At 44.7% G+C, this 57,671-nt stretch carries 49 protein-coding genes (1 of these 49 running past the window's edge); 5 read left to right on the top strand and 44 right to left on the bottom strand.

The features are described 5' to 3' along the window. The 4 genes from KHZ77_RS09355 to recQ all read right to left on the bottom strand — a co-directional run. A protein-coding gene (locus tag KHZ77_RS09355) for a Tex family protein (protein WP_295198279.1) crosses the window boundary here: on the bottom strand, nucleotides 1-2,342 show its 5' portion. The gene continues 151 nt to the left of window position 1, outside the view; only the first 2,342 of its 2,493 coding nucleotides appear in the window; the start codon lies at nucleotides 2,340-2,342; its stop codon lies off the left edge, out of view. Between the two features lie 29 nt (nucleotides 2,343-2,371). Next, nucleotides 2,372-2,860 carry a dihydrofolate reductase gene (locus tag KHZ77_RS09350; protein WP_295198277.1) on the bottom strand — a complete coding sequence of 163 codons (489 nt, stop codon included), beginning with the start codon at nucleotides 2,858-2,860 and terminating at the stop codon, nucleotides 2,372-2,374. Nucleotides 2,861-2,999: 139 nt separating this feature from the next. Further along, nucleotides 3,000-3,791: a thymidylate synthase gene (locus KHZ77_RS09345; protein ID WP_295198274.1), complete on the bottom strand. Its 792-nt coding sequence runs from the start codon at nucleotides 3,789-3,791 to the stop codon at nucleotides 3,000-3,002. A gap of 199 nt (nucleotides 3,792-3,990) precedes the next feature. Beyond that, complete coding sequence (gene recQ, locus KHZ77_RS09340) at nucleotides 3,991-5,922, bottom strand: DNA helicase RecQ (protein WP_295198272.1); 1,932 nt, start codon at nucleotides 5,920-5,922, stop codon at nucleotides 3,991-3,993. A gap of 277 nt (nucleotides 5,923-6,199) precedes the next feature. Here recQ and putP point away from each other — a divergent pair, with 277 nt between their 5' ends. Next, the gene (gene putP, locus KHZ77_RS09335; protein WP_295198269.1) at nucleotides 6,200-7,681 is read left to right on the top strand and encodes a sodium/proline symporter PutP; all 1,482 of its coding nucleotides are present in this window, start codon (nucleotides 6,200-6,202) and stop codon (nucleotides 7,679-7,681) included. A 72-nt stretch (nucleotides 7,682-7,753) separates the two neighbouring features. Here putP and KHZ77_RS09330 read toward each other — a convergent pair whose 3' ends face one another. Both KHZ77_RS09330 and nifJ read right to left on the bottom strand, forming a co-directional pair. Beyond that, entirely contained in the window at nucleotides 7,754-9,307 is a 1,554-nt protein-coding gene (locus KHZ77_RS09330) for a WG repeat-containing protein (RefSeq protein ID WP_295198266.1), read from the bottom strand. A 293-nt stretch (nucleotides 9,308-9,600) separates the two neighbouring features. Next, nucleotides 9,601-13,134, bottom strand: a complete 3,534-nt coding sequence (gene nifJ, locus KHZ77_RS09325) for a pyruvate:ferredoxin (flavodoxin) oxidoreductase (RefSeq protein WP_295198263.1) — start codon at nucleotides 13,132-13,134, stop codon at nucleotides 9,601-9,603. 859 nt (nucleotides 13,135-13,993) lie between these two features. On the opposite strand from nifJ, the gene KHZ77_RS09320 reads away from it, so the two are divergent. Continuing rightward, a complete protein-coding gene (locus KHZ77_RS09320) occupies nucleotides 13,994-14,920 on the top strand; it encodes a LysR family transcriptional regulator (protein ID WP_295198260.1) in 927 nt (308 codons plus the stop codon). 3 nt (nucleotides 14,921-14,923) lie between these two features. Continuing rightward, nucleotides 14,924-15,337 (top strand): DUF1202 family protein, encoded by a 414-nt coding sequence (locus tag KHZ77_RS09315; RefSeq protein ID WP_295198257.1) that lies wholly within the window; start codon nucleotides 14,924-14,926, stop codon nucleotides 15,335-15,337. 251 nt (nucleotides 15,338-15,588) lie between these two features. On the opposite strand, the gene KHZ77_RS09310 is transcribed toward KHZ77_RS09315, so the two are convergent. The 16 genes from KHZ77_RS09310 to KHZ77_RS09235 all read right to left on the bottom strand — a co-directional run bounded on the left by KHZ77_RS09310 (nucleotide 15,589) and on the right by KHZ77_RS09235 (nucleotide 35,990). After that, nucleotides 15,589-16,188 (bottom strand): class I SAM-dependent methyltransferase, encoded by a 600-nt coding sequence (locus KHZ77_RS09310; RefSeq protein ID WP_295198254.1) that lies wholly within the window; start codon nucleotides 16,186-16,188, stop codon nucleotides 15,589-15,591. A 161-nt stretch (nucleotides 16,189-16,349) separates the two neighbouring features. Continuing rightward, complete coding sequence (gene citF / locus KHZ77_RS09305; RefSeq protein WP_295198251.1) at nucleotides 16,350-17,912, bottom strand: citrate lyase subunit alpha; 1,563 nt, start codon at nucleotides 17,910-17,912, stop codon at nucleotides 16,350-16,352. After that, nucleotides 17,902-19,326 (bottom strand): aldolase/citrate lyase family protein, encoded by a 1,425-nt coding sequence (locus KHZ77_RS09300; RefSeq protein ID WP_295198248.1) that lies wholly within the window; start codon nucleotides 19,324-19,326, stop codon nucleotides 17,902-17,904. The genes citF and KHZ77_RS09300 overlap by 11 nt, the downstream gene beginning before the upstream one ends. 418 nt (nucleotides 19,327-19,744) lie before the next feature. After that, a complete protein-coding gene (locus tag KHZ77_RS09295; RefSeq protein WP_295198245.1) occupies nucleotides 19,745-20,650 on the bottom strand; it encodes a LysR family transcriptional regulator in 906 nt (301 codons plus the stop codon). A 330-nt stretch (nucleotides 20,651-20,980) separates the two neighbouring features. After that, nucleotides 20,981-21,676, bottom strand: a complete 696-nt coding sequence (locus KHZ77_RS09290) for a Bax inhibitor-1/YccA family protein (RefSeq protein WP_295198242.1) — start codon at nucleotides 21,674-21,676, stop codon at nucleotides 20,981-20,983. A gap of 144 nt (nucleotides 21,677-21,820) precedes the next feature. Further along, nucleotides 21,821-23,578, bottom strand: coding sequence for a pyruvate kinase (gene pyk, locus KHZ77_RS09285; protein ID WP_295198241.1), 1,758 nt, complete (start codon nucleotides 23,576-23,578; stop codon nucleotides 21,821-21,823). Between the two features lie 125 nt (nucleotides 23,579-23,703). Then, nucleotides 23,704-27,120, bottom strand: a complete 3,417-nt coding sequence (locus KHZ77_RS09280) for a DNA polymerase III subunit alpha (protein ID WP_295198239.1) — start codon at nucleotides 27,118-27,120, stop codon at nucleotides 23,704-23,706. Nucleotides 27,121-27,270: 150 nt separating this feature from the next. Continuing rightward, entirely contained in the window at nucleotides 27,271-28,044 is a 774-nt protein-coding gene (locus KHZ77_RS09275) for a SprT family zinc-dependent metalloprotease (RefSeq protein WP_295198236.1), read from the bottom strand. 1 nt (nucleotide 28,045) lies between these two features. Continuing rightward, on the bottom strand, nucleotides 28,046-29,857 hold the full coding sequence (gene typA, locus KHZ77_RS09270; RefSeq protein WP_295198233.1) for a translational GTPase TypA: 1,812 nt from the start codon (nucleotides 29,855-29,857) through the stop codon (nucleotides 28,046-28,048). A 223-nt stretch (nucleotides 29,858-30,080) separates the two neighbouring features. Continuing rightward, nucleotides 30,081-30,524, bottom strand: coding sequence for a cupin domain-containing protein (locus KHZ77_RS09265; RefSeq protein ID WP_295198231.1), 444 nt, complete (start codon nucleotides 30,522-30,524; stop codon nucleotides 30,081-30,083). A gap of 107 nt (nucleotides 30,525-30,631) precedes the next feature. Continuing rightward, on the bottom strand, nucleotides 30,632-30,925 hold the full coding sequence (locus KHZ77_RS09260; protein WP_295198229.1) for a heavy-metal-associated domain-containing protein: 294 nt from the start codon (nucleotides 30,923-30,925) through the stop codon (nucleotides 30,632-30,634). 50 nt (nucleotides 30,926-30,975) lie between these two features. Next, nucleotides 30,976-31,212 (bottom strand): twin-arginine translocase TatA/TatE family subunit, encoded by a 237-nt coding sequence (tatA, locus tag KHZ77_RS09255; RefSeq protein WP_295198227.1) that lies wholly within the window; start codon nucleotides 31,210-31,212, stop codon nucleotides 30,976-30,978. A gap of 332 nt (nucleotides 31,213-31,544) precedes the next feature. Beyond that, the gene (gene pgl, locus KHZ77_RS09250) at nucleotides 31,545-32,297 is read right to left on the bottom strand and encodes a 6-phosphogluconolactonase (protein ID WP_295198224.1); all 753 of its coding nucleotides are present in this window, start codon (nucleotides 32,295-32,297) and stop codon (nucleotides 31,545-31,547) included. Next, complete coding sequence (gene zwf / locus KHZ77_RS09245; protein ID WP_295198223.1) at nucleotides 32,282-33,811, bottom strand: glucose-6-phosphate dehydrogenase; 1,530 nt, start codon at nucleotides 33,809-33,811, stop codon at nucleotides 32,282-32,284. The genes pgl and zwf overlap by 16 nt, the downstream gene beginning before the upstream one ends. A 273-nt stretch (nucleotides 33,812-34,084) precedes the next feature. Beyond that, nucleotides 34,085-35,221 (bottom strand): alpha/beta fold hydrolase, encoded by a 1,137-nt coding sequence (locus KHZ77_RS09240; RefSeq protein WP_295198221.1) that lies wholly within the window; start codon nucleotides 35,219-35,221, stop codon nucleotides 34,085-34,087. 163 nt (nucleotides 35,222-35,384) lie between these two features. Continuing rightward, complete coding sequence (locus tag KHZ77_RS09235) at nucleotides 35,385-35,990, bottom strand: NAD(P)H-binding protein (RefSeq protein WP_295198220.1); 606 nt, start codon at nucleotides 35,988-35,990, stop codon at nucleotides 35,385-35,387. A 169-nt stretch (nucleotides 35,991-36,159) separates the two neighbouring features. Here KHZ77_RS09235 and KHZ77_RS09230 point away from each other — a divergent pair, with 169 nt between their 5' ends. Beyond that, nucleotides 36,160-37,053 carry a LysR family transcriptional regulator gene (locus KHZ77_RS09230; protein ID WP_295198219.1) on the top strand — a complete coding sequence of 298 codons (894 nt, stop codon included), beginning with the start codon at nucleotides 36,160-36,162 and terminating at the stop codon, nucleotides 37,051-37,053. A gap of 213 nt (nucleotides 37,054-37,266) precedes the next feature. Here the strand turns inward: KHZ77_RS09230 and KHZ77_RS09225 are convergent, their stop codons facing one another. From KHZ77_RS09225 to moaC, 11 genes are all read right to left on the bottom strand, one after another. Then, nucleotides 37,267-38,271 carry a bile acid:sodium symporter family protein gene (locus tag KHZ77_RS09225; RefSeq protein WP_295198216.1) on the bottom strand — a complete coding sequence of 335 codons (1,005 nt, stop codon included), beginning with the start codon at nucleotides 38,269-38,271 and terminating at the stop codon, nucleotides 37,267-37,269. Between the two features lie 9 nt (nucleotides 38,272-38,280). Next, nucleotides 38,281-39,138, bottom strand: a complete 858-nt coding sequence (gene panC, locus KHZ77_RS09220) for a pantoate--beta-alanine ligase (RefSeq protein ID WP_295198213.1) — start codon at nucleotides 39,136-39,138, stop codon at nucleotides 38,281-38,283. Nucleotides 39,139-39,196: 58 nt separating this feature from the next. Further along, on the bottom strand, nucleotides 39,197-39,589 hold the full coding sequence (gene panD / locus KHZ77_RS09215; protein ID WP_295198316.1) for an aspartate 1-decarboxylase: 393 nt from the start codon (nucleotides 39,587-39,589) through the stop codon (nucleotides 39,197-39,199). A 391-nt stretch (nucleotides 39,590-39,980) separates the two neighbouring features. After that, nucleotides 39,981-41,159 (bottom strand): multidrug effflux MFS transporter, encoded by a 1,179-nt coding sequence (locus tag KHZ77_RS09210; protein WP_295198211.1) that lies wholly within the window; start codon nucleotides 41,157-41,159, stop codon nucleotides 39,981-39,983. A gap of 208 nt (nucleotides 41,160-41,367) precedes the next feature. Beyond that, complete coding sequence (locus tag KHZ77_RS09205; RefSeq protein ID WP_295198209.1) at nucleotides 41,368-42,477, bottom strand: OmpA family protein; 1,110 nt, start codon at nucleotides 42,475-42,477, stop codon at nucleotides 41,368-41,370. A 261-nt stretch (nucleotides 42,478-42,738) separates the two neighbouring features. Next, the gene (rpsI, locus tag KHZ77_RS09200) at nucleotides 42,739-43,131 is read right to left on the bottom strand and encodes a 30S ribosomal protein S9 (protein ID WP_295198207.1); all 393 of its coding nucleotides are present in this window, start codon (nucleotides 43,129-43,131) and stop codon (nucleotides 42,739-42,741) included. 23 nt (nucleotides 43,132-43,154) lie between these two features. Next, nucleotides 43,155-43,595: a 50S ribosomal protein L13 gene (gene rplM, locus KHZ77_RS09195; protein WP_295198204.1), complete on the bottom strand. Its 441-nt coding sequence runs from the start codon at nucleotides 43,593-43,595 to the stop codon at nucleotides 43,155-43,157. Between the two features lie 188 nt (nucleotides 43,596-43,783). Further along, a complete protein-coding gene (gene murB / locus KHZ77_RS09190; protein WP_295198314.1) occupies nucleotides 43,784-44,680 on the bottom strand; it encodes a UDP-N-acetylmuramate dehydrogenase in 897 nt (298 codons plus the stop codon). A gap of 22 nt (nucleotides 44,681-44,702) precedes the next feature. Then, nucleotides 44,703-45,056 (bottom strand): YlbF family regulator, encoded by a 354-nt coding sequence (locus KHZ77_RS09185; RefSeq protein ID WP_295198201.1) that lies wholly within the window; start codon nucleotides 45,054-45,056, stop codon nucleotides 44,703-44,705. Between the two features lie 138 nt (nucleotides 45,057-45,194). Continuing rightward, the gene (gene trmL / locus KHZ77_RS09180) at nucleotides 45,195-45,686 is read right to left on the bottom strand and encodes a tRNA (uridine(34)/cytosine(34)/5-carboxymethylaminomethyluridine(34)-2'-O)-methyltransferase TrmL (protein WP_295198198.1); all 492 of its coding nucleotides are present in this window, start codon (nucleotides 45,684-45,686) and stop codon (nucleotides 45,195-45,197) included. Between the two features lie 228 nt (nucleotides 45,687-45,914). Beyond that, nucleotides 45,915-46,394, bottom strand: coding sequence for a cyclic pyranopterin monophosphate synthase MoaC (moaC, locus tag KHZ77_RS09175; protein WP_295198311.1), 480 nt, complete (start codon nucleotides 46,392-46,394; stop codon nucleotides 45,915-45,917). Between the two features lie 208 nt (nucleotides 46,395-46,602). Between moaC and KHZ77_RS09170 the strand changes: the two genes are divergently transcribed. Then, on the top strand, nucleotides 46,603-47,274 hold the full coding sequence (locus KHZ77_RS09170) for a metal-dependent hydrolase (RefSeq protein ID WP_295198196.1): 672 nt from the start codon (nucleotides 46,603-46,605) through the stop codon (nucleotides 47,272-47,274). A 119-nt stretch (nucleotides 47,275-47,393) separates the two neighbouring features. On the opposite strand, the gene KHZ77_RS09165 is transcribed toward KHZ77_RS09170, so the two are convergent. The 11 genes from KHZ77_RS09165 to KHZ77_RS09115 all read right to left on the bottom strand — a co-directional run bounded on the left by KHZ77_RS09165 (nucleotide 47,394) and on the right by KHZ77_RS09115 (nucleotide 57,500). Next, the gene (locus KHZ77_RS09165; protein ID WP_295198193.1) at nucleotides 47,394-47,747 is read right to left on the bottom strand and encodes a helix-turn-helix transcriptional regulator; all 354 of its coding nucleotides are present in this window, start codon (nucleotides 47,745-47,747) and stop codon (nucleotides 47,394-47,396) included. 310 nt (nucleotides 47,748-48,057) lie between these two features. Next, on the bottom strand, nucleotides 48,058-49,338 hold the full coding sequence (gene purD / locus KHZ77_RS09160; RefSeq protein ID WP_295198191.1) for a phosphoribosylamine--glycine ligase: 1,281 nt from the start codon (nucleotides 49,336-49,338) through the stop codon (nucleotides 48,058-48,060). Nucleotides 49,339-49,346: 8 nt separating this feature from the next. Continuing rightward, nucleotides 49,347-50,876: a bifunctional phosphoribosylaminoimidazolecarboxamide formyltransferase/IMP cyclohydrolase gene (gene purH, locus KHZ77_RS09155; RefSeq protein ID WP_295198188.1), complete on the bottom strand. Its 1,530-nt coding sequence runs from the start codon at nucleotides 50,874-50,876 to the stop codon at nucleotides 49,347-49,349. 59 nt (nucleotides 50,877-50,935) lie between these two features. Further along, complete coding sequence (purN, locus tag KHZ77_RS09150; protein WP_295198187.1) at nucleotides 50,936-51,553, bottom strand: phosphoribosylglycinamide formyltransferase; 618 nt, start codon at nucleotides 51,551-51,553, stop codon at nucleotides 50,936-50,938. Next, the gene (purM, locus tag KHZ77_RS09145; protein ID WP_295198185.1) at nucleotides 51,537-52,601 is read right to left on the bottom strand and encodes a phosphoribosylformylglycinamidine cyclo-ligase; all 1,065 of its coding nucleotides are present in this window, start codon (nucleotides 52,599-52,601) and stop codon (nucleotides 51,537-51,539) included. Before purM ends, purN begins: the two co-directional genes overlap by 17 nt. Then, nucleotides 52,588-54,009: an amidophosphoribosyltransferase gene (purF, locus tag KHZ77_RS09140; protein WP_295198308.1), complete on the bottom strand. Its 1,422-nt coding sequence runs from the start codon at nucleotides 54,007-54,009 to the stop codon at nucleotides 52,588-52,590. The genes purM and purF overlap by 14 nt, the downstream gene beginning before the upstream one ends. A 24-nt stretch (nucleotides 54,010-54,033) precedes the next feature. Beyond that, entirely contained in the window at nucleotides 54,034-54,738 is a 705-nt protein-coding gene (purC, locus tag KHZ77_RS09135; protein ID WP_295198183.1) for a phosphoribosylaminoimidazolesuccinocarboxamide synthase, read from the bottom strand. Nucleotides 54,739-54,880: 142 nt separating this feature from the next. Beyond that, nucleotides 54,881-55,372, bottom strand: coding sequence for a 5-(carboxyamino)imidazole ribonucleotide mutase (gene purE / locus KHZ77_RS09130; protein WP_295198179.1), 492 nt, complete (start codon nucleotides 55,370-55,372; stop codon nucleotides 54,881-54,883). A gap of 213 nt (nucleotides 55,373-55,585) precedes the next feature. Further along, complete coding sequence (locus KHZ77_RS09125; protein WP_295198176.1) at nucleotides 55,586-56,215, bottom strand: hypothetical protein; 630 nt, start codon at nucleotides 56,213-56,215, stop codon at nucleotides 55,586-55,588. A 20-nt stretch (nucleotides 56,216-56,235) separates the two neighbouring features. Beyond that, complete coding sequence (locus tag KHZ77_RS09120; protein WP_295198175.1) at nucleotides 56,236-56,742, bottom strand: YbjN domain-containing protein; 507 nt, start codon at nucleotides 56,740-56,742, stop codon at nucleotides 56,236-56,238. 182 nt (nucleotides 56,743-56,924) lie between these two features. Continuing rightward, nucleotides 56,925-57,500, bottom strand: coding sequence for a xanthine phosphoribosyltransferase (locus tag KHZ77_RS09115; protein ID WP_295198173.1), 576 nt, complete (start codon nucleotides 57,498-57,500; stop codon nucleotides 56,925-56,927). Nucleotides 57,501-57,671 lie beyond the last annotated feature (171 nt).

Genomic DNA, 57,671 nt, shown 5'->3' with positions numbered 1-57,671 from the left:
TTACCGCCATTGCGTCGCTGTTCATTGCGCTCGCCGCTGCGGCGGTTATTGCGACGGCCTTCGCCGTCATTGCCTTGAGCCCCTTCACCATTGCCCGTATTGCGGCGACGATTATTGCGGCCCGCTTCATTCGAATCATTGCCCTCTTCACGAGAACCGTTTTGCCCTTTTTCTTTGTCGCGCAAGCTCTTCATAGACAGACCGATACGATTGCGTTCCGGTTCTACGGAAATAATTTCCGCTTCAATAATATCACCTACGGCCAATACGTCGGACGGGTGCTGATTGCGTCGGCAGAATTCACTGCGGTGCAAGAGACCGTTTACTTTGAGGCCGAAGTCGACGAAAGCGCCGAAGTCGACTACGTTGTGAACAGTACCTTTAACTACGGTCCCTACTTTCACGTCTTCCAAGCTCATGATGTGCTTGCGAGTCATTGGGGCCGGCAAATCTTCGCGAGGGTCGCGACCCGGTTTTGCCAAGGCCTCTAAAATGTCGCGCACTGTAGGCACACCGGCATCGAGCTGTGCAGCCAGTTGTTCCGCATCAACGTCCGCCAATTTGCCAAGTAGTGCCTGATGGGCCGTTTTATCAGTGAGCTGTGCCAATTGGAAGCCCAAGTGATTAATGATGGCTTCTGCAATGCCGTACGATTCCGGATGCACCGGTGTATTATCCAACGGATTCACACTGTCCTTAATGCGAAGGAAGCCCGCGCATTGAGTAAATGCGGCCGGTCCTAAGCGTTTAACTTTAAGAAGTTCCTTACGGGATGTGAAAGTACCTACTTCTTTGCGGTATTCCACGATGTTGCCCGCCACAGTACCGCTAATACCTGCCACATGTTGTAAAATGGCCGGCGATGCGGTGTTAAGTTCAACACCTACATGGTTAACTACGGTTTCTACCACTTGATCAAGTGTTGCTGTCAACTGTTTCTGGTTTACGTCGTGCTGGTATTGACCGACACCAATCGACTTAGGATCAATTTTAACGGCTTCCGCCAACGGATCCTGCACACGGCGCGCAATCGAAACAGCACCGCGGATAGATACGTCCAGGTCAGGCAATTCTTCAATCGCCAATTTCGACGCGGAGTAAACGGACGCGCCCGCTTCGTTCGTAATAATATAGTGGCAGTCCAAGCCTTCTTCTTCAATCAGATTGGACACGAATTGTTCTGTTTCATACGATGCTGTACCGTTACCGATGGAGATGAGCGTAACCTTCCACTTGCGAATGCGTTTCGGCATATCCGCTTTGGCCGCTTCTTTGCCCCGTTCGCCGGATGTTAAATGGTAAATGCCCTGGTCGAGTACATTCCCCTGCGCATCGATAATCGCCATTTTACAGCCCATGCGATAGCCCGGATCCAAGCCCATAATTACATGGCCTGCCAATGGTGGCTGCAGCAGCAAGTTGCGCAAGTTCGTACCGAATACTTTAATAGCCTGCTCATCCGCATTTTCCGTCAACGTCTTTCTGATTTCACGTTCCAATGCAGGTAAAATCAGGCGTTTGTATGCATCGGCGGCAGCCGCTTCTTTGTACGGAGCCATAGCAGGCGCTCCGTCATTTGGCAACTTGCCGATAATATACGCAATGTATGCTTCGTCATTTGCTTTTAACGTTACTTTAAGGGCGCCCAATTTCTCGCCGCGATTAATAGCCAAGATACGGTGGGATGGCATCTGGTGAATCTGTTCTTCGTATTCAGCGTACTGAAGGAAGCCCTTTTTCACTTCTTCATCATCACCGGTCAAAGCGGCCGCAATGGTGTCCTTATTCCAGATTGCTTCACGCAAATAAGCGCGCAAGTCAGCACGATCACTGATATCTTCCGCCAAAATATCCATAGCCCCTTGTAAGGCGGCTTCCGTCGTTTCCACCGTTTCATTTACAAACGGAGCGGCTAATTCTTCCGCACTTTCCGTACGCTCTTTGCCGGTCTGGCAAATCAAGTCCGCAAGCGGTTCCAAGCCCGCTTCGCGAGCAATGGACGCACGGGTACGCTTTTTCGGGCGATATGGCAAATACAAATCTTCCAGTTCCTGAAGCTTCATAGCCCCTTCCAACTGGGCTGCCAATTCAGGCGTCATCTTTTCCTGTTCCGTAATGGAGCGCACGATTTCTTCGCGGCGACTTTCCAAATTGCGCAGATATTTAATGCGTTCTTCAATTTCGCGTAATTGTTCGTCCTTCAATTCACCGGTTTTTTCCTTGCGGTAACGGGCGATAAAAGGTACCGTATTACCTTCATCCATCAGCTCTACTGCTACTTTTACCTGCCAATCTTTTACACCCAGTTCACCGGCAATGTGGTGAGCCATTTTTTCTAACATGTACTACTAACTCCTTTAGCTATAGGCGCTTAAACGCGGCTATATATTACAAAATCAAATTTCAACTCGTCCGTTTCATCGTTGCCCGTCTGTCGTGCGGACTCCATAAATACATCACGATCTATTTCAGGGAAAACTGCATCGCCTTCGAAGTCCTGAAAAATTTCAGTCACATAGAGACGGTCTGCATACGGCATGAAAGCCTTATACATTTCGGCACCGCCGATGCAGAAGGTTATGTCTTTCACAGCATTGGCCGCTTCAGCCGCTTCTTCCGGGCTGTGGAAAACGCGCACCCCTTCATAAGGCGGTACGTAGTCGGCCTGACGGGTTACTACCCAATGTTCACGATTCGGCAACAACTTTGGCAATGATTCCAATGTTTTCCGCCCCATGATAATAACATGACCGGACGTGAGTAATTTAAAATGCTGCAAATCCTTCGAAATGTACCAAATCAATTGGTTGTCTTTGCCAATCACATTATTGGCGGCCTTAGCCACAATCATCGCTAACATGGTAAACCTCCATAACCTGTTTAATCCCTATTCCCAATTTATCTGAATTTATCAGTATATGATACTACTGAATTTATCGGTATATAATACTACGTAATTCACTATATAATAGCGTAATGATAACATAACTCACTGCTTCTTATACTGCTACATCCATCGGCAATTTACCCAGATGTTCGTATCCTTCCAATTTTACATCGTCAGGTGTGATTGCGTAGAAATCCTTCAAGTCCGGATTTACCCAAATCTTAGGTGCCGCCAATGCCTGGTCACGACGGGCCAGCTGTGTTTTCAATGCTTCCAAATGATTTTCGTAAATGTGTGCATTGTTGATGACATGGGTAAAGCGCCCCGGTTTAAGCCCGCTTACCTGCGCGATGAGGCAAAGAAGTGTGGCATACTGCGTCATGTTGAACGGCACGCCAAGGCCCATATCGCCGCTGCGCTGAATGAGCATGCAGTTCAAGCGGTCACCTTCCACATCCCACAATGTTTCATACGCACATGGCTGTAACGCCATATCCGGTAAATCTTCAATATTCCACAGGGTCACAATCATGCGGCGGCTCTGCGGATCTTCTTTAATCATGCGAAGCAAGTTGTCCACCTGTTTGTATTTGGCCAGTTGGTAACCATAGGCTTTGCCGATAGTGCCGTCTTCGCGCATCCATTCATCCCACACATGAACGCCCATGGCCTGCAACTCTTTCACATCATTGCTCTGTTTTTGCCAGATCCATAATAATTCTTTTAACGCCGTTTTAAAGGCCACAAATTTTGTTGTTAAAATGGGAAATTCTTCCGCCACATCAAATTGCATTACCTGATGGGCCAATTTATACGTAGGAATCCCCGTGCGATTGTTGGCGTAATAGCCGTCTTTTAAAATGCGCTCAATTATTCCTAAATATTGTGTATCTGCAGAACTCATAAGGGCCTCCTCCGCTCAAATCTATAATCTGTTCCAAATTTGGAATCCATCCAAAATCCAGAATCTATTCCCAAGCTAGAAAAAACTATATACATTCTTCTATCTTATTGGTTATCTTAGTCGTTATCTAAATCGCTATTTTATTATTATCTAACTCGCTATCTTATTTATTATCTGACTTTTTAGCTTACTTTGCATCTTACTTATCATTATACTTGTTAATGACCGCCAAGAAGGACAGGCCGAACTCTTGTAATTTCGCCGCGCCCACACCTTTAATGTTGTGAAGGTCCGCCAAGGTTTGCGGCTTTGTGGACGCCATGTCAATGAGAACCGTATCCGGGAAAATGAGGTACGGTGGCACTTTTTTAGCTTCGCTAAGCTTCTTGCGATGCTCACGGAGCACGTCGAAGAGACTCTTCTTGCGCGGACCTGCTGTGCCGCGACTCCCCTGATTGCCATAGGCGAATCCTTGTCCGGCATAGCCTTGGTTGCTGTAACCGCCATGACTCTTTCCGGCAGAGCCTGCACCGCCCCGGCCTTTCGCGCCATGACCGTTTGTACCATGACCGCGATGCGGTTCTTCCCGCACATCCACAACGCGGCGCACCACTTCATGCACTTCACTTTCGCCATCCAGTACAGATTCAGCCGCCGGTTCCAAACTTAAAATCGGATACTTCCCTGTCGCACAGTGAAGATATCCCAGCGATACAAACTGACGAATCAGTCCTTTCACTTCTTTCTCGTCCATGTCGCGCAAGGCACCGAATACGGTCAGTCGGTCCCAACCGTAACGGACTACGCGGTCCGTCCGATTGCCCAGCACAATATCTGCAATCATGGCCGCCCCATATCGCTCTTCCGTAGCCAGAATGGCGCGGAAAATATAGGACGCCTCTTTCGTCAAATTGCGCGGCTTTGCCCGGTGTTTACAGGAACTGCAGTTATTGCAATGTGTCCATTTCACCGGCTCGCCGAAATAGTTCAACATATATCTTCGTAAACATTCGCCCGTAAAGCAATAGTTTATCATCTGCTGCAATTTCGTCATTTCAATGCGGCGCCGTTCCGGTTCATGCACCGATTCGTTGATCAAATACTTGTGAATCATCACATCGCGCCCGCTGTAGAGCAGCACGCACACCGCCGGACCTCCGTCACGGCCGGCGCGCCCCGCTTCCTGGTAATAACTTTCCATGTTGCGCGGCATCTGGTAATGAAGCACATAGCGCACATTACTCTTGTCGATTCCCATGCCAAATGCACTGGTGGCCACCATAATTTTAACCTGATCGTACGCATAGCGCTCCTGCTGTATCTTACGCACTTCATCGGACAGGCCCGCATGATAATAACCGGCTTCGTAGCCTCGTTTTACCAACTCGCCGTAAATCTGCTCCACATCCTTGCGTGTAGAGCAATAGACGATGCCGTTCTCATCCTTATGGGCCTCCACAAATTGAAGTATGTACTCCAACTTCCGTGCAGGCTGAACCACGGAGAACGATAGATTTGGCCGGTCAAAGCCCGTAATATGAACCTTGGCGTTCTCCAAGCCTAAAAGCCGCTTCATATCGCGCTCTACTTCCTGTGTCGCGCTGGCCGTAAAGGCGCCGATAACCGGACGCCGAGACAAGCTTTGAATAAAAGGAGCAATGAGCTGGTAAGATGGTCTGAAATCATGGCCCCACTGGGAAACGCAGTGCGCTTCGTCGATAATGACCTGATCAATCGGCAATTGTTGCAGGAAGTTTTTAAAATAGTCCGACCCCAGTCGCTCCGGCGCCAAATAAAGAAGCTTTATCTGCCCGGCCCGCAGCTGCCGCATGACGGCCGCCACCTGGTCCTGCTCCAAGGTGCTGTTTATATAAGCCGCCGCAATCCGCTGCAAGCGCAGGCCTTGAACCTGGTCCTGCATGAGCGAAATGAGCGGTGAAAATACGATGGTTAGTCCTTTACGCAATAAGGCCGGCACTTGGAAGCAAATAGACTTACCCGCGCCGGTCGGCATAATGGCCAGAATATCCTGCCCTGCCAATAAGGATGCTACAGGCACTTCCTGTGCCGGTCTGAACGAGGAATAGCCGAAATAATGCTGCAATACTTTTTCAGCCGCTTCATGCGCCATACCATCACATCCTTTCAAAACGTTACTACAAACCGTCTTTTTATTTTACCATTTATCCATGAGGTAAGTAAAATTTTATTGGGAAGGTGGTTCCTCCTTATTCCTCATGTAAAAAAGTCCCAATGCAAGTTACTACCGAAGTAAATACATCCATTGAATATTACTTAATTTTCTTATCACTTTTTTCTATAGAATTTTCTATTTTATATAGTGAGCACCCCGAAAATATGATATAATACAATAATATTAGCAAATTATGAAGGGAGGAGTACTGCCTATGTACTCACAAATTTCCGTCATCATAGCCTTTGCCATTTATTTGGGGCTCATGATGTATATTGGAATTTATTACTATCGAAAATCCAAAAACCTTAGCGATTATATTCTAGGTGGTCGCCAACTGGGCCCGTGGCTCACATCAATGAGTGCGGAAGCGTCAGACATGAGCGGCTGGATGCTCATGGGCTTGCCGGGCTTTGCGTACAGTACAGGCATTTCCGCGATTTGGCTAGCCATTGGTCTGGCCGGTGGCACTTGGCTCAACTGGGTATTCGTATCTAAGCGACTTCGCAATCACACAGAAGTGGCCAACAACAGTCTTACCATTCCGGACTATTTAAAAAATCGTTTCCGCGATACAACCAAGATTTTACCAATCGTTTCAGCCCTGTTTATCGTAATCTTCTTCCTTATTTATACATCATCAGGCTTCGTAGCGGGCGGTAAATTATTCAATACGATCTTCGGTATCGACTATGTAACATCCTTGTTCATCACGGCCGGCGTTGTTATCTTCTACACCTTCCTGGGCGGCTTCCTCGCAGTAAGCTGGACAGACCTAATCCAAGGTACGATGATGTTCTTCGCCATTCTAGTCGTTCCAATTACAGCAGCCTTTGCGTTGGGCGGTCCTGCCAGCACAGCCAATCTGATTGCGACGGAATTCCCACAAGGCCTTTCCATTTGGGGGCCTGAAACCGATACATTCACATTAACAATCGGCATTATTTCATCCCTTGCCTGGGGCCTCGGCTACTTCGGTCAGCCTCACATTCTCGTTCGCTTCATGGCCATCTCCAGTGCGAAAGAATTGAAAAAGGCTACAAACATTGCGGTTATCTGGGTAATCTTCGCCCTCACCGCCGCCGTATTTGTAGGTCTTATCGGCAAAGTATACTTATCTACCCCATTAGTTGATTCCGATGTAGAACGCGTATTCCTCGTAATGAACGAAGAGCTGTTCCCTCCATTCGTAGCCGGTCTTATCTGGTCCGCCGTATTAGCCGCCATCATGAGTACCGCATCCGGTCAACTCCTCGTAACAGCGTCTTCCGTGGCACAGGATTTATACAAAAATCTTGTTAAACACGAAACTAACGACTACGAATTAGTTATGATCAGCCGTATTACCGTATTGGCTGTATCCGCATTAGCACTTTGGCTTGCCATGGATCCAAGTAGCTACATTCTTACAATGGTTGCTTACGCGTGGGCCGGCTTCGGTGCCGCCTTTGGCCCGGCCATTCTCCTCTCCCTGTTCTGGCGTCGCATGACCTTGCGAGGTTGTGTTGCCGGCGTAGTGGTAGGTGGTCTTACCGTATTGATTTGGAAACAGTTTGCATGGTTCGGTCTCTATGAAATCGTTCCGGGCTTCCTGTTCTCCTTCATCTCCATCATCGTAGTGAGCCTTCTCGATGCTCCGCCATCTAAAGAAATCACCGATGAATTCGATGCGGCTCAGCAGATGCACATTCTATAATACGAACAAAAAGAGTTCTCCTCAGTATTGTCCCCCGTATGGGCCGGCAATCTGAGTGAGAACTCTTTTTTATTAGCGAACGGTAACTGTCGTATTACCGGTCGGTACGATGAAACGAAGATTTTTATAGGTTGGCTCTACTACCCAATGTCCATGCGTATCCATAACGCCCCATTTATTATCTACGCGCACAGCCGTATAATAGGACTTAAAGTTAGATACGTCCTGGATCTTAATATCTTTAGCTTCATATAGTACTTGGCCTGTTTTGTCTATGATTTTGTATCCTGTAAATCCGTCACCCAACAGGGAGTCGCCCGTTACCCAGGCTACACCTTCAGAGCCGAAGAAGGTGTACTTGGCGTCTTTAGACAGTTTGAACATTTCCTGACGGCTCGGTTCCATGCGGTACACATGCTTGCCATCGTCCGCCGTGGCTACCACGTAACTGTCGTTCATAAAGTCAACGGCACTATACAGGAACGGTAACACTTCCGTATTAGTCATATAGTTCATGACGCCCCGTTTTTCTGTATTCTTATTTTTTAACGCAATATAAGAATCCGGCAAACTGAGACTTTCCAATTCATAATCGCCGAACGGAATCAGGAATTGGCCGTTGCGATTCACCACCGCCAGCTGGTTGTTATCTTCAATAATTGTGCCGAAGTTCATCATAGGATATACGTAGTCATTTTTGCTGTCTACAACAATACGTCCATCCCGATCGATGTAGCCTCGTTTTGTCTTATCTTTAGTGATCATAACGCCACTTAAATAATGATTGTCGAAGTAATCATCGTCGTAGAAATGGCCGAAGCCGATGAACGTATCACCACTGTTGCCGCCTAATCCAAAGCCTAAGGCCACATTGCCGATAGCGCCCAGTAAATTGAAACCCGATGTGTGGCGCTGAATTTCTGCAAGGCCGTTATTGTACGGATAAACAATGTCTGCCGTTACCTGGAACAATTCCTGCCCTGTGCCGTCAATGCCAACCAGCTTGCCCTTCTCATTCTTTACAAAGGCTCGATCTTCACTGAAATCCGCATATACATCTTTATACTTAGGTGCAATTACCACTTCATCCTGTACGTTTTTAAAGCCATATCGTTTAGTGGTTGTATCCTTGTAAGGGAAATATAAATCTGACGGATAGGTTTTTTCCGACCGTTCAGGTGCCACAACACGCACACCTACATAAGGCTTTTCCCCATCTGCAGCAGCATCGGACTGTTTCTTTTTATTCTTTGGATTTGAAAATACTAACGTACGACCTTTATTGGCGGCTTCCACATATTTGTAAGCCGGTTTTACTATTTCATGCCCCTGTGCATCAATAAGGCCATACCCGTCTTTTGTTTCTACCACAGCCAATGCGGTTTCAATTGTTTTATAGTCTTCCGCCGAATTGCCGTGAATCCCCGTTTCCAGCCCGGCCACCTTAAAGCTATCCACTGTATTTAGCGGTGTTTCATTTACATAATTAACTTCATCCTGCAACACGTAGGTAGTCTCCAATGGTGCTATGGTCTCCGAAATGGTTGCACTGCTCTCGCTCCACCCCAAGCTGCATGTGCAGATTGCTGCCAGTAGCAGCGCTTTTTGCGTTTTTCTTAATTTCATATATGGCCTCCTCACTTCTTACCATATACAATGACATACTACTTACTATGCCATACACACAAATAAAACAACAGCGACAGCGTCAAATCAACACTTATGCCGTCTGTCAAAATAGGGCAAATGTTCATAATCTCAAAAAATCCCCTTTGATTTATTGAGTGAACCTGTTCTTATGTCTATTATATGCATTGAATTGTAAAATAACAAATATATTAAAAACAAAAAACCACAAGTCCTCTAGGGGAACTTGTGGTTCTTGCTTATGTTAATACACCAGCTACGCTAGTCTATTATTATAAATTTTCTTCAAAGCCTTTTTGTAAACGAACGTAGGATAGACGACGTTCCTTAGCGTCAGCTTCAGTCTTAGCGAATAATTCTTCTGCCATTTCTGGGTTGGATTTTCTTAAGGAAGCATAACGAACTTCGTTCATCAAGAAGTCACGGAAGTTTTCAGTTGGTTCTTTGGAATCCAAGCTGAATGGGTTTTTACCTGCAGCTTTTAATGCTGGGTTGAAACGGTATAAATCCCAGTAACCGGAAGCAACGGCACGGCGTTGTTCTTCCTGAGCATTACCCATACCGCCTTTGATACCATGGTTGATACATGGAGCGTAAGCGATAATTAAGGATGGTCCTGGATATGCTTCAGCTTCTGTGATAGCTTTCATCAACTGGTTCTTATCAGCACCCATGGATACCTGAGCTACATATACATAGCCATAGGACATAGCCATCATACCAAGGTCTTTCTTCTTAGTACGTTTACCGCTGGCAGCGAATTGAGCTACAGCAGCTGTATGAGTGGATTTGGAGGATTGACCGCCAGTATTGGAGTAAACTTCAGTATCGAATACGAATACGTTGATGTCTTCGCCGGAAGCTAATACATGGTCAAGACCGCCGAAACCGATATCGTAGGACCAGCCGTCACCACCGAAGATCCATTGGGAACGTTTAACAAGATATTGTTTCTTGTCGATCATTTCCTGGATTTCAGGAGTTTTGTCAGCTTTTTCAAGTTCAGCAACAAGAGCTGCTACGCGTTCACGAGAGCCTTCGCCCTGATCTTTAGCTTCTAACCAAGTGTTGATAGCTTCTTTCAAGCTAGGAGCTGCAGTTTCAGCAACTTTAGCAGCAGTTTCAGCTAATTCAGTGCGAACTTTCTTAGCACCGATTAACATACCATAGCCATATTCAGCAGCATCTTCGAACAAGGAGTTGCCCCATGCTGGACCATGACCTTCTTGGTTCTTAGTGTAAGGGGATGCTGGCATGGAAGCGCCCCAGATAGAGGAACAACCGGTAGCATTAGCAATAACCATGCGGTCGCCGAACAATTGAGTGATCAAGCGAGCGTAAGGAGTTTCGCCACAACCTGCGCAAGCGCCGGAGAATTCGAGCAATGGAGTTTCGAACTGGCTACCTTTTACAGTATCTTTCTTCATTGGGTTAGCTTTTTTAGGTAATTTAATTGCATAATCCCAAGTTTCAGCAAATTCCATTTCGCCATCGATTGGACGCATTTCAATTGCTTTTCCTTTAGGGGATGGACAAATATTTACGCAGTTGGAGCAACCTAAGCAATCAAGTGGAGATACAGCAATGCGGAATTGTAAACCGTCTTTGCTGCCCAATGCTGGGATAGCTTCGAAGTTTGCAGGACCGTTTTTAACTTCTTCTTCAGTAGCAAGTACTGGACGAATAGTAGCGTGTGGACATACGAACGCACATTGGTTACATTGGATACAGTTTTCTTTGATCCAGTGTGGAACGAATAATGCAGCACCACGTTTTTCGTATGCAGCTGTACCGTTTGGTAAAGTACCATCTTCATAAGTAGCGAAAGTACTTACAGGTAAATCATAGCCTGCTTGAGCATTTACAGGGTTACTGATGTTTGCTACATAGCTTGGGCAAGATTCGCAACCAGGTTTAACAGCAGCGGCTTTAGTGTCAACAGCGTCTTTCCAAGCAGCTGGAACGTCGATTTTAACTAAAGCGTCTACACCGCGGTCGATAGCAGCGTTGTTCATGTCAACAACGTTTTGACCTTTACGGCCGTAAGTTTTTTCTACGGAATCTTTTAAGTATTCAATAGCTTTATCTACAGGGATGATGTTTGTCAATTTGAAGAAAGCAGCCTGACAAATCATGTTAATACGTCCGCCTAAGCCGATTTCTTGAGCGATCTTAGCAGCGTTAATGATGTAGAAGTTTAATTCTTTTTCAGCAATTGTACGACGAAGTTTAGCTGGTAATTTTTCGTCTAATTCTTCAGGACCCCAAGTACAGTTCAATAAGAAAGTGCCGCCTTTTTTGATACCGCGGAGTAAATCGTATTCATGTACATAGGATTGACGATGACATGCGATGAATTCAGGTTCAGTTACGAGGTAAGGTTTGTTGATTGGAGTCTTACCGAAACGTAAGTGAGACATAGTTACGCCACCGGATTTTTTGGAGTCGTAATCGAAGTATGCTTGAGCATACATGTCAGTGTAGTCACCGATGATTTTGATAGCGGATTTGTTGGCACCAACAGTACCGTCGGAACCGAAGCCCCAGAATTTACAGCCTGTTAAGCCTTCGTCCTTAATGTCAACGCCTTCAGCGCGGTTTAAGGAAAGGTTAGTTACGTCGTCTTCTACACCTAAAGTGAATTGACGTTTAGGTTGAGCTGCAACCATGTTGTCAAATACAGCAACGATGTCGGAAGGAATAACGTCTTTGGAGCTTAAGCCATAACGACCTGCAAATACTTTTGCGTTAACGTCGTTCTGTACTAAAGCAGCCTGAACGTCTAAGAATAAAGGTTCAGCCAATGCGCCTGGTTCTTTAGTGCGGTCTAATACTGCAACGCGTTCTACAGTCTTAGGAAGAGCAGCTACGAAACGTTCAGTAGCGAATGGGCGGAACAAGTGAACTTTGATCATACCAACTTTACGGCCTTGAGCAACTAAGTAGTTTACAGTTTCTTCAACTACCTGGCAGCTGGAACCCATAGCTACAACAACGTCAGTAGCGTCAGGAGCACCTACATAGTTGAACAACTGATAGTCGCGACCTGTAATTTTGTTGATTTCTGCCATGTAATGTTCTACTACATTTGGAACTTCCAAGTAGAATGGGTTGGCAGCTTCACGATGCTGGAAGTAAATATCAGGGTTTTCAGCAGTACCGCGAGTTACAGGGGAATCTGGGTTCAAGGCACGTTGACGGAATGCTTTAACAGCTTCCATATCTACTAATGGTTTTAAGTCTTCATAGTCAAGAACTTCGATTTTTTGAATTTCATGGGAAGTTCTGAAACCGTCGAAGAAGTTAATGAAAGGTACACGAGTCTTGATTGCAGTTAAATGTGCAACAGCGGAAAGGTCCATAACTTCTTGAACAGATGCTTCGGAAAGCATAGCACAACCTGCAGCACGAGCTGCCATTACGTCCTGGTGGTCACCGAAGATGGAAAGAGCATGAGTTGCTAACGCACGAGCAGCTACATGGAATACACCTGGAAGTAATTCACCGGCTACTTTGTAAAGGTTAGGTAACATTAAAAGTAAGCCTTGAGAAGATGTGAAAGTGGTAGTTAAGGCACCTGCCTGTAAAGAACCGTGTACAGCACCGGCTGCGCCAGCTTCGGATTGCATTTCTACAACTTGTACTTGATGTCCGAAGATGTTTTTGCGACCAGTAGCAGACCATTCATCAATGTGTTCTGGCATTGGAGAAGATGGCGTAATTGGATAGATTGCAGCTACTTCGGTAAAACCGTATGCTACGTGAGCTGCCGCCTGGTTGCCGTCCATAGTTTTCATTTTACTCATGTTAAAAAGCCTCCTTAAGCATTAAAAATGAGTTTGTACACTTGCTTACCCTTATTATCTCAGGAACAAATTCCCCCGCACCTAGCGTATCATATAATTTGAATTGCGCATCAACAATCCTATAGTATTATGAATACACTATAGGATTGCCTAAAATGCAATATATTATAATAAACACATGGCCAATCGCCTCTTTAAGGCATTTCTTTACTGACTAAGCAACACATAATGTTAAAATTTAATGCATTAAATGTCGTATTTTTCGTAAAAGCATTGCCTATCTTGCAAAAATGTAATAATATAATACTATTAATACTCAATTACAAGAGGAGGACTTATTTCATTCCTAAAATAACAAATCGATATAGCCTCATACAGTTATTATACAATTATAGTATTGAGATAGCAACAAGAAGGCGAGCATCTGATTTGCTAATTATGAGATTATCAATTGACTTTTTTTCATAGGTCCTTTACTTTTACTCATACATTTAGATGTATCGATTTAATTGCATTCTTATTAGTTGTGTTAAATCATTCTTATGTTACAAATCATTTTTAAAATGAGAATGACCCTGTTACGACGAAAAGAAGTTGAGTAAAATAACAGTTCAGTTTCCCCCTGTGCAGTATGGGCATTTTATACATACTGTATAAAAATACGATAGATAGATGCAGCGTAACATGTTATGATAAAAGAGTTCTTATAATAGATATTATTTGACGCAATCATCTGACTGTCATATAGAGTATTAGTTATGTATCCTATTACTGTGAGCGCTCGAGTCGACGAACGGCACACGCCTTCAAGATACGATTCAAGCCATTTCGAATTTTCACATTATAATTGAGGTGTACCATGGACTTTCATCATTTAAAATACTTCGTTGAAGTAGCCGATCAAAAGAGTTTTAGTAAGGCAGCACGTAACTTGCATATCTCCCAATCTGCGATTAGCCGTACTATCAAGGCCTTGGAAGATGAGCTTGGCGTGGTCCTCTTTATGCGTAATGCCAAATCAGTAGAAATAACTGACGGCGGTACTATCTTCCTGACTCATGCAAAACGCGTCGTGTTCATGTTCGAACACTTAAAAGTAGATTTCGAAAACGAATTCCGTTTGGAACAGGGCTCTATCCTTATCGGTTTGCCTCCAATTACAGACGCTCCGATTTTCGCGCAATTATTGGGCGAATTCAAACGCGCCTATCCGCAAATCGAATTGGAATTATATGAACATGGTTCCAAGAAAATCGAATTGAGCGTACAGGAAGGCCTCATCGATATCGGCATCATCTGTACTAAACCAAATCCTAAAGAGTTTGAATCCTTCTATTTAACAAGCGATCCTCTTTGTGTAATCTTGCCTCGCGACAATCCGTTGGCCAAAGAAAAAGAAATTTCTTTGGAAATGTTGTCTGAAGAATCCTTCGTACTCCACAAGGATGACTTCAATCTTCATGATGAAGTTGTAAAATCCTGTAAACATGCAGGCTTCCAACCTCACATCGTATTCGAAACAAGCCAGCGCGACCTTATGTTGCAAACAGTAGGGGCTCACTTGGCCGTAGCCTTATTGCCAAGCCGTCTCTGCCCAAGCAAAGGTGAAAACACTAAGGTGGGTACCAATGTGGTAGTACGTCCTCTTGTTAAACCGGAAATTACACACACCTTGTATGTAATCTGGAAGAAAGGTCACTACCTCTCCCACGCTTCCCGCTTATGGCTCGATTTTGTAACAGCAAAACTTCCTCTTCCAACAGGAGCGTCTACAGAAGGAAAATAATCTATGAAACGGCCTACCGTTTATAAAGTATCAGCAGTTTTACTTTTTCTATCCCTCATCGGCTACATTGCGTACCAACAGGCACAAATCGACGAGTTGGCCACCCGCGTGTACGGACAATATAATATGAGTGACTCCGACAGCTTCGGCTATCGCATCTCAAACCTGGAGCATATTATCAACGACCACACCGCTCGTATTAAGGTCTTGGAGAAACAGGTTTGGACATTGCAGAAGCAAAACAATGCCCTTCAGTGGCGCATTATGCAATTGGAGTGGCTTCATCCTGAACTGACCGTACCGGCCACCAAGGTGCTCAATCCGGACGCGAAGATGACCGACTTCGATCCGAATCCGCAAAATGTACCGAGTCCGCTGCAAAAAGGGGAATCCATTTTCCAGAATGATGGAGAGTAGCAGACCGGGCGAGATAAAAGTAAACATAGAAATCATATACGAAATTAACTACTAGACGTTTAAACACAAACAACGTATTAGAATAAAAAAGGAACAGCCAAGGCTGTTCCTTTTTGTTTTAGCTTGAAAGCTCAATATTTGCTTCAATAGTTACTTCATTTACTTCAACATTTACTTCATTTGCTTCAACAGTTACTTCATTTACTCAATGCGGTCTTTCAATATTTCCCCCTCATGGTTTCGCTCATTATTTACGCATAATATCGAGGTGTAAGAACCAGTACTTTCTCCCGCCCGTCTTCTTCCGGGAATAAATCTCTGCAATCCACCACAGCGTCCACATCCAAGTTGACATGATTCAATAAGAGCGCTTCTGTTTCTTCATTGGGGTAATAGAAAAACAGCTGCATATCGCGAGGGCTGCGATACAAAGAGTCAAATATTTGTGCCAGCACGCGTTTTAATGTGTGTAAGGAAAATGGATTGAAGAAGAAACACCGGTCCGCCTTATCCGGCACTTCATAGGTTTCCGCATCACCGAGCACAAAGGAAACACGGCCGCCCGATGTGGCACTTTCTTTATTCTCCAGCGCCTTTTCCCACAGGCGCTGATCATATTCAATTCCGATAGCCTGACAGCGCGTCTCATAGGCGAGGAAAAAGCTTACACGCCCCTTGCCGCTGCCATAATCGAGCAGCAGATTCCGCTTGCCAATATATCCGGCCTGTGCCACGCGTTGTAAGACGCAGTAATCCGTTGGCTCATAGGGATGGTGTTCACTGTCCGACTGGCTGTCATCGCGGCCGGCCGTCTTAATCCCCAGCAACCGTTCCCATTCTTGTTCGTCCATTGTATACTCCTTTAAAAAACTTAACTCATCTTATTATACACGGTAAGAAACGCAAAAGACAGACCGCATACCTTCGTATGGGTCTGTCTTTATTTTATGAATCACCTATCGTCGTCAATTTATACCGTCACCCGCTTGGTTAGCACAAACCTTTTCGTCGCTTATAATGGTTTTCTAACTACATCAATCACTGTCCCGTCACGGTATTCAACGATAGCCACCACGTCTTCAGGGTCTTCGCTGACTTTCACCGTTTCAGGTTTGCCTACCAAATCATAGGCCATTTGCTGTAGTTCTTCAATGGTATAGATTGGCAATGTAGAGTCTTTGAACCGTTCAATTAAGTCCGGACGGGCCGGATTAATAGCGATGCCTCGTTCTGTAACGAGCACATCCACCGATTCGCCCGGTGTAATAACTGTCTGCACATGATCGACTACCATTGGCAAACGCCCGCGAATGAGCGGACAGGTAATAACGGTGCACTTGGCCCCGGCCGCCGTATCGCTATGACCGCCGGACGCACCCATCAAAATACCGTTCGAATCCGTCATACAGTTTACATTGTAGTCCAGATCAATTTCCGTGGCCCCTAAGAACACCACATCCAAGTAGTTCGTCATATTATCGGTCCAAGGGTTGGCGTACATGGAGGCGGAAATTTCCACATGCCCTTGATTATGTGCCAAGGATCCGGCCGCTACTGTATCAAAAGACTGTGTATCGTAAATGGCTTTAATCAGTCCTTTTTCCAGAAGACCGGTTAAAATACCGGTTGCGCCGCCAATGCCGAAGCCCGCCGTAATCTGATTAGCCTCTAAGGCTTCGCCAATATACTTTGCCACAGTCAGCGAAGCTCCGCCGGCGCCAAGCTGGAAGGAGAAGCCTTCCTTAATAATGCCTGCTTCATTGAGGAACTGACCCGCCAAGGCTGCAATCTTTTGCTGCACCGGACTGCGGGCAAAACCGATTGCTCCGGACGCAATCCCCTCTGCATCGCCAATTTCATCGACTACCACTACATAGTCTACATCAGTTTGTGGAACAGACGGATTATACACATAATCTACCAAGTTATCCGTAATGGCTACGGTCTTATCTGCATAATGTGCATCCACGATGGCGTAGCCAAGGGAGCCGCAGGCGGACTTGCCTTCACGGCCGGTAAAATTACCGCGGCGATCGCATGTAGGCGCGCCCATAAAGGCCACGTCAATGTGCACTTCGCCGCATTCAATGGCCCGCGCCCGGCCACCGTGAGAACGAATCACCAAAGGTCGTTTCAAAGCTTTCGGATGCATGGTCAAATAACGGCCTAATTTATCGCGCACGCCGGATGTTTCAAGGGCTGTTACGGTACCGTCTTCAATATAGTCAATGAGAAAATCCTGGCAAGGACTTAAGGAACTGGCCGCAATGGTAAGGTCTTTAATCTGTTTAGCCTTAATGCGTTCCATAACAAGCTTCATTACATAGTCGCCATTTCTAAAATGATGATGGAAGGAAATTGTCATACCGTCTTTCAAGCCCGTCTTTTCAATGGCTTCATCGATGGAGGCCACGACTTTATCTGCACCGCCGGAAGGATAGGCTGTCAAGGTTCGGCCTTTACGATGAGACGCGCCCAATTCAGTCGGCGTCGTTTCAAAAGCCCCTTCAAATACTTTATAGTCTTTCAAAGCCGGCAATTCCATTGGTATGTCACGTTGTACTTTATTCAGCATGGCCATTACCTCCTTCCATAGCGCCCTTAACTTCGTTCTGTTTATCTTTGCCTTCAGATTGTGTGCCTTCAACGTCAGTCTGTTTATCTTTCGCTTCATTTTGGGACTCTTCAACGCCAGACTGTGCCGTTTTTACTTCATCACGCTGCAACACCACTCTGATGCCTGCGGCGCGCGCCTTATCCACCGTGCGTTCCGCGCGGATTACGATAGGGCGGTCAATCATTTTACCGTCTACGGCCAATACGCCTTTATTATGCTTAATGGAATCATCATACGCATTCAGCACGCGTACGGAGTATTCAATATCGGCTGCACTCGGCGTAAATACAGAATGTACGAGACCGATTTGACTCGGATGGATACAGGATTTACCGTCAAAACCCAAGGCCTTAATGTATTGCACTTCTTCCAAGAAGCCTTCCGTATCTTTCACATCGGAGAATACCGTATCGATACAACGAATACCGGCTTCACGAGCGGCCAACAGAATCGTCTGACGGGCCAAGGTAAGTTCTACGGCCGGTTTCGATTTTCCTGTGCGCAGATCGGCACGATAATCTTCAGCCCCTAATGCTATACCTACCACACGCGGTGCATGGCAAATTTCACGTACATTGTAAAGGCCTTTTACGGATTCGATGGCAACGATAATATTAATCGTCCCTGCAGGCCAGCCCTGTTCTTTTTCCACCGCTTCAATCTTACGCGCCACCAGTTCTACTTCGCTCACGTCTTCTGTCTTTGGCAAACGAATAAGATTTGGCTTTGCCGGAACAATCACGTCCAAATCATCTAAGCCGTACGGCGTCTGTGTAGGATGGTTAATACGTACCACTGTTTCAGAACGGAATTTCATGTGTTTCAACATTTCCGCCACTAAGAGACGGGCCGAGTCTTTTTCATTGATGTAAATGGAGTCTTCAATGTCGAACATGAGGCTGTCTGCACCATAAATATCGGCGCTGTTCAGCATCTTCGGCGTATTGCCCGGCACGAACATCATGCTGCGGGAGAGACGTTCTTTCGCTTTCGCCGTTAATTCGTTGTCACTATTAATAACACCGGCCGCTGTATTTGCATTCGCCGCACTCACTACAGCCGTACTTTGTGCCGCATCAGCAACACCGGTATTTTCGTTTTCATCATTACGTGCAGCCCGTTCCAATGCAGCCAATACACGAGCTTTTATAGTATAGTCCCATGCGGCCTGGTCCTGTGCAATTACTTTAACTCCATCATAGCCGGCATCAGCAACAGTACGACGAATAAGTTCTTCCATATGTTTCCCATATTGGGCATACACTTTCGAAGTGAGTTCCACTTCAATGCCTGATGCGACAGGTTCTACAGTAACGAGTACATCCTGTTTTTCATCAAAACCTGCCACAGCTTGTTTCAATATTTGTTTCATAGGCCCTCCTTAAATTAGAAACTTTATTATTGTACCTTTATTATTGTGAATTTATTATTGTATCTTTATGATTGTAAGCCTATTATTGTAGCTTGATTATAGTAATTCTATGATTGCTGCTCTATTATAGTACCTTTATTATGGTTCACATTTCGATATATCTATATTTTTAATATACAATAACAGCCAATCTCTTTACAAGATTATTATACGCCGTCCCCTTCTTGATTCATAATAAAAAGGAATTATAGGGCCTATAAAAAAACTGACCGCCGGCGCACCAACCGGAATTCATCGGTTGGCCTGCCTTGCGGTCAGCTTCGTTGCACTGCATGTGCCCATCTCGGTACAGCACACAGCTTTCATTGTATTCTTCGTTCATATATTTTCACGAGAAGAACCGTCAGTCCCCTTAGGCTTACGCCTTAGTAACGTTACTTAAGTTCATCACTTTATATTCTTTGTAATATTCTTCCAAGAAGTCAATAAAGGTCTTAACTGCAATCAGTTTCGTGCTGATTTCGCTGTAGTAAAGATACGTGTTGCGCACAATAGGAGCCCCATCTTTATGGCGCAGCGGTTCCATATACAAATCGTCCCCCATGAAACTGCCCAGTCCTAAATACGGCAAAATCGCCCAGCCCAATCCTTCACGCACGAACTGCCGACAGGTCATCATGGAGTCCAGCTCCATCGTGGCCGTATAATCAGGCGGCAAATTCTCATAGCACCAATTTGTAATAATCATGGCAATGGAAGGATCAGTACGATATTGAATTAATGGAATATTGACTAAGTCTGTTACATCTACTTTTTCTTTATACACTAAACAATATGGTTCTTCAAATAGAGGCTTCGCATCATCGCTCAAAACCCCTTCGCCGCGTGCAATGGCAACCATTACTTCGCCGGCATTAAACATTTTTTTTACCTGAGCACTATAGCCGGTCTTAACTTTAATATGAATCTTCGGGTACCGCTTGGAAAAAATTTTTAATAGTTTTGGCAACTGATAATCAGCAAAGTTTATGGATGATGCCAAGGTTAAAGTCCCCTGAATTTCCCCATTCATTTCTCCCATAGTCTGCTTCAGCTGCTCCAACTCGGTGAGCATATGCTGGCAGTACGTATAATATAATTCGCCCTGCGGTGTAAGCACAATACCTTCATTGGTGCGAATTAACAGGGGATAACCCATAGTCATTTCCATCTGGCGCAGGCGATAACTCAACGCCGGTTGCGACAAAAAAAGCTTATCTGCCGCCTTGGTAATGTTGCCTTCCCCAACTACGGTAACAAACGTTTGCCAATCTCGTTCATCCATGTCAACCACATCTCCTTTATGAATATTTCACGCCCTTATCACCTTTTCCCTAACAATAAATTAACCATCCCCTAAAATACCTCATGCAAACCTAACCTATTATTTCACAAACTGTTTATAAATGGTGCATTTGTTTGTGAAAAATAGGGACTTCGAAAAGTCCCTATTCATGTTCTTATATATAGTTTACCAATTTTGGCAAATTCAGGCAATTATGACTTGATTTGTTATGTTACTTCGATTTAACGAATTTAGACCTTAAAACAAGCCCTTTTCACACAAAAAAGACCGGATTTTATATCCGGTCTTTTGCTCTTATTTCTATGAATTTCAGTCGCGTCGGAAGAAGCGAAGTAAGGAAAGGAACAAATTGATAAAGTCTAAATACAGCATTAATGCGCCAATTAGCTCAATGCGTTCCAACACACTTTCATCTTCCATAACAACTTCAGTTAAAATTCCTTTGATGCGATTTACATCAACAGCGGTAAAGATGGCAAAGATAATTACGCCTAAAAACCCGATGAGTAAATTGCCGCGGCCGTCAAAGAAGAATGCGCTCAACAGACTTACGATGATAAGCCCTATTACTGCGGCAAACAGATAGTTCGTCCAGCTTGATAAGTCGCGCTTCGTAGTGGCTCCGATAACAGCGAACGCTGCGAAGAAGCCCAAAGTGCCCATAAAGGCATAGAAGAATGCATCCGTTCCGTACACCAGGCTGAGCACGGCCAATGTGAGACCATTCAAAATGGAGTACACGAAGAACATCGTCTTCAGGCCGGTCAGGCTCGCCGACGTTTGACGGGCTGAAAAAAGAAATACAACGCCAATTTCAATAAAAAGAATAACTTTGTAGTTATTAACCGCCATCTGCAGCCAATCACTATTGAGTAATGCGCCTAAGAGCACAAGAAATGTGGTCAACACGCCCCAACCCATCCAAAGCATGGAGTTGCGCAGTTTTCGGTTGACGATTTGCGATACTACGGATTGATCGACATTCACCGGTGTTGAATAATTCATAAAGACCTCCTTGGTTACGTTTGTCAATGTGGTATCCCCGGTCACGGGAAATTCCGCCTGCAATTATACAGGCGGAACCGAGTAAGTGCCCTATTTAGCTTTTATAACCTGAGCGAGCAGGCTTAAGTGACAGTTATGTGTTAATTAACGGGCGTTGGCAATGCCTTCAAATACTTTGCCGCGGGAACCGTCAACAGTTACTACGTCACCGTTTTTAAGTTTTGTTTCAGGATCTGTTACACCTAATACAACAGGAATACCATAATTAATACCTGCAATAGCAGTAGCGGATGTGAAACCGTCCTCTACTGCAATTATGCCGCCTGCTGTTTTTGCCAGAGGCATAATTTCAGGTTCTAAGGAACGAACGACTAAAATGTCGCCGTCACGGAAGTTTGCCTTAGCTTTTGCCGCATCATAAGCGAAGCATACACGGCCTGTAGCGGACCCTTTGCCTACGCCGTTACCTTTCAATACCGCTTTGCCTACTACATGTACACGAACCATGTTGGTAGTACCGGATGCGCCGGAAGGTACGCCGGCAGTAATAACAACTAAGTCGCCGGACTCAATTTTGCCTTCTGCCAAAGAGCAGGAGATAGCACTGTGTACCATTTCGTCGGAATTGGCATATGGTGCACTCTTAACGGCCTGTACGCCCCAGAACAATTGCACGCGGCGAATTGTTTCTTCATGAGGAGTTACAGCAATGATTGGTGCAGTCGGTCTGTTGCGAGCAATGCTCATAGCCGTTTTACCACTTTCAGTACAAGTAATAACAGCTGCCGCACCGAGGCTCTTAGCCACTGTTACAGTAGCCTCACTGATAGCGTCTGTAGTTTGTACATCATCACCTTCAACGATGTCTACGTGATGATCAATGTTGCAATACAAGGCGGAACATTCTGTTACTTCCGCAATGCGCGCCATAGTTTGTACGGCTTCTACCGGATATTTACCGCCTGCTGTTTCGCCGGACAACATAACTGCATCAGTGCCGTCTAAAATCGCATTGGCCACGTCGGATGCTTCTGCACGTGTAGGACGTGGGTTCTGTGTCATGGATTCCAACATCTGAGTAGCTGTAATAACCGGTTTGCTTGCTTTATTACATTTGCTGATCATCATTTTTTGAAGTACAGGTACTTCTTCCGCAGGAATTTCTACGCCCAAGTCGCCACGAGCAACCATAAGGCCGTCGGACATGCGTAAAATATCGTCAAGATTGTTAAGACCTTCTTCATTTTCGATTTTGGAAATGATCTTAATATCTGTGCCTTCTTCTTCTAAAATGCGGCGAATAGCAACTACGTCAGTACCGCGCTGCATGAAGGAAGCCGCTACATAGTCAACGCCCATGCGGCAGCCGAAACGCAAGTCTTCCTTATCGTTTTCGGATACAGGAGGCAAGCTGAGCGGAACGCCCGGAACAGCTACACGTTTACGGTCGCTCATAGGACCGCTGTTCTGAATCGTTGTATAAATTTCAGTGCCTTCAATTTTATCAACAGTCAATGTTACAAGACCGTCAGATAAAAGTATTTGGCAACCTACTTTTACGTCATCTACAAGGCCTTTGTGGTTAACGGAGGAAATTGTTTCGTCCCCTTCCACATCGCGCATAGTAAGAATAAATTGTTTGCCTGCTTCAAGCATTACTTTGCCGTTCTTAAATAGGCCAAGGCGAATTTCAGGACCTTTTGTATCGAGCATTAAGGCTACCGGAATGCCGGTGTTCTTTGAAGCTTCACGCACTGCGTTCATACGTTTAGTGTGTTCATCATAACTGCCGTGTGAAAAGTTAAAACGTGCTACGTTCATGCCGGCTTTCAGCATATTTTCCAACACACCCGGTGCATCAGTGCTTGGACCAATGGTACATACAATTTTAGTTCGTTTCATAATAGATTCCTCTCTTAAAGCAATAATTGCGCTGTATTTTATGTATCCCTCATAAAATAATCTAAAGCAAACAATACACTTTATGTATATCTATCCCTTTATACTAGTCATTATACAATAATGGCCTACACGATTTCCACACTATCAGGACCTAAAATCTTTTCAATTTCATTGCAAATTTTTGTTCCTGGAGTGAAATAGTATGCCTTAGCCACGCCCATCCGCTTCTTTTGGCGGTGCAAATAGAACACAACCGGCACATTACCTTCCGCCGGAATGAGGAGTTCTTTCAACTTCGCACTGGCTTCCGCCGTATCATAACCGGGGCGAATATGTATGATAATACCTTTTGCCTGGTCATAGGCACGCTTGAGCGGCCCGATCTGGTCCGCAATAATCTGCACACCCTTTTCATCCGCATCAATACGGCCCGTTACGCGCACCGCCATATCCACGGCGAGCCATGCCTGACTGCGCTGATATGCCTGTGGGAACACTACAATATTGGCAGACCCGGAAAAATCTTCCAGGCGAATAATTGACATTATATCATTACGGCGCGTAATTTTATCCGTCTTGTCCACGATTAAACCGCCCATAGTCACCTTCTGCTTATCATATTGTTCCGGATTGTCGTGCAGTCGGCCCAATTCAAAGAGCGTACTCAGCTCATCTTCGTAAGCTTCAAGGGGGTGTCCCGTAATATAAAAGCCCGTATATTCTTTTTCGTCACGCAACTTTTCCTCAGTCGGCAAATCTTCCACATCAGGAATATGTAAGGTTTGCGACTCATCTTCCACATCATCGCCGAAAAGGCTCATTGTGCCCAAGGCCTGATCCTTTTGATACTTCTGACCGATTTGCTGCGCCTGTTCATACACTTGAAGAAGCTGATTGCGATTTTCCTTAAAACTGTCCATAGCACCACAGCGAATCAAACTTTCCAAGAGGCGTTTATTCACCACTTTGGACTCAACGCGCTTACAAAAATCCACAATCGACGTGTAAAGTCCGTTTACATGACGCTCAATGAGGAGCTTTTCAATAGCATTGTCGCCGGCGCTCTTTACGCCGCCCAAACCGAAACGAATCGCTCCGTCCTGCACGGCAAAGTTCTGTTCCCCATAGTTAATGTCAGGACCCAGCACCTTTACATTGTGCTTCTTGCAGTCATTAATATAGTACGTCAGCTTGTCCACATTGGTCATAAAGCTTGTCATGGTGGCCGCCATGAATTCAGGATAATAATGCGCCTTCAAGTACGCCGTCTGATACGCAATGTAAGCGTACGCCGCACTGTGCGATTTATTAAAGCCGTAGCCCGCAAAGTATACCAACAGATCGAATACTTCATTGGCAATGCTTTCTTCAATATTATTCTTGCGCGCCCCTTCCACGAAGGACTGACGTTGCGCCTTCAAAACTTCTTCCTTCTTTTTCCCCATAGCACGGCGCATCAAATCCGCTTGGCCCAAGGAGAAACCGCCCATGGCGGACGCAATCTGCATAACCTGTTCCTGATACAGAATAACGCCGAACGTATCTTTCAGAATCGGTTGCAATAAAGGATGAAGGTATGTAATCTCCATTTCACCGTGGCGGCGTTTAATGAAATCTTCCACCATGCCGCTGCCCAGAGGACCAGGACGGTATAGCGCCACTAACGGAATGAGGTCTTCAAAATGCTCCGGCCGCAAATCCATAACCAGTTTGGTAATCCCTTCGGACTCCAGCTGGAACACGCCGGCCGTATCACCTTTCGACAGAATATCACAGGCAGCCTTGTCATCGAGAGGAATTTTATCCAGATCAATATCAATGCCGTGATTTTCCTTGATGAGTTTCAGCGCATCATCCATAACGGTAAGGGTGCGCAAACCCAAGAAGTCCATCTTTAAGAGGCCCAATTCTTCAATATTATCTTTATCGTATTGGGTAACAAAGCCGCTGTCGCCACCATTTTGGAGCGGCACATGTTCTTCAATCGGATCCGCCGAAATTACGACGCCCGCCGCATGGGTGGACGCATTACGAGCAATGCCTTCCAATTTTTGGCCGTAGTCAAACAGCTGTTTAACTTGAGGGTCTGTATCATATAAATGCTTCAGTTCTTTTCCCTTTAGAGCATCTTTTAATTTGATTTTCAGCTCATTGGGAATCATCTTGGCATACTTATTTACATCTTGAAGCGGCAAATCCATAACGCGGCCTACGTCGCGAATAACGGCTCGCGCCGCTTCTGTACCGAACGTAATAATCTGCGCCACCCGGTCCTGACCGTATTTACGGGTTACATAATCGATAGCCAGGTCACGTTTTACGTAGCAGAAGTCGATATCAATATCAGGCATGCTGATACGTTCCGGGTTCAGGAAGCGTTCGAAAAGCAAATCGTACTTGAGGGGATCCAAACCGGTAATGCCCAGCAAGTAGGCAACGACGGAACCGGCCGCACTGCCACGGCCCGGACCGACGAGGATGTCGTGTTCGCGGGCATAGCGTACATAGTCCCATACGATGAGGAAGTAATCGTCGAAGCCCATCTGGGCAATGACGGATAATTCATAGTCCAGTCTCTCCATCACATCGGGACGCGGTTCGGTTCCATATAAACGGGGAATCTCCCGTTCGCACAAATGGCGCAAATAGGACGATGCCGTTTCTCCTTCCGGTACATCGAAATGAGGCAAGTGATGTTCATTAAAGTTGAACACTACATTGCAGCGCTCCGCAATGGCCAGCGTATTTTCCATGGCGCCCGGAATATGACCGAACAAGGCGTCCATTTCATCGCCGCTCTTCATGTAGAACTGGTCATTTGGGAACTTTAAACGGTCTGTATCCGCCACCTTGGCACCCGTAGCAATACAAACTTTAATATCCTGCGCTTCCGCGTCTTCCTGCAATACATAATGGAAGTCATTGGATGCTACCAGGCCTACACCATACTCTTTGGACAACTGAATGAGCGCATCCTGCGCCTTCGCTTCCGCAGGGAGACCATGGTTCTGGATTTCCAGGAAGAAGTTATCTTTTCCGTAAATCTGAATGTATCGCTCTAAGGCCTTGCGTGCTCCATCCAAGTCATCCTGTAGTACATGTTGCGGAATTTCCCCTTGAATACAGGCGCTGAGCGCAATAATTCCCTTACTGTATTGGCCTAATAAATCGTGATCAACGCGAGGACGGCGATAGAAGCCTTCCGTAAAGCCGCGAGACACTATCTTCGTCAGATTCTGATACCCTTCCATAGTTTCCGCCAACAAGATTAAATGCTTCAATCGTTCATTCTTGCCGTTCTGCATTTCCTTCGTAAAGCGGCTTCCTTCGGTAACATACACTTCGCAGCCGATAATCGGTTTAATGCCCGCATCAACAGCTTCTTTATAAAATTTTATGGCACCGCACATATTACCGTGATCCGTAATCGCCAAGGCCGGCATGTTTAGCTCCTTGGCGCGCGCCACCATTTGATCCAGACGGCTGATGCCGTCTTGTAAACTATATTCAGTATGCCCATGTAAATGAACAAACGGTTTCATCATATGCCTCCAGTAAAAACTATAATCGTACATACATAATCCGGACATAAAAAGGACTGACGCAATGTCAGTCCTCTTCTTCATCAGTACTCAACATATAATTATTATATCATATGTTCGTTCGCTTTATTTAATTGTTTGTTCGCACGTTTATCGGAAATAATGATTCAGTTCATGGCGAATGTCTTTCCAGTTCGGCATGAACTGAGCCACTACGGCCCAAAACTGTGCGGAGTGGTTCGGATGAATCAAATGAGCGAACTCATGAATCATCACATATTCCAGAAAGCGCCGTGGTGCTCCCAGGAGCTGTTTGTTAATCATGATGCGTCCTGTCGCCGGCGAGCAGGAGCCCCAGCGGGTTTTCGCCTTGGCCACGCGGAAAGTGGGCCGCGGAATATCATAGCCCGCCGCGATATATCGTTCATACACATGGCCGCCTATGGTGAGTACCAAATCATGCATATACTGCTCAAGGAAGCGCACCAACAACTTCCCGCGCGCCGCAGTATCCATGGAATCTTTGGCATACATGTACAAATATTGCGGTGCATGTTCATCCCAACTTACATAGGGAACCTGACCGTTCGACAAGGCCATTACTTTTAACGTGACAACGTGGCCCAGAAGTCGCAACTTTTCACCGGATACATATTGCATCTGCCGCTGCTTCTCCCGAGGCTTATTACGCAAAAGTGCTTTTCGTATAAAATCCACATGGGAACGCACAAAATCGTTCACTGTTTCCACAGATGTTCTAAAAGGCACCGATACGGAAACGGTGCCTTCAGAATTGATGCGAAGATTCAAATTCTTAACCGATTTCCAGGTTACCTTATAGGGCACTTGTTTTTCATCGAAAAAGAGTGTGAACTCTTGCGTTATGTTGCCACGAGTTGTTTTACCAATTCGTGAACTATTCATATTATTTACTGTTCTTAGCCGCTTTAGCACGTGCAGCACGGTCAAGGATTGCTTTACGCATACGAATGCTCTTTGGCGTTACTTCAACCAATTCGTCATCGTTGATCCATTCTAAAGCTTGTTCTAAGCTGAAAATACGAGGTGGTACCAAGCGAACAGCTTCATCGGAGGAGCTGGAACGCATGTTGGTAACATGTTTTTTCTTACATGGGTTTACGTCCATATCAGTATCGCGGGCGTTTTCACCGATGATGCGGCCTGTGTATACAGGTTCGTTAGGTCCGATGAATAAAGTACCGCGGTCCTGAACAGAGTTCAAACCGTATGGTGTAGTTTCACCATCTTCAAAGGCTACGAGCGCGCCGCGTGTACGGCCAGGTACTTCACCTTTGAATGGAGCGTAACCGTGGAACACATGGTTCATAATACCGTTACCTTTAGTGCTGGTTAAGAACTGTGCACGGAACCCGATTAAGCCGCGGGCAGGAATGATGAATTCCATACGTAAGTAGCCGGCTAATTCAGTCATATTGATAAGTTCCGCTTTACGAGCGCCAAGGTTTTCCATAACGGTACCCATGAACTCTTGCGGTACGTCAATTGTTAAATATTCTAATGGTTCGCAGAGCTGATCGTTGATGCGTTTGTAAATTACGCGTGGTTTACCAACTTGTAATTCATAACCTTCACGGCGCATAGTTTCGATCAATACAGCCAAGTGCAATTCGCCACGGCCGGATACTTTGAAGGAATCCGGAGAATCAGTTTCTTCCACTTTCATGGACACGTTAGTCTGTACTTCTTTGAACAAACGGTCACGTAAATGACGGCTTGTTACGAATTCGCCTTCGCGACCTGCGAATGGGGAGTTGTTAACGGAGAACATCATGGATAATGTTGGTTCGTCAATTGTGATGGAAGGTAATGCTTCAGGGTTTTCCACGTCAGCTACAGTTTCGCCGATATTGATATCTTCAATACCTACGAATGCAGCGATGTCGCCCATAGCCACTTCATCAGTTTCTACACGGTTCAAACCGTTGTAAGTGTATACACGACCGATTTTAGCTTTACGAGTGCTTTCACCGTTCATGATTACAACTTGCTGACCGTTTTTCAAACGACCGCGCACTACACGACCTACGGCAATTTTACCTACATAATCATCATAGTCAAGTGTAGTTACCATGAATTGAAGCGGACCTTCAATGTCGCCCTGTGGTGCAGGAATTTCACGTAAAAGAGCTTCGAATAATGGCTGCATGTCTTTGCCTTCGTCATCCATGGATGCTTTAGCAATGCCGTCACGAGCGGACGCGTATACAACCGGGAAGTCTAACTGATCGTCATCTGCATCAAGTTCCATGAACAATTCAAGAACTTCATCTTCAACTTCATGTACGCGTTGGTCAGGACGGTCAATCTTGTTAATAACTACGATTGGCTTCAATTTCTGTTCCAAAGCTTTGCGAAGAACGTATTTAGTCTGAGGCATAGGACCTTCAAAAGCGTCTACTAAAAGAAGTACGCCGTCAACCATATTAAGAACACGTTCTACTTCGCCGCCGAAGTCAGCATGGCCCGGGGTGTCAACGATATTGATTTTTACGTCGTTGTGCATAACCGCCGTGTTTTTGGAAAGAATTGTAATCCCGCGTTCACGTTCCAAGTCATTGGAGTCCATAACGCGTTCCGCCACTTTTTCATTTGCTCTGAAAATATGGCTCTGCTTTAATAAGGCGTCCACCAAAGTTGTTTTACCATGGTCAACGTGTGCAATAATTGCTACATTACGAATATTTTCGCGAATCATGTAAGCCTCCCACATAGCTACTATTTATACAAATTTATGAATACTCTAAAAACATAGTTTTAATACTATCTTTATTCTCAAAGACAATAGTAAATTATAGCACAATAACATTCAATAGTCTACCGTATAATTACTTTTTTCAATCACTGCACACGTGGAAAATACCTTATTTACAGCCCTGTGTAAAAAATTGACCACCGGAACCGTATATTTTTGATTTTTTCTAACAACTTTCCAAAAATTCTTTCACTACCGGGTTCTGTTTCATGGCTTCCATTTCGTCCGCTGTAGGGATTTTAACCTTGTCCCGGTCTGTATTAACTAAGCATAAAAATCCTAAATAGTCCCCTTGGTTAGCGCGGAACTGATGCATGGTGTTGCTTGGAATTTCCACAAAATCGCCGGCCTTCACATCGGTTACCGTTTCCCCAAGCAAACATTGTCCTTTGCCGCGGAAGATCATAACCATATGTGTATGTTCATGATGCTCAATCGTGGAATATCCGCCCGGCTTTACTTCAAAATAACGGAACTGGCAGGGAATATCGAAGGCACCGTCAAAGAGAACTTGACGCGTTACGTCTTTAAAAGGGCTGCCGTCCTGTTTATACACCAGCGTATCCACCCCATCCCAAGTATAATTCTTGTCGTCAAATTTCTTAATCATCCGATCACTCCCAAAGTTCTTAGTACATTTACTTAACTGCCAAAATATCTTTACACTATGACTATACAAAAAAAACCGTTGCTATGCAACGGGTCTCTTAATTTTTATTATTTTACTGAGCCTACAGTAGCACCATGTGTGTGTGTAGCTTCAGAAACGGAAGCAACATCAAACCCGGTTGCATCAATTGCATCGGAAATAGCGTTAGCATTCACTTTGTTTGCATCATAGGAAACAGTTACGTCTTTGGATTCCAAGTTTACATCTACGGACATAACACCAGGTAAACCAAGAACAGCTGTTTTTACTGTATTTTCACAGTTGCTGCACATCATACCAGGAACATTGAAAACTTGACTATGTGCATGTTCAGTGCTGCCGCATCCACAATCTTTACACATACTAAAACCTCCTCAAATGGTTTCAAAAGCCCCGCTCACGGGGAATCTCTTTACTCAGCTTTATGTTTCTTTTCGTTTACTTCGCCGGCTTCTACATCAATTACTTCTGTTTTTGCCACGTCAGATACCTTTTCAGTCGTTTTTTTCTTATCACCACTTACGGCATCTTTAAATTCGTTGATTCCTTTGCCGATGGCTTTACCTACTTCAGGTAATTTGCCAGGACCGAAAACAACTAATGCAATAACTAAAACTAAAATTAATTCCTGTGTTCCGAAATTGAACATATGCGTCACCTCGTTCAGCTCTGTTCCTCTCGGCCGACGTCCTTCAACATCCTTAGTGTACCACAAGGTACGGGCGCTGGCTATAGAGTTACAATAGCGAATAATCAATCCAAATATTTGTATAACTCAAAGGGGGTATAGGTGTATCCTATAGGGGGTATGAGTAAAATTTCCATGTTACTGTACGCCCGTTGAAGCGCCTTTGCAGGTGTCCTGATTTTTCAAGATACCCCCATTTTTTACAATTGATTTCGTTGATACGAATCAGATAAATAAATTAAAAATTTATTTACGATTTTTAAATATGAGGCCTTTTTATACCTCATTATTTATTATTTTAGCTTTTTCGCCGCTTTATCAACATACCAGGTAACACTGTCCTGTGATAGAACTGCGCCCGGCAGCACGTGATCGATACGTTCCTGCCAGCTTTCTTCTTCATAATCCATACGTTGTCTTAACACACGGGATAAGGCCGTGGCTTTAGAGTCGCCCACAACGGTAAACCATACATGTTTAGCCTTTGCCAAGAACGAGAAGGTCATAGTAACGCGATTCCAAACTTTGCCGTCTGTAACCGGTGCGATCTTGCGATCCATTACATGTAAGGCCTGAGACTTCGAGAACAGAGATGCCGTATGACCGTCGTCACCGAGGCCAAGAAGCACTAAATCCAGCGAGTCTTTTTCACAGGCACGCAATACCATGTCCACTTCTTTTTCATAGGCATCTGCCGCTTCCTCTACAGTGCCGTCATTCGTTGGCACCGGATAATAATGGCGGCAAGCACTGAGATTACCGAACAAACGCTGCTCCGCACGGAAGAAGTTGTTGTCCGGATCGGTTTGTGGTACAAATCGCTCATCCACCCAGAGGAAGAAAATATTTTCCCAGTCCAATTCCTTGCGATATTCATCAGTGTTCAACAACTCAAATAAAGTATTTGGTGTTGTGCCGCCGGAAATGGCCACCACACAGGAGCCGGTAGCTTTAATTGTTTCCTTGGTGAAAGCGACAAACGCTTTCGCTACCTCTTCAGCCACCATCTGCGGTGTGTCAAAAATATGAATTAGATCTTGCGCCATGACAAGGTTCCTCCTTCTAATATCTCATTGGCTTCCTTAGGCCCTTCGCTGAAAGCCGGATAGAAGCAAAGCGGAACAGCATCAAGATTGTTTTCCCAAGCGTGTAACAATGGCATGAAGAGTTTCCACGAAGCTTCTACAGTATCGTTACGAACGAACAATGTCTGGTCGCCTAACAAGGCATCCAAGATAAGACGTTCATACGCATCCGGAATGTCTACGCCCTGCATAAAGTCACTGTAGGAGAAATCCATTTCCAATGTATTTACACAAAGCTTGGAGCCCGGAGACTTAACTTCGATAGATAAGCCCATGCCTTCATGAGGCTGCATACGCAACAATAAGACGTTCTGATTGAAGTCTTTTGGACGAATCGGTTTGAAAATAGAATGTGGAATCGGCTTAAAGGTAATTGCAATTTCACTGAGTTTCTTCGGTAAGCGTTTACCTGTACGCATGTAGAACGGAACGCCGCGCCAACGCCAGTTGTCGATGAACAACTTCAATGCCACATACGTTTCAGTCTGTGTACGAGGTGCCACGCCTTCTTCTTTGCGATAGCCTACAGCCGGTTTTTCCGGATCTACGGATTCCACATATTGGCCGCGCACGGAAATATTGCCCAAGTCCTGTCCTTCCAATGGACGGATAGAGGAAATAAGTTTTGCAATTTCATCGCGATACGCATCGGCTTCGAATACGGCCGGCGGTTCCATAGCGATGAGGGACAACATCTGAATCATGTGATTCTGGAACATGTCGCGCAACGCACCGGCTTTGTCGTAGTAGCCTGCACGTTTTTCAACGCCCAATTCTTCCGCTACCGTAATTTCCACTTTTTCAATATATGTGTGATTCCACAATGGTTCAAAAATCGCATTGGCAAAGCGGAGCATCAAGATGTTCTGTACTGTTTCTTTGCCGAGGTAATGGTCAATACGATATGTCTGAGATTCTTTAATGTATTTCTTCAGTGCTTTGTCCAATTCAACGGCACTGTCCAAATCATGACCGAACGGTTTTTCAATGATAACGCGGGACCAGCCCTTGTCTTCTTCTAATAAGCCTTCGTCATAAAGTCCTTTTACAATTGGTTCAAACATGGTTGGCGGCATCGCCAGGTAGAACAAAGCGTTATGCTCTGTACCATGTTCTTCTGTAACGCGATCTAACTCTTCGTCCAGACGCTTGAATGTGTCAGCTTCTGTATATTGACCGGCTACATAGGAAAAGCGTTCTACGAAGGAGTCCACTTCGTTGCCCTGCCCCTTTAAGGCTTCGCGTACTTCGTCCTGAAACTCTTCGTTGGTCATAGCCGTACGGGCTACGCCGATTACCGCAAAATGTTCCGGCAATAGATTTCGTTTGTATAAAGCAAAAATGGCCGGCAACAACTTACGTTTTGTCAAATCACCGGATGCGCCGAAGATAACAATGGCGCCCGGGCCCGGAGCCGCATCAATGCAAAGCTGCTCGCGGTAATTATATGAAACTGTCATTGGTCCTGCACTCATAGGTTCTGATCTCCTATACTTTTCTCAAAATAAATCTAACCATAATAGTATAACTTTATCATAGCATAAGCGGCCCTTCATGTCATCTATAAGCCGTCAGGTAGAAAATGAAATTTGTATGATATAAAACACTGCATCTGCAATACATCATTTCCCCGTTTCGCATAAAATAATACATAGTGTTTATTCTAAATCATTAAATAGTGTTTATTATAAAACAAAGCCGGGCCTGCAGCGAAAATTTCGCCACGGGCCCGACCTGTAATTGCTATATTACTTAGCACTATTATTCTTCTTATGATTTAACCCCTTAGACGCTAACCACTGTTCCGCCAAGTCGGCTAACTGCTGATTATTTTTATTAGCCATGAGGAAGTGGTCATTGCCGGTAATGCCGATGTCAGGCAAATGCACGATAGTCGCATCACCGCCGTGACGATTTACGGCATCAACGAATTGTTTCGCCATTTCATACTCTGTACGCCATTTATCCGGACCGGCATCTGCTACCTTATGATCAGGAATGAAGTCGCCATAGTACAGAATGATCGGCATCTTAGTCAATTTTAAGAAGTCTTCCATTGGAATGCCCATGGCAGATGCGCCCAATGCAGGGAATGTAGCATCGCTTGGTTTCGGCATTTCTGTTTCAGGGAAGAGGAATGGAGTTCCGCCCGGTTCGTAAGAGATGATTGCTTTCACGTTATCCGTTCTCAGCGGTGTACGCCAACCGATAGTACCGCCCATGGAGTGAGTTACTAAAATGGATGGTCCAATTTCATCGAATAATTCAGCCAAGGCATCAGCATTCACATCATTATCCAATTCGCCGGCACCAATTGTCCAAGAGCGTTGGAATTGATTGTAACTATCAGGCCCTTCAGGGAATTGAGAGCCTTCCCATAATTTCGGTTGGTCGTTTTCATCAAAATAGCCTACGCGGGACAGCATGAATAAGGTGTGGTCGCCGTAGAGCGGATTGTCAGACCAGGCTTCGCCTTCCTTCTTCGGTTTCGTAGATATTGCGGCTTCCCCGCTGCGTGGCTGGTCAATCAAATATACACTGAAGCCTTTGCGAAGGAAAATGTTTTGGAACCCGTCACGGCCGTCAGGTGTAGTTTCCCATGTACGTTTCGACTGGGCTCCACCATGTTGGAATACCATAGGATATTCATTGGCATTTACAGGAATTTGGTAAAACACATACGCATGGTCCCCATAAGCAGATTGCCCTTGCGGTGATACGAAATTTTCCTGTGTAAACATACCATCATGATGTACTACACTGCCGCCTACGGCATAACTTCCTTGTGTTTCCAGTACAATCGGCTCTGCGGCCTGCACGCCACCCCATAATAAAGTAGCACTTAACACAGAATTAATAACTAAATTCTTAATACGTCGTTTCATACGTTCCCCTTTCTGGTAACTATACAGCCTATGGCCATATAGTTACAATCATACAATTACTTCTTTACATGTTGTTTAATCCATTGCTCTACATGAGCTGCCACTTCATCACTGTTTTTATCTTGGAAAATAAAGTGTTCGTGTTAAGGATTTAACAGTTTTTTTAGTCCGGACGATGAATGCCTACTCTTTCATTAATATACACGGTACCATCTTCCAAAAGATTTAAAATAAAGTCTGCAATTGCCTGACGAGATACATCATGTCCTTCGAATGGCTGGCCTTTACGGGAAATGGTAAATTCCGTAGTACCGTTATCGAACCAACCCGGACGAATTACTGTATATTGTAAGCCCGATGCTTCCACCACATCAGCCCCTTCACGGTATGTCTGTAACACCGGATTGTGCTCCAAGTTACCGTTGCTGCCGATTCGGGCAGGGATTTCATTGTAAATCCCCATGGAAGAAATGAAGATAATACGTTCTAAACCGACTTTCTTCATAGCCCCTACAATCGCTTTAGCCATAGCCCCCAAGTCACCGGTCAAGGCTACAACTACTGCCGTAACGTCTTCCATAGCGTCCACTAATTCAGCTTCGTTATATACATTGCCGCTAATTGCTGTTTCACGACTGTCATCAACAGCGATGCGGCCTGCCTGACGGGAGAATAAAACCAATTCCCAATCAGTACGCTCCAATAGGGTATCTCTTACTTTGCGACCGATAGAACCGGTGGCACCAATAATCAAAATTTTTTCTTTCATATCATATTTCCTCTCAAAATTTTTTCTAATATTTTCTAACAAAAATTACTTTTAATTTAAGCTATCAAGCTTTCCTCTTGATGATTTCAGTATAGGCTATTATAATAAAATTATCCAATTGATTAACTTTATTATTAATAAAATAATTATATCATTTAGAGGGATATGTATGAATACTAAACAAATTGACTGTGTCCTCGAATTAGCAAATACATTGAATTTTAATCGGGCCGCAGAGAATCTCTTCATTACACAACCTGCCTTATCGTATCAGATTAAGTCCTTAGAAGCGGAAGTGGGCTTCCAAATTTTTCTACGTTCCGGCAAAGGGGCTGCGCTCACGCTTGCAGGCGAGCGATTCTGCGAAGACCTGCGTATAATGCGCGCCGATTTGAGGCGGACCATTGAAACATGTCGCAATTTCAGTCAGGACTACAATGACGTTATCCGCATCTGCCTTCCGTACCGTACAACTTTATTAGCCTTACCGGACGCTATTAAAACATTCAATCAAATATATCCGGATATTTTTGTCGATGTAACAATTGATGCTGGGCCTCAAAGTTATGCCGACTTTCTTCAATACAAGTATGATGTGTTCTTCGCCATCCAATCATTTCTAACACCCCATACTGAGGTTAAAGAGCACAAACTATATGACAGTCATATTTATCTGGTCGTCAATCAAAATGATGAGTTAGCCAATCTTGACGTGGCTGACTATGAACATTTAAAAGGGCGCACCTTGTTAGTGGGCGGCGGGAGCCCTAAAGAATTGCAAAAAGCGCAACGCACTGCCGTCAATTTGCTGAACATTCCAACCTTGACCAGCGAAACACATGAAACGACCCTCATCAATATTGCGTCCAACCGGGCTGTCTGCCTCATTCCGGGCCTGCTCAACGATTACAGCCATGAGTTCGTGTGGATTCCATTTGAAAGCGCCGGCACCATTCCCTGTGTCCTTTGCACCCGTAAGGACAATACGAAGGAAAGCCTCCCTACATTCATCGAAATTCTGCAGTCCTATTATAAGGAAAACGCCCCTTATGCTGTTGTTTAATTCATAGAGATATGAGCTTAAGCTTCACAAAGTTTTTTATTCACTCTATAGTTTATGCACTTGCCATAAGGATACTGCATTCAAGTTAGCAAACGAAAAGAGCCTTACCACATCAGTGGCAAGGCTCTTTTTTATTTCCGGCTATTTATTATCTATTGGCTAGTTATCTATTCGCTGATTATCTACTCATTTTTTTATCTAATCATTTGTTGTCTACTTGCTCAAGCTTTCAACGCCATCAACGAGTTCATCCGCGTCCGGTTCATCATGTCGCTGCCGTATGCTTGCAAAGATAGCACCGGAGATGTTATGCCATACGCTGAAAATAGCGCCCGGCAAGGTAGCCAGCGGATTCATGGCGAAATGAAGTGCGGCCAGTGAAACGGCAAGTCCGCTGTTCTGCATGCCCACTTCGATGGCGATGGCCGTAGCTTTCGGATAAGTAACCTTCAGCAATTTCCCTGCTGTAAGTCCCAATGTCATGCCGATGAGATTGTGTAAAATCACCACAGCCAGCACTAAAAGACCGGCAGAGAAAATTTTATCCACGTTCACCGAGATAATACCGGCGATGAGAAGCACGATGGCAATGGACGAGACTAAAGGCATAATCGTAATCAACGACTTCAATCGTTCGCCCATATAGTGATGAATGAAAATACCGACTAATACAGGTAAAAGCACGATTTTAACGACGGACATAACCATGGCCCAGAACTGAATGGTAATCCAGGTACCGCCGAGCATAAAAATCAGGAACGGTGTAATGACCGGCGCCAGCAAGGTGGACACGATGGTCATCCCTACCGATAAAGGCACGTCCCCTTTCGCAATGTAGGTGATTACATTGCTGGCCGTACCGCCTGGACAACAGCCTACTAAAATTACGCCGATGGCAATATCTGTAGGCAGCTGCAGCGCCTTACACAGCAGGAATGCAGTTAAGGGCATGATGGTGTATTGCAACAGTACGCCGCCCAACAATACTTCTTTCGGCTTAGCCAACACGATTTTAAAATCCCGTGCCTTAATAGAAAGGCCCATGCCGAACATGGCAATACCTAAGAAGGTGGCCGTATAGTTTACGGTCCAGCTGAATACGCCCGGCGTTACACAGGCCCATAAAGAAAACAGAATAATGATAGCTCCAATGTATTTCGTAACGGCCCCGGTAATTCGTTCAGCCATCGGAAGTGACGCTTTCGTTGTTTGTTTCATGCGCCGCTCCTATTCCCCGTCCTGCCCGGCCGGATTAAAACTGAAGTTATCGATTAAACGGGTCTTGCCGATTTTCACAGCCATCGCAACCAATACAGGGCGGTCCACAATGGCCACATCTTCCATGGAAAGAGCATCAACCACTTTTAAGTATTCAATCCGGGCCAACGGTTCTTTCTGAATAATCGCTTCCATACCTGCGATCAATTCAGCCGCTTTCATTTGCGGTTTTATATGATCCTGTCCGTAGAAAATGCTGCGGCTCAAGCACAATGCGGCCTCCCGCTCTTCCGGCGACAAATAGGTATTGCGTGATGATTTGGCCAAGCCGTCTTCTTCGCGTATAATCGGACAGCCTACAATCTGCACCGGCACATTCAAGTCTTCCACCATTTTACGTACAATGGCCAATTGCTGCGCATCTTTTTCACCAAAGTACGCCTTATCCGGTGTGACAATGTTGAACAACTTCATAACCACCGTACACACACCATGGAAATGTACAGGACGCGTTACGCCACAGAGATGATCATTAAGATCTTTCACCACAAGGGATACTTTAGGATTCTTGTACATTTCATCCGGCGTAGGATGGAACATAAGATGTGCTCCTACGGATTCACATAAATCGGCATCGCGCTTTTCATCTCGCGGATAGGTGCTCAAATCCTCTGTGGGTCCAAATTGTACAGGATTTACAAAGGTGGACACCACGACGCGGTCATTCTCCGCTACGGCGCGTTTTATAAGGGACGCATGACCTTCGTGCAAATATCCCATGGTTGGCACGAGTCCCACCGTCATGCCGGCTTTGCGCCATTCTCTTACCTGATTTCGTACATCATCAACAGTTCTTACAATATTCATTTTACCTAATCCTTTCGTTGTTTGTGTATGTGAAGATAGTTCTGCTCTGACAACACAATTACTTCATATCAGCTAACAAACCATGCTTCTCATAGTTCGTTAATCGGGCAATTCTATTCTTCTCATCCACAAATACGACGGACGGTTTATGTGTTTCTATTTCCTCCTCGTTTACTTGAGCATAGGCCATAATAATCACTGTGTCCCCCGTACAGGCACAGCGGGCCGCCGCTCCATTCAGACAAATGACACCACTGTTCGGTTCCCCGCAAATGGTATAAGTCTGAAAACGTTCTCCATTGTTTACATTTACAATATCTACTTTCTGGTATTCGTAGATACCGGCCGCTTTCAATAATTCTGAATCGACCGTAATACTTCCTACATAATCAAGTGCCGCCTGAGTCACCGTAGCGCGATGAATCTTCCCGGCTAATACTTCACGAATCATCTGTTTCTCCTTTACATAAAAAAACGGTGTTCGAGGAATTTCCATCGAACACCGATTACATGCAATATAAGCCTCCGCCGCAATATGAATATCCATAAGATTACTCTTCGCCGCGCAGGGTTATGGTCAGTTGTTTACATGAAGCATTGTGTGTCAGATAGAGTATAGTTTCAACAGAATACTATCTCCCACTGCACTATACCATAAAACACACATTATATCCACCCATAATTGTCCATTGGCTCTTTCCGTTGCACTTTGGGTGAAGATTTTTATATAAATACTAGTCCAAATATATAGTTTAAATTATCTGGTTCAAATATATGGTTCAACTATATGGTTTAAATTATCTAGTTTAAATTTAACAACCTCTTATATCTTCGGTTATGACTTATTCTGCGTTTACACGCTCTGTAAATATTTTCATACTCATTAAAGAGGCTCCATGTTCAGCTATAATTAAAAGCGCCAAAGGCCACATGCTATGACCGCCGCCGATCCCTACTAAAGGCGATGCTACAGCACCGGCCAAGAAGGAAATAACTCCTAAGAGGCCTGAAGCACTGCCGGATACACCTTTATGTGCGTTCATAGCCGATGAAAAGCTGAGAGGTAAGGTAATGCCGCAGCTGAAAATTAACAAGACCAAAGCAATCATAATAAACCAAGGTGATTCAGGTTGAATGCAAGCTAATACGGCGATGAAGAGTCCGATGACTACACCGGCTATATTACCGGCCCATAAAATAGCATGTTCTCCCAGGCTTTGACTGAGTCGTCCAAAAATCTGAGCGCCTAAAGCTAATGCGGCGGAACCGATACCGAAGAAAATACTGAATTCCGTAGGCGTAAATCCATACATGCCTTCCATAATAAACGGAGAGGCGCCGATATAACCAAATAAGCCCATCGATGCAAAGCCCTGAACTAATAAATAACCGCGATACGATTCATTCTGCCAAAGGGCCTTCATATTTTGAACTGAGCTTTTCAAGCCCCCTTCCACACGTGCTTCCGGTGGTAACGTTTCCGGTAAACCGGCCAAAGTCCAAATGGCCCCCAGCACGCCGCAAGCGGTGAGGAGAAGGAAAATGGCTTCCCAACCGGCATAGGTAAGAATAATACCACCTAGGACCGGCCCGCCAATCGGTACGATGGATGTAATCAGTACCAAGAGAGAAATAAAGCGCGTCAGCTCATGCCCTGTATGTGTATCCCCCGCAATAGAGCGGCTCAATACGATACAGCCGGCGCCTGCCAAACCTTGAACAAAACGCCATAGTAGAAATAAAGGCAGTGATGTGGCGGTGCCACATAAAAAAGAAGCCAACCCAAAGCCGATAAATGATACCATAACCGGTTTTCGTCGGCCCACTTCATCACTCCAAGGCCCTACGAGCACCTGACCTAAAGCTAAACCTATAAAACAGGCTGTCAAACTGAGCTGACCGCCTGATGCTGTTGTTCCCAAATCATGGGCAATTTCCGGCAATCCGGGCAGATAAATATCCGTACTTAACGGCCCGATTGATGCCATAAATGCGATCAATACAATCACGAGTTTATTCATGAATCATCACCTCTCTTTCATAATAAAACTTTTATATAGGAGAAAGATGAAAAAAGCAACAAAAAAAGGGATTCCTTAAAAGGAATCCCTTTTTTTTCTGCGCAAGGTACTCAATACCACGTGAGATACTGAATATTGCGAGATATATTGAATTTTATAAAAGATAGTAAATATCATGGAAGATACTTAGCATCTAAGCCTCATTCAATTATTTGTTTTCCCAAATATCTACACGACGATTGTCAGCACGGCCTTGATCGCTGTCGTTAGTTGCTACAGGATCGGATTCGCCTTTGTAGTTAAGTACTAACTGAGAAGCCGGTACGCCCTGGCTCTGTGCATAGGCTGCTACATTGTCAACACGGCGTTGGGAAAGAGCATCATTGTAACCGCTTGTACCTCTGGAATCAGTATTGCCTACCAATTTGAAGGTATGAGTTGGGTTAGCTTTCGCTACCTGTACAAAATGATCTAATTTAGATTGTTCGCTGTTAAGAGGTTGATCTTCGTCAAATCCGAAGTGAACGCTTTCTAAATAGTAGTCATTGCGAGCTGCCGGAGCTTGTTGTACTACAGGTACCGGCTGTGGTTGTGGCTGTGGTCTGTATACAGGAGCCGGAGTTGGTTCAGGTGCTTCATCACGGCCGCCGCCAAAACGATAGGATACGCCGGCAATGAAACCTTTGTAGCTGATGTTTGCATCATCAAGAGCGCCGAAGTCGCCTTTATCAGCCAACTTAGTATTTACATAACGGTAACCTGCGTTAAGATCTAAATCAGGTGTAACGCTATAGCCAAGACCTGCTTCCCAAATTGTTGTATTCTGAGTACCTACAGCAGCTTTGCCGTAAACATCTAATTTGTCAGTAATAGGAGCTTTACCGATAATACCGATTTGAGCCACATTATTAGTCTGAGAATAGCTGTCGCCATCAGCAGTTAACTTGTTTTTAATACGGTTCCAACCTGCATAAGCGGCAAAGTTTTTATTGATAGAATAAAGAGCATTTACTTCCTGTGCATTGCCGTCAGTGCCAATACCCTGATCTTCTTTAGTTTTCAAACCATAGTAATTGTACTGAACAGCCCAACGATCGTTTAAGCCGTAAGTAACGCCGCCTTGGAAGTTCCATTTGTCATTAGTAGTCACATCTCCGCCTACACCGGCAACCTTACCTGCATCAAAGCTGGCTTCAGGATTCCAAGCCCCCAAATCGACTTGCCATTGGCCTTCCTGCCATTGAGTTTGTGGTGCAGCGAATGCTGCTGTGGTTACGCAAGCTGCTACAGCTGCTAATAATAACGCACGTTTTTTCATAATATCTCCTCTTTTCTAAAATCTCTATAAAATGCATGTAATATAATTGCATATAACATTTATAAGTTCATTATAGAATTTTTTCGATATAATTTCAATAAAAGTTTAATGAAAAATAATATATTTTAACAAGGATATATTAATGTAACGTCCACAGTTAATCTACATATCAATAGTCCGAAAGATTCAACTCACATAAAAAAAGCAAAAAAAAGAAACCCCGCAAACACGAGGTTTGTAGGGTTTTTCCATTCGCAAATATTAACGCTTGGAGAACTGAGAAGCTTTACGGGCTTTCTTAAGACCGTATTTCTTACGTTCTTTCATACGTGGGTCACGAGTTAAGAAGCCGGCTTTTTTAAGGGACTGACGAAGTTCGCCATCTACGTCCAATAAAGCGCGGGAAATACCGTGACGAATTGCACCGGCTTGACCGGATGGGCCGCCGCCTGCTACGTCAGCGATAACATCATATTGTTCCACAGTGCCTGTTAACACTAATGGTTGTTTAATAATTAATTCTAAAGTTTTACGACCAAAGTATTCATTAAGATCACGTTTGTTGATCGTTACTTTACCTGTGCCCGGTACCAGACGAACTCTGGCAACGGAAGATTTTCTACGACCTGTACCGTAGTACTGAGCTACTGCCATGTATATGTTCCTCCTCCCGGTGATTACCGAATATCAAATTCCAAAACTTCTGGTTTTTGAGCTGCATGTGGATGCTCTGGGCCAGCGTATACATTAAGTTTACGATAGATTTGAGCGCCTAATTTGTTCTTAGGAAGCATGCCGCGAACTGCCATTTCTACAACACGTTCAGGATGTTTTTCCAACATGTTTCCTGCAGTTACAAATGTAGATCCGCCTGGATAACCGGAATGACGGAAATAAGTTTTTTGAGTTAATTTTTTACCTGTTAAGCGAACTTTCTCAGCGTTGATAACGATAACGTGGTCACCGGTATCTACGTGTGGTGTGAAAGTCGGTTTATTCTTGCCCCGAAGAACTTTAGCTACTTCGGCAGCAAGGCGTCCTAAAGTTTTACCTTCAGCGTCAACAACATACCATTTCCGTTCTACAGTGTTCGGATTGGCCATATATGTAGTTTTCATGCTGCTAATTCCTCCTCATAACGACTACTGTTACCAAAAAGCATCCTGCTCTTCTTTCCGGGGCTAATGGAATAAGATACAAATGCTTACCGAAATATTATACTAATCCACCAACATTGTGTCAAGCGGATTTTATGCAATTATTTGTTAAATAACGGCCTTTTTTAAAACTTTTTGATTTTTAAAGCTTATTCGCCTTTGCTGCGGCCGATGATGCGCACTTCTGTTTCCAGACATACGCCGTGAGCCTTAGCCACGCGGTCCTGTACTTCACGAATGACGGACAACACATCGCTGGCACTGGCCGTGCCTTTGTTTACTACGAAGCCCGCATGCTTGCGAGACACTTCCGCATCACCGCACGCGAGACCTTTAAGGCCCGTTTCTTCAATGAGTGTGCCTGCAAAATAGCCCGTAGGTCTTTTAAATGTAGATCCTGCACTGGCATATTCCAGCGGCTGTTTGCTCATGCGCCGTTCTGTCAAATCGTCCATAACAGCTAAAATGTCAGCTTTAACACCCGGTTTAAGTGTCATCTCCACTTCGCCTACGATTTCATGACTTTCATGGAAACGGCTGTGACGGTAGGCAAACGCCAATTCGTCTAAGCCATATTCGTGCACCGTACCGTCAAGTGCAACGGCACGCACCTTGGTGGTAATCTGATCCATCTCGCCGCCATACGCACCGGCATTCATGAAAATAGCGCCGCCCAATGTGCCCGGAATACCGATGGCAAATTCCAAACCGGTCAGCTCGTTTTCATAAGCGAACTCAGATACTTCTTTTAACATGTAACCTGCGCTGATAACAAGTTTGTTGCCTTCGCAGATTAGATGTTCCTTCATTTGGCACAGGGAGAGTACTACGCCCTGAATGCCCCCGTCCAATACCAGTACATTGGAGCCGCTGCCCAACACGGTGAGGGGCACATCGGCTTCGGAAATGATACGCATAACGCGGCTCAATTCATCCATAGTACGCGGCATGATGAACAGGTCGGCGGGACCGCCGATTTTAAACGTCGTATGATCTTTCAGCGGTTCATCCCATAAGAGTTCATCCGTACGGAGTACGGTACTCAAGGCCTCATGTAATGCAACCAGCTTATTTTTTAACGTTTTCAAGTATTTTCATTCCTTCTGTAATAGGTTCACTAATGATGCGGTAAATATCATTGGATACTTGGCTCCAGCGAACATGGGCCTGTAAATACTTTTGAGCGCTTGGGTTAGCCTGAATCATAGGCATAATTTCTTCCTGTTTTCTTGCGTATTCGTCAGCTTCAGGAACTTCCGCCATTTTAGCGTATTCCCACTGCATCTGCTGTACGAGGAAGCGTTCAACTAAACCTTTTGCAGTTTCGTCAGCTTCCACTTCTTTTGTAGCTTCCATAAGAGTTTTGTACTCTTCACACTCTCTCATTGCTTTTTGTAATTCATATGCCTTATCGTAATTCATTGTAAATCCACCTTTCATTCAACACACATTTCAACTGATTCAATGGGTTTAACTGTTTTAATTGTTTTAATGGTTTTAATTGTTTTAATGGTTTTAACCTATGTAAATCTTTCAACCACTTTTAGGTTTTCACAGGTACTACACATTTGCCTTAGGCACGCCGGCCCCTAAATTTTTCAAATCTGGGAAGTTCAGCTGTCGCATCGCTTCGTAGGCAATAATTGCCACCGAATTGGATAAATTCAAAGAACGGGCTTCTTCAATCATAGGAATGCGAATGCATGTATCCATATGCTGAGCGATTAAATCTTCAGGCAAGCCTTTCGTTTCTTTTCCGAATACCAACATGTCCCCGATTTCGTAGGACATTTCCGCATAAGTATGCTTTGCTTTGGTAGTGGCGAAAAAGTAGCGGCGGTCAGGATACTTATCAAACACTTCCTGTAAATTTTCATGAACCTGTACATCCACCAGGTGCCAGTAATCGAGACCGGCCCGTTTCAGATATTTATCTTCAATGGAGAACCCTAACGGTTTTACCAGGTGCAAGGTCATGTGATTCGCTGCACAAAGACGTGCTATGTTACCTGTATTTCCCGGAATTTCCGGTTCTACTAATACGATTTCCATACATATTCCTTCTTTTTAAATATATCTAACTAATTTATTGTACCTAATTATAGTAAAGCCTTCAAGCAAAATATTGTTATAGCTCTATGTTCGGGCATAATATTTTGATTTATCATAGAGTTAACATTCATGGAGTTAACATTCATGGAGTTAACATTGAGTCTTTAATATTCAGTCTTTTATATTTAGCTTTTTATATTCAGTCTTTTTTTATTTAGTCTTCTATACTCAGTCTTCCATGCGTTTGAAATGTCCACTCTTACCGCCCATTTTTTCCACCAGGTACACCGGCCCCATAACCATGTGCTTGTCGATGGCTTTACACATATCGTATACAGTGAGCAGGCCTACCTGAACCGCTGTAAGGGCTTCCATTTCCACACCGGTGCGCCCCAATGTTTTCACAGTGGCTTCAATGCGTACAGCCCGTCTGATTTGATCCAGTTCGCACACCACATTTACATTGGTCAGCGCCAACGGATGGCAAAGGGGAACCAAGTTGGATGTCTGTTTGGCGCCCATAATGGCCGCCAACTGTGCCACAGCCAATACGTCGCCCTTCTTCACCATTCCCAGCTCAATGCGCTTATATATGTCGTCGCTGATAGAGATAAAACCTTCCGCCACCGCTACGCGTTCCGTAACGTCCTTTTGCCCTACATCCACCATGCGGGCATTGCCGTTTTCATCAAAATGCGTTAAGTCCATAAAGTAAAGCCCCGTCCTTTCTTGTTCTAAGTCCATTTCTTTCCACTTCGTTTTTCTGTTTTTAGTTTCTTCTTTTTACTTCTTTACACGTGTAGAAATTGCCTTATTTATACGTATTAATGTTGTTTTAATTATATCGACAAAAGATATTTTGTGATATATTTATGTTAACATAAAGTTAGCATTTTCTATAATAAGGAGGTTTATTATGGCAGTTACATTAACCTACTACGGTCACTCAGCATTTTTACTTTCCAATGGCGAAGTGTCCATCATTTTCGACCCGTTCTTAAAGGACAACACTTGGAAAACAGCGCAGCCGGAAGACATTAAATGTCAATATATTTTCGTCAGCCATGGCCATTCTGACCATTACGGTGATACGAATCTTATCGGCAAAGCCAACAACGCCATGGTAATCTCCACTGTTGAAGTGGGCCACTTGGCAACGGAAGCCGGCCTTCGCACACATCAAATGCAAATTGGCGGCAAGTACGATTTTGAATTCGGTTCCATTCGCCTCACACAGGCATTCCACGGTTCCGGCGTACCGGGCGGACTCGCCTCCGGCTGCGTAATTGAATTCTACGGCAAGCGCGTTTACTTTGCCGGCGATACCGGTTTCTTCGGCGACATGAAATATATTAGCCGTCACGGCACCATTGACTACGCCTTATTGCCAATCGGTGGCAACTACACGATGGACATTGATGACGCCCTCTTCGCTGCCTCCATCATTAAAGCAAACACCACAATTCCAATTCACTACAAAACGTGGCCGATTATCGATGCAGATCCGAACGAATTTGTTAATAAACTGCAGAACGAGCACAAACAGGCCGGTTTAGTAATCGTTCCGGGTAAAACTATCGAACTATAATTAAACGCTTTGGTCTAAATTAATAGCCAAAAACAAAAACACTTCTTACCCCGGTTAAAATCATCGCTGATTTAGCCGGGGTAGGAAGTGCTTTTTTATTTTCTAAATGTATTGTTGCTTTATTTGGCAGGCGCGCTACCAATTTTTTCAAAAAATCCCTGTAATAGTCTTTTAAGTTGTTGTCGTTGGGAAGGCTTTAATTCGTACATGGTACTGTTGAAGGCCACTTCTTTGTTTTTAATCGCCGCCCCCAAGTCGATAACCGGAGAAATTGTACTTTCCGCTTCCGCCAAGTCATTCAAAGAAACACCGTAATACAGTGCAAGCTGTTTCAATGTTTCCAAATCCGGTTCCCGATATCCTGTTTCGTAATTAGATAAAGCCGCATTGCTGATACCAATGCTGGCAGCCACTTCCAACTGACTCTTTCCTGTCCGTACACGCGCTCGTTTTAAGTTTTTATATAGTGCCATACTTACCGCCCCACTTCATCGGTCATAATAATACTTTCCTGGTAAGAGATAACTCTTCCTTTATTATACACCGCTTTTGAAAAACAAGTAAGTGTTATCTTGTATATTTACAAATTTTTTTTATAATTTTCTCCATTTCATTACAAAATACTATCTATAGTAGACCATTTGAGCATAACCTACAATGCTATATTTTACAAGGCTTTTCAGCAAAATGCCCCTGTTATAAGCATATAACAGGGGCTAATAACATATATTTAATTAATAAATTTTATACAATTCGACCATTTAAAGGGAGAGTGGATTATTTTTAGCGCCCCTCCAAATGTTTGAACGCTTTTCGTCCAATATCCTTGCGATATTGCGCGCCATCAAATGTAATTTGACCTACTCGATCGTACGCAACGTCCAGTGCGGATTGTAAAGTGGAGCCCATGCCGACTACACCGAGCACACGACCGCCGGCCGTTTCAAAATGACCGTCACGCCATGCTGTACCGGAGTGGAACACTACGGATGTGTCACTATGACTCACCACATCGCCGGAAATTACGTCACCCTTATGGGATGTTTCCGGATATCCTTTGGACGCCAAAATTACACACGCCGCCGCACCGTCATGCCATACTACATCATCTGCATTCAATGTGCCGTTGGCGCAGTCCATCATTACCTTACCCAAATCGCCTTTGAACAGAGGCAATACAACTTGTGTTTCAGGGTCGCCGAAACGGGCGTTGAATTCCACTACGCGAGGGCCCTTATCGGTAATCATAAGACCTGCATACAGACAGCCCACATAAGGAAGGCCTTCTTGTTTCAATGCGTCAATCATAGGTGTCAAAATAGTGTCCTGTGCAATTTTTAACAATTCGTCTGTCATAACAGGAGCCGGCGCATACGTACCCATACCGCCTGTATTCGGACCTTTGTCGCCATCGAAAATGCGCTTATGGTCCTGAGAGGAAATCATCGGTACTGCTTTATGTCCATCGGCGAACGCAAGCAAGGACGCTTCTTCGCCGTCCATAAACTCTTCAATAACAACTGTATGACCGGCTTCGCCGAAACGGTTGCCTGCCAACATATCTTCTACGGCGGCATACGCTTCATCAACCGTCATAGCAACTACGACGCCTTTGCCCGCTGCGAGGCCGTCCGCTTTGACTACAATAGGCGCCCCCACTTCGTCAATAAACTGTTTAGCTGCCGCCACATCGGTAAATACGCCATAAGCCGCTGTAGGAATGTTATATTTCTTCATCAAGTCTTTGGCAAATACTTTAGAGCCTTCCAGCTGCGCCGCTCCTTTGCTTGGGCCGAATACGGCAATGCCCGCATCGCGGAGCACATCGCTGAGACCGGCTACTAACGGAGCTTCCGGACCGATAACTACCAAATCAATGTTATGTTCTTTCACATAAGCCACTACGGCTTCGCTGTCTTCCCATTTTACAGGGGCACATACAGCCACTTCTTCCATAGCCTTACTGCCCGGCAAGGCATATACTGCTTCTACGGAAGGACTGGCCTGTAAGCGCCAGGCCAATGCATGTTCACGACCGCCGGAACCGATTACACATACTTTCATGGGACCTCCTAGTGTTTAAAGTGACGCACGTGCGTAAATACCATAGCAATGCCGGCTTTATCCGCTTCCGCAATGGATTCTTCATCACGAATGGATCCGCCCGGTTGAATAATCGCCGCAATACCATGAGCCGCTGCGGTAGCTACTGTATCGCCGAATGGGAAGAACGCATCCGATGCCAACACGGCGCCTTTTGCCTGTTCGCCTGCTTCTTCAAGCGCGATATTGGCTGCACCTACGCGGTTCATCTGGCCGGCACCGACGCCAAGAGTCTGGTTGTCCTTAGCGATTAAGATAGCGTTGGATTTTACATGTTTTACAAGTTTCCACGCAAATTTTAACGCCTTCCACTGTTCTTCTGTAGGCTGTGTTTTGGTAACCACTGTGTAAGAGGCCACATCTTCTACAAGGTCGTCTTCCGTCTGTACCAATAAGCCGCCGGACACTTTTTTAACGATAACCTGATCAAGTGCAGGGCGTTCCAATTCGATGAGGCGGATATTTTTCTTTGCTTCTAAAATAGCCAATGCCTTTGTGGAGAATTTAGGAGCCATAATAACTTCCAAGAAGATTTTACTCATTTCCTGAGCCGTTGCTTCGTCTACTTCGCGGTTCAAGGACACAATGCCGCCGAAAGCAGATACGGAGTCCGCTTCATAAGCTTTCACATAGGCTTCGTGAAGGGATTCGCCTGTAGCGGCGCCACAAGGATTTGTATGTTTAATAATGCAAGCTGCCGGTTCTTCAAATTCCCAAACCATGTTCCAAGCTGCTTCCATGTCCACAATGTTGTTGTAGGACAATTCTTTGCCATGAAGCTGTTTCATCGCACCCATGCCGGTAGCTGCGCCGATTTCTTTGTAGAAAGCCGCTTTCTGATGAGGGTTTTCACCGTAGCGCAAGTCGGTTACTTTTTCATAGGCCTGTAAATATTCAGGCGGGAATGGTGTCTGACCTAACTGTTCGCTGAAGTAGTTAGCAATGGCTGTATCATAAGCAGCTGTATGTGCAAACGCTTCTTTTGCCAAAGCAAAGCGGAAGTCCTGACCTAAGTCGCCATCCTTTTTGAGGCGTTCAATAACTTCGTCATAGCGTTCAGGGTTTACTACAATGCCTACGAACGCATTATTTTTTGCAGCGGAACGAACCATAGTAGGGCCGCCGATGTCGATATTTTCAATAGCTTCCGCCAATTCTACGCCCGGTTTGGCAATAGTTTCACGGAATGGATACAAGTTAACAACTACGAGATCCAATGGTTGAATGTCATGTTCTTTCATAGCCGCTACGTGTTTTTCATCGTTGCGAACAGCTAAAATACCGCCATGTACCATTGGATGTAATGTTTTTACACGGCCGTCCATCATTTCAGGGAAATGAGTCAATTCTTCCACCTGATGAACTGCTACGCCCGCTTCATGGATTGCCTTATAAGTACCACCGGTAGAGTAAATCGTAACGCCTAAATCAGCCAGTGACTTAGCGAAGTCAACGATTCCTGTTTTATCAGACACGCTGATAAGTGCATTTTTAATCATAATATCCTCCTTGTAGAGTTTGCGAAGTATGTCAGGAAAAATAAAGGACTGCCCGAAGGCTAGTCCTTTATGTGCACAATATGGTCCTTGATCACTAGTTTGTCATCACAAAAAAGGGCTAGGGCCTTTTTATAAGTTTTATGTTCTTCCGGTAAAATGCGTTCAGCCAACGTATCTTCCGTATCGTTTGCAAAAACAGGAACAACAGCCTGCATAATAATCGGACCGGAATCCATCCCCGTGTCCACGAAATGAACGGTACAACCGCTCACTTTCACACCGGCTTCCACAGCCTGACGCTGTGCATGAAGTCCGGGGAAAGACGGCAACAAGGCCGGATGGATGTTGAGGATCTTATTTTCATAAGGAGTAATAAATGTAGGGCCTAACAGGCGCATATACCCGGCCAACACGATGGCGTCCGGTGTATACGGTGCAATGGCGTCCAACATGGCTTGTTCGAATTCGTCTTTGGAGCTGAATCCTTTGCGCTCCACAACGACGGCCGGAACGCCCCATTCAGCGGCGCGTTCCAACACCTTCGCATCACTGTGATCCGATACGACAACCACGACTTGACCATTAATTTCACCGGCCTTCATAGCCTCATAGAGAGCCGCCGCATTAGAGCCGCGGCCACTAGCGAATACAGCCAGTCGTTTAGTCAACGAAGTCACGACCTTCCATAATTACACGGTCAGTCTGACCGGCTTCTACGCGACCGATTTCATAGAATGTTTCATTGTGTTTAGCCAAGTTGGCTTTTACGGCTGCCACATCATCCTGTGCAACCACTAAGATCATACCGATACCCATGTTGAAAGTGCGGTACATTTCTTTCGTTTCCACATTGCCCCATTCCTGAAGTTTCTTGAATACAGGCAATACAGGCCATGCATCGGCGTTTACGCGTACGGATAAACCTTCAGGCAATACGCGCGGAATGTTGTCATAGAATCCGCCGCCTGTTACGTGAACCATACCTTTTACGAGGCCTTTGCGAGTTAACGGCAATACAGCTTTAGGGTACAAACGTGTTGGTGTCAACAATTCTTCACCCAATGTTTTGCCAAACTCAGGAATCATATCATCTAAACTCATATTCTTATGATCGAATACGATTTTACGAACTAAGGAGAATCCGTTGGAGTGAACCCCGCTGGATGGAAGACCGATGAGCACATCGCCGTCGGCAATGTTTTTGCCGGTCAATAAACGAGGTTTGTCTACGATACCTACGGCAAAGCCGGCCACATCGTAGTCACCGTCTTCGTAGAAACCGGCCATTTCAGCCGTTTCACCGCCAAGAAGAGCACAGCCGGACTCTTCGCACGCACGAGCTACACCGCCTACGATAGTGGCAACCTGTTCAGGATGCAACTTGCCTACCGCAATGTAGTCAAGGAAAAAGAGCGGCGCCGCCCCTTGCACGAGGATGTCGTTAACGCTCATGGCTACGCAGTCCTGTCCGATGGTGTCATGTTTGTCCATCATGATGGCGAGGCGCAATTTAGTACCCACACCGTCTGTACCGGATACGAGCATTGGTTCTTTCATGTCAAAGCCGGCTAAGGAATACAAGCCGCCGAAACCGCCGATATCACCGACTACACCTTCAGTGTAGGTACGTTTTACGGCGTCTTTCATCAATTCAACAGCTTTATTACCTGCATCAATATCAACTCCGGCGTCGCGATAGGTGATACCTTTTTTATTCGAGCACATATTTGCCTCCCTCATCCTGTTCTTCTGGAACTGTTACTGCATAATTACCGTCAAAGCAGGCGAAGCATAATTCTTCTTCAGGCACGGCACCTACGGCACGACACAAACCTTGACGACTTAAATAATGTAGCTTATCAGCTTTAATATATTCACGAATCTCTTCTACTGTATGGGTTGCTGCGATCAACTCTTTACGCACGGACGTATCGATGCCGTAATGGCAAGGATATTCGATGGCCGGCGAGCTGACGCACATGTAAATTTCTTTCGCCCCTGCTTCTTTGAGCATGCGTACGATAATACCGCTGGTAGTACCGCGCACGATAGAGTCATCGATAAGCACGATGCGCTTGCCGCGCACTACGTCGGATACGGCATTGAGTTTCATACGTACAGCCAATTCACGCTGTGCCTGGTCCGGTTTAATGAATGTACGGCCCATGTAGCGGTTCTTGATAAGGCCTTCCGCAAACGGAATGCCCGATTCACGCGCATAACCCAAGGCAGCGGTCGTACCGGAGTCCGGAATAGACATAACCAAATCCGCATCATACTTCGTTTCACGCGCTAATTCGCGGCCCATGTTCAAGCGTGCCTGATACACACTTTGGCCGTCGATTTCACTGTCGGAACGGGCGAAGTAAATATATTCAAAAATACAAAGTGCTTTGTTAATTTCATCTTCCGATTCCACGAATAAACGGCTGCGAACGCCGGAATCATCGATGATAACCATTTCACCCGGTTCCAGATGACGAATAAATTCCGCTTTAATCGCATCGAGAGCACAGGTTTCGGAAGACAGTACATAGCCGTTTTCTGTCTTGCCGAGGCAAAGCGGACGGAAACCGTTCGCATCACGCACACCGATTAATTTGTCATTCGTATTAATAACGAGGGAGAACGCCCCTTTAATGCGGCGCACCGCTTCAATAATGCGCTCTTCCGTAGATGGCGCCTTGGAGCGCGCAATAAGGTTAACGATAACCTCCGAGTCCATGGTGGTCTGGAAAATAGATCCGTTATCTTCCAATTCACGACGAAGTTCCAATGCATTCGTCAAGTTGCCATTATGAGCCACGGCCATGTCGCCGCCCTGATAATGAATTACCAGCGGTTGAATGTTTTTCGGATTATTGGAGCCCGTGGTGGAATAACGCACATGGCCGGATGTGATAAAGCCTTTTAATTTCGGAAGTTCTTTAATCGCTTCCGTAACCAGGCCCATCCCCTTGGTCACTTCGATGTTCTCGCCATCGCTAATGGCAATACCGGCACTTTCCTGACCGCGATGTTGCAGTGCGAAAAGCCCCCAGTATGTATAGTTTCCTACATTTAATTGGCGGTCATATATACCAAATACACCGCATTCTTCATGCCACTTGTCAAAAATAGAGTCGTAATGCATCATAATCTCCTATTATGTCCGTAATTATGCACGTTCGCCGGTAAGACGGAATAACATTTCCTTGTAAGCGTCTTCTACGTTGCCAAGATCGCGACGGAAACGGTCTTTGTCGAGTTTTTCATTAGTTTTGCTGTCCCAGAAACGGCAAGTGTCAGGGGAAATTTCGTCGCCTAACAATACTTCGCCGTTGTGAACGCCGAATTCCAATTTGAAGTCAACTAATGTTACGTTCTTTTCAGCTAAGAATTTTTTCAAAATATCGTTAACTTGCATAGTGTATTTGCGAACTAAAGCCAATTGTTCTTCAGTAGCCCAGCCCAGTGCTAAGATTTGGTCTTCGTTTACGAATGGGTCACCCAAGTCGTCGTTTTTGTAGCAGAATTCAAGGATAGGGCGTTTGCAAACAGTACCTTCTTCAATGCCAAGGCGTTTGGAAAGGGAACCGGCAACGATGTTACGAACAATAACTTCCAATGGTAAAATTTCTAATTTTTTAACCAATTGATCGCGGTCGTTCAAGCGTTTAATGAAATGGTTAGGCACGCCTTCTTTAGTTAACAATTCAAAGAAGAAAGAAGCGATTTTGTTGTTAAGTACGCCTTTGTCATGAATAGTGCCTTTCTTTTCGCCGTTAAAAGCAGTAGCGTCATCTTTATAATGCACTAAATATTCATCTTTGTTTTCAGTTTCAAATACTTGTTTAGCTTTACCTTCATATAACATGTTCATGATAGTTCCTCCTTGAAACATAGAAATTAATATAACTGCACGGCTCGTCATAGCCTTCTAAACAGATTGTCCCGGCCTCTAAGCGGAATGCCGTGTCTTCTTAAAATAGTTATATATCTTTAATCGTACAGGTGTTTACTTCTTAGCCTTTAAGTTCCTGTTGTAACTTTTCATTCTTAGCAATAACTGCATTGGCCATATCTTCACGATATTTTTTGTACTGTGCCTGTAATTCTTTATTCTGCGCTGCGCCGATTTGTACAGCGAAGAGAGCGGCGTTTTTAGCGCCGTCAACAGCCATAGTGGCTACAGGCATACCGGATGGCATTTGCACGATAGCAAGTAAAGCGTCAATGCCTTTTAATGCAGTTGCATTTAAAGGAACACCGATAACAGGTAACACAGTGAAGCTGGCAATAACGCCCGGTAAATGTGCCGCTGCGCCTGCGCCGGCGATGAATGCAATCGCCCCTTCAGCTTCAAGACGGGTAACAAAGGATTTTACCACTTCCGGAGTGCGGTGTGCGGAAGCAATGACCATTTCAAAATCAATTCCGAATTCTTTGAGCACATCAGCCGCTTTTTTCATTACAGCCAAATCGGAATCACTGCCCATAACAATGCCAACTTTCATTTTAGTTCCTCCTGTAAATTACTTACTCCTAAGTCTATTAACAACTTATTACTAAGTACGGTCTAAGAAAGTAAAGTATATGTTAGATAATAGCAAACCCCTACTTATTCGTCAACACAATTTTCGAATGATTTAAGATTAATAATTTCTATTGTTCGTTGTATTCCGAACATTAATAAAAATGACTCCTCATAAAATAAGGAGTCATTCTTGTCACACCACGCCCTTAGGACCTTGGGAAGATTCTAGAGATGATGCCGTATTTAATTGTTCCGATTGCGTCGTCCCCGCGCCGGCTGTAGATGCAGACACACTGCTGCTCGTCAGACGTTCGTCGATGGACGCCAATTCATCATGATCATGATGATGCTCATGGTCTTTAAACGGTTCCGGTAAGCGTTCAATCTGCATAACAGACTTCAACGCAGGTACCGCTTCGTCAATATATTCAATAAGTGAATTCAGTAATCCGTATAAAAGTTGCGGCACAAATTCATCGGACCGGCACATGTATACGCAGTCCAAATATAAGGTTTGGTCGCTATCTTCCACATAGTATTTGAATTTCTTAAATTGACGATTTTCCCGATTTAAAAATTCCAGTAAGCCTGCACGGTTTGCATCATTCACAACACCGCCGCCTACGACGATGCGTACAACCGTGTAGATAGTTGAATCAAGAATTACATACAAAGGCATCGTTCCTATAGCTGTATCCAGATAGGAGCGATATAGTACAGTGGACGATTCGTCCTCAATAGCCTTCACGTCAAAACAACTAATTTCTTCCTCTTTCAGGAAGGCATCAAATTTAATTTGTTTTCTGTTTTTTTCTTGACTCATCTTGCCCTCTCAATCAATGATTAGTTTTCAGTGCTTGTTTCTTTTTTCACGCGCAGGGACGTTTTACCTTTGCGAGTTTTCTTAGCATCTTTAGTGCCAAGCACAGTATCAATAATAATACCGTAGTATTCCTGTAAATGAGGTTCTACCACTTCCAATAACAAGGACATTAATAAAGCCGGTTCGAAATCATCGCCGCCCGGTAGGCTTACATCCATGTATACGAAACCGTCTTCATTGCTCAAATAATATTTAAAGATCTTGAAGCGACCGTTCAAATCATTTAAGTAATTGATTACTTCATCACGACGATCTTCCGGAACCGGTGCATTCGTAATAATGAGACGTGCCAAATTGAACACCGTATCATCAAGTACTATAAATGTAGGAACCTGCACTTCGCCTACAGTGAAGAAACCGCGATACACAACGGATTTCACTTCGTCCTGAAATTCTTCCTTAGTAAACCAATTAGTTACATTGTTAGACGCTAACAGAGCATCAAGTTTTTCAACCTTTTTGTTCATAAAAAACAACCTCCCCTTATGAAAAGCAGCATCTAAAACCGATAGCAGATATAAAGAAAATTCATGTTTCATCTGATTTTCTGCTATACGATTAAGATGTTTATGTACCTTTAATTATATAGTGTAGCTTGTTTTTTAGCAAATATAAAAAGAAGGAGGCAATGCCTCCTTCTTATGCTTTATTAGTCTTCCATAAACACGCATTTATTGTCTTTAAATTCTTTGATGCGTACCAAAGACTCTACATGATAGCCTTCGCGTTCCAAGCGTTCACGGCCCGGTTGGAAGGATTTTTCGATTACGATAGCAATACCTTCTACAGTATCGCCGGCGCTTTCCACTAATTTTACAAGTCCCATGGCAGCTTCACCGCTGGCTAGGAAGTCATCAATGATGAGAACCTTTTCGCCGGCCGGCAAGAATTTTTTAGAAATTGTTACATCGTAGTTTTCTTCTTTTGTATAGGAATATACAACAGAATGATATACATCGTCGGTCATAAGGATCGATTTTTTCTTGCGCGCAAACACGAGCGGTACATCCATTTCAATGGCTACCTGCAAAGCTACGGCGATGCCGGATGCTTCAATGGTTACAATGCGTTCAATGCCTTTGTCTTTGAAGCGGTTGGCGATTTCTTTACCGATTTGTACAAACAGCTTCGGATCAATCTGGTGATTTAAAAAGCTGTCTACTTTCAACACGCGATTGTTTAATACAATGCCTTCTTCTCTAATACGTTCTTTCAAGAGTTCCATCTATATGTCTCCTCCATGATTACCTGTCAGTCTAACAATTTATTACACTACCTTATCATTTTCTAAGGAGAAGGTCAATAAATTTCGCTGCACCTTGTGAAACAGGCATCAAACGGGAGCGTACTAATGCCACTTTGCGAGGCGGTACAGTAATGTCCGTTTTGATTTCTA

It is taken from the genome of Veillonella sp. (assembly GCF_018364065.1).
In the GTDB taxonomy this organism is placed as follows: domain Bacteria; phylum Bacillota; class Negativicutes; order Veillonellales; family Veillonellaceae; genus Veillonella_A.
Note: the sequence above shows the minus strand (reverse complement) of the source record. Positions and strands in the feature narration are given on the sequence as shown.

Coding starts and splice junctions, on each gene's coding strand:
- KHZ77_RS09290 (WP_295198242.1), bottom strand. CDS start 21,676: ATGAATTATTCAACACCGGTGAATGTCGATCAATCCGTAGTATCGCAA.
- KHZ77_RS09125 (WP_295198176.1), bottom strand. CDS start 56,215: ATGAGTCAAGAAAAAAACAGAAAACAAATTAAATTTGATGCCTTCCTG.
- rplM (WP_295198204.1), bottom strand. CDS start 43,595: ATGAAAACTACATATATGGCCAATCCGAACACTGTAGAACGGAAATGG.
- KHZ77_RS09320 (WP_295198260.1), top strand. CDS start 13,994: ATGGACTTTCATCATTTAAAATACTTCGTTGAAGTAGCCGATCAAAAG.
- KHZ77_RS09295 (WP_295198245.1), bottom strand. CDS start 20,650: ATGGATGAACGAGATTGGCAAACGTTTGTTACCGTAGTTGGGGAAGGC.
- KHZ77_RS09225 (WP_295198216.1), bottom strand. CDS start 38,271: ATGAAACAAACAACGAAAGCGTCACTTCCGATGGCTGAACGAATTACC.
- pgl (WP_295198224.1), bottom strand. CDS start 32,297: ATGGCGCAAGATCTAATTCATATTTTTGACACACCGCAGATGGTGGCT.
- KHZ77_RS09300 (WP_295198248.1), bottom strand. CDS start 19,326: ATGAAACAAATATTGAAACAAGCTGTGGCAGGTTTTGATGAAAAACAG.
- panD (WP_295198316.1), bottom strand. CDS start 39,589: ATGATTCGTGAAGTATTAGCCGGGAAGATTCATCGCGCTACGGTGACT.
- typA (WP_295198233.1), bottom strand. CDS start 29,857: ATGATTCGCGAAAATATTCGTAATGTAGCAATTATTGCACACGTTGAC.
- pyk (WP_295198241.1), bottom strand. CDS start 23,578: ATGAAACGAACTAAAATTGTATGTACCATTGGTCCAAGCACTGATGCA.
- KHZ77_RS09120 (WP_295198175.1), bottom strand. CDS start 56,742: ATGAACAAAAAGGTTGAAAAACTTGATGCTCTGTTAGCGTCTAACAAT.
- KHZ77_RS09310 (WP_295198254.1), bottom strand. CDS start 16,188: ATGGACGAACAAGAATGGGAACGGTTGCTGGGGATTAAGACGGCCGGC.
- KHZ77_RS09315 (WP_295198257.1), top strand. CDS start 14,924: ATGAAACGGCCTACCGTTTATAAAGTATCAGCAGTTTTACTTTTTCTA.
- rpsI (WP_295198207.1), bottom strand. CDS start 43,131: ATGGCAGTAGCTCAGTACTACGGTACAGGTCGTAGAAAATCTTCCGTT.
- purF (WP_295198308.1), bottom strand. CDS start 54,009: ATGCATTACGACTCTATTTTTGACAAGTGGCATGAAGAATGCGGTGTA.
- KHZ77_RS09170 (WP_295198196.1), top strand. CDS start 46,603: ATGGCAGTTACATTAACCTACTACGGTCACTCAGCATTTTTACTTTCC.
- purM (WP_295198185.1), bottom strand. CDS start 52,601: ATGTGCTCGAATAAAAAAGGTATCACCTATCGCGACGCCGGAGTTGAT.
- recQ (WP_295198272.1), bottom strand. CDS start 5,922: ATGGCGCATGAAGCGGCTGAAAAAGTATTGCAGCATTATTTCGGCTAT.
- moaC (WP_295198311.1), bottom strand. CDS start 46,394: ATGGACTTAACGCATTTTGATGAAAACGGCAATGCCCGCATGGTGGAT.
- purC (WP_295198183.1), bottom strand. CDS start 54,738: ATGAACATGTTATATGAAGGTAAAGCTAAACAAGTATTTGAAACTGAA.
- purD (WP_295198191.1), bottom strand. CDS start 49,338: ATGAAAGTATGTGTAATCGGTTCCGGCGGTCGTGAACATGCATTGGCC.
- KHZ77_RS09260 (WP_295198229.1), bottom strand. CDS start 30,925: ATGTGTAAAGATTGTGGATGCGGCAGCACTGAACATGCACATAGTCAA.
- trmL (WP_295198198.1), bottom strand. CDS start 45,686: ATGGAAATCGTATTAGTAGAACCGGAAATTCCGGGAAATACAGGTAAC.
- zwf (WP_295198223.1), bottom strand. CDS start 33,811: ATGAGTGCAGGACCAATGACAGTTTCATATAATTACCGCGAGCAGCTT.
- KHZ77_RS09345 (WP_295198274.1), bottom strand. CDS start 3,791: ATGAGTTCTGCAGATACACAATATTTAGGAATAATTGAGCGCATTTTA.
- KHZ77_RS09280 (WP_295198239.1), bottom strand. CDS start 27,120: ATGAAACCGTTTGTTCATTTACATGGGCATACTGAATATAGTTTACAA.
- KHZ77_RS09265 (WP_295198231.1), bottom strand. CDS start 30,524: ATGATTAAGAAATTTGACGACAAGAATTATACTTGGGATGGGGTGGAT.
- KHZ77_RS09330 (WP_295198266.1), bottom strand. CDS start 9,307: ATGAAATTAAGAAAAACGCAAAAAGCGCTGCTACTGGCAGCAATCTGC.
- KHZ77_RS09230 (WP_295198219.1), top strand. CDS start 36,160: ATGAATACTAAACAAATTGACTGTGTCCTCGAATTAGCAAATACATTG.
- purH (WP_295198188.1), bottom strand. CDS start 50,876: ATGATTAAAAATGCACTTATCAGCGTGTCTGATAAAACAGGAATCGTT.
- KHZ77_RS09115 (WP_295198173.1), bottom strand. CDS start 57,500: ATGGAACTCTTGAAAGAACGTATTAGAGAAGAAGGCATTGTATTAAAC.
- KHZ77_RS09210 (WP_295198211.1), bottom strand. CDS start 41,159: ATGAATAAACTCGTGATTGTATTGATCGCATTTATGGCATCAATCGGG.
- KHZ77_RS09240 (WP_295198221.1), bottom strand. CDS start 35,221: ATGAAACGACGTATTAAGAATTTAGTTATTAATTCTGTGTTAAGTGCT.
- KHZ77_RS09235 (WP_295198220.1), bottom strand. CDS start 35,990: ATGAAAGAAAAAATTTTGATTATTGGTGCCACCGGTTCTATCGGTCGC.
- putP (WP_295198269.1), top strand. CDS start 6,200: ATGTACTCACAAATTTCCGTCATCATAGCCTTTGCCATTTATTTGGGG.
- panC (WP_295198213.1), bottom strand. CDS start 39,138: ATGAATATTGTAAGAACTGTTGATGATGTACGAAATCAGGTAAGAGAA.
- tatA (WP_295198227.1), bottom strand. CDS start 31,212: ATGTTCAATTTCGGAACACAGGAATTAATTTTAGTTTTAGTTATTGCA.
- KHZ77_RS09165 (WP_295198193.1), bottom strand. CDS start 47,747: ATGGCACTATATAAAAACTTAAAACGAGCGCGTGTACGGACAGGAAAG.
- KHZ77_RS09185 (WP_295198201.1), bottom strand. CDS start 45,056: ATGAATTACGATAAGGCATATGAATTACAAAAAGCAATGAGAGAGTGT.
- citF (WP_295198251.1), bottom strand. CDS start 17,912: ATGCTGAATAAAGTACAACGTGACATACCAATGGAATTGCCGGCTTTG.
- KHZ77_RS09205 (WP_295198209.1), bottom strand. CDS start 42,477: ATGAAAAAACGTGCGTTATTATTAGCAGCTGTAGCAGCTTGCGTAACC.
- KHZ77_RS09275 (WP_295198236.1), bottom strand. CDS start 28,044: ATGAATAGTTCACGAATTGGTAAAACAACTCGTGGCAACATAACGCAA.
- KHZ77_RS09350 (WP_295198277.1), bottom strand. CDS start 2,860: ATGTTAGCGATGATTGTGGCTAAGGCCGCCAATAATGTGATTGGCAAA.
- nifJ (WP_295198263.1), bottom strand. CDS start 13,134: ATGAGTAAAATGAAAACTATGGACGGCAACCAGGCGGCAGCTCACGTA.
- purE (WP_295198179.1), bottom strand. CDS start 55,372: ATGAAAGTTGGCATTGTTATGGGCAGTGATTCCGATTTGGCTGTAATG.